The organism is Mesorhizobium sp. M0626 (assembly GCF_040320665.1).
Classification (GTDB): domain Bacteria; phylum Pseudomonadota; class Alphaproteobacteria; order Rhizobiales; family Rhizobiaceae; genus Mesorhizobium.
Window position 1 is genome coordinate 109,349 of sequence record NZ_JAMYQD010000017.1, and the last position, 53,838, is coordinate 163,186.

The 53,838-nt window shown below is 63.0% G+C and carries 63 protein-coding genes, 1 tRNA gene and 1 pseudogene (1 of these 65 running past the window's edge); 37 read left to right on the forward strand and 28 right to left on the reverse strand.

Going from position 1 to position 53,838, the window contains the following annotated elements; translation table 11 throughout:
• Positions 1-1,178, forward strand: the 3' portion of a protein-coding gene (lepA, locus tag NKI37_RS22340) for a translation elongation factor 4 (RefSeq protein ID WP_023687530.1). The gene continues 628 nt to the left of window position 1, outside the view; the window shows 1,178 of its 1,806 coding nt (coding positions 629-1,806); the start codon falls outside the window, past its left edge; it ends in the stop codon at positions 1,176-1,178.
• A gap of 142 nt (positions 1,179-1,320) precedes the next feature.
• On the opposite strand, the gene NKI37_RS22345 is transcribed toward lepA, so the two are convergent.
• Both NKI37_RS22345 and NKI37_RS22350 read right to left on the reverse strand, forming a co-directional pair.
• Positions 1,321-1,908, reverse strand: a complete 588-nt coding sequence (locus NKI37_RS22345; protein WP_352789097.1) for a Swt1 family HEPN domain-containing protein — start codon at positions 1,906-1,908, stop codon at positions 1,321-1,323.
• The gene (locus NKI37_RS22350) at positions 1,905-2,609 is read right to left on the reverse strand and encodes a DUF5343 domain-containing protein (protein WP_155921606.1); all 705 of its coding nucleotides are present in this window, start codon (positions 2,607-2,609) and stop codon (positions 1,905-1,907) included. The genes NKI37_RS22345 and NKI37_RS22350 overlap by 4 nt, the downstream gene beginning before the upstream one ends.
• A gap of 184 nt (positions 2,610-2,793) precedes the next feature.
• Here NKI37_RS22350 and NKI37_RS22355 point away from each other — a divergent pair, with 184 nt between their 5' ends.
• The 4 genes from NKI37_RS22355 (at position 2,794) to NKI37_RS22370 (ending at position 4,980) form a co-directional block, all read left to right on the forward strand.
• Positions 2,794-3,201: a hypothetical protein gene (locus NKI37_RS22355; protein WP_352443623.1), complete on the forward strand. Its 408-nt coding sequence runs from the start codon at positions 2,794-2,796 to the stop codon at positions 3,199-3,201.
• A gap of 275 nt (positions 3,202-3,476) precedes the next feature.
• Complete coding sequence (locus NKI37_RS22360) at positions 3,477-3,824, forward strand: hypothetical protein (RefSeq protein ID WP_352789101.1); 348 nt, start codon at positions 3,477-3,479, stop codon at positions 3,822-3,824.
• Positions 3,825-4,141: 317 nt separating this feature from the next.
• Positions 4,142-4,513: a hypothetical protein gene (locus NKI37_RS22365; RefSeq protein ID WP_352789104.1), complete on the forward strand. Its 372-nt coding sequence runs from the start codon at positions 4,142-4,144 to the stop codon at positions 4,511-4,513.
• A 95-nt stretch (positions 4,514-4,608) separates the two neighbouring features.
• A complete protein-coding gene (locus tag NKI37_RS22370) occupies positions 4,609-4,980 on the forward strand; it encodes an endonuclease domain-containing protein (protein ID WP_352789106.1) in 372 nt (123 codons plus the stop codon).
• 110 nt (positions 4,981-5,090) lie between these two features.
• Here NKI37_RS22370 and NKI37_RS22375 read toward each other — a convergent pair whose 3' ends face one another.
• Positions 5,091-5,411 carry a hypothetical protein gene (locus NKI37_RS22375; RefSeq protein WP_023681249.1) on the reverse strand — a complete coding sequence of 107 codons (321 nt, stop codon included), beginning with the start codon at positions 5,409-5,411 and terminating at the stop codon, positions 5,091-5,093.
• A gap of 164 nt (positions 5,412-5,575) precedes the next feature.
• On the opposite strand from NKI37_RS22375, the gene mbfA reads away from it, so the two are divergent.
• Positions 5,576-6,559, forward strand: coding sequence for an iron exporter MbfA (gene mbfA, locus NKI37_RS22380; RefSeq protein ID WP_023681248.1), 984 nt, complete (start codon positions 5,576-5,578; stop codon positions 6,557-6,559).
• Between the two features lie 160 nt (positions 6,560-6,719).
• Here mbfA and NKI37_RS22385 read toward each other — a convergent pair whose 3' ends face one another.
• The 3 genes from NKI37_RS22385 to NKI37_RS22395 all read right to left on the reverse strand — a co-directional run bounded on the left by NKI37_RS22385 (position 6,720) and on the right by NKI37_RS22395 (position 7,706).
• Positions 6,720-7,064 (reverse strand): antibiotic biosynthesis monooxygenase family protein, encoded by a 345-nt coding sequence (locus tag NKI37_RS22385; protein WP_023673249.1) that lies wholly within the window; start codon positions 7,062-7,064, stop codon positions 6,720-6,722.
• Complete coding sequence (locus tag NKI37_RS22390) at positions 7,061-7,417, reverse strand: NIPSNAP family protein (RefSeq protein WP_023673248.1); 357 nt, start codon at positions 7,415-7,417, stop codon at positions 7,061-7,063. The genes NKI37_RS22385 and NKI37_RS22390 overlap by 4 nt, the downstream gene beginning before the upstream one ends.
• Before the next feature lie 85 nt (positions 7,418-7,502).
• Entirely contained in the window at positions 7,503-7,706 is a 204-nt protein-coding gene (locus NKI37_RS22395; protein WP_023687540.1) for a DUF1127 domain-containing protein, read from the reverse strand.
• Positions 7,707-7,775: 69 nt separating this feature from the next.
• Here NKI37_RS22395 and NKI37_RS22400 point away from each other — a divergent pair, with 69 nt between their 5' ends.
• On the forward strand, positions 7,776-8,450 hold the full coding sequence (locus tag NKI37_RS22400) for an ArsR/SmtB family transcription factor (RefSeq protein ID WP_023687541.1): 675 nt from the start codon (positions 7,776-7,778) through the stop codon (positions 8,448-8,450).
• Positions 8,451-8,669: 219 nt separating this feature from the next.
• On the opposite strand, the gene ligD is transcribed toward NKI37_RS22400, so the two are convergent.
• Complete coding sequence (ligD, locus tag NKI37_RS22405) at positions 8,670-11,180, reverse strand: DNA ligase D (RefSeq protein ID WP_352789107.1); 2,511 nt, start codon at positions 11,178-11,180, stop codon at positions 8,670-8,672.
• Between the two features lie 11 nt (positions 11,181-11,191).
• Entirely contained in the window at positions 11,192-12,058 is an 867-nt protein-coding gene (gene ku, locus NKI37_RS22410) for a non-homologous end joining protein Ku (protein ID WP_023748231.1), read from the reverse strand.
• Positions 12,059-12,403: 345 nt separating this feature from the next.
• Here ku and NKI37_RS22415 point away from each other — a divergent pair, with 345 nt between their 5' ends.
• From NKI37_RS22415 to NKI37_RS22425, 3 genes are all read left to right on the forward strand, one after another.
• Positions 12,404-12,553, forward strand: coding sequence for a hypothetical protein (locus tag NKI37_RS22415; RefSeq protein WP_196813601.1), 150 nt, complete (start codon positions 12,404-12,406; stop codon positions 12,551-12,553).
• A gap of 179 nt (positions 12,554-12,732) precedes the next feature.
• Positions 12,733-13,158: a thiol-disulfide oxidoreductase DCC family protein gene (locus NKI37_RS22420; RefSeq protein WP_031199395.1), complete on the forward strand. Its 426-nt coding sequence runs from the start codon at positions 12,733-12,735 to the stop codon at positions 13,156-13,158.
• Between the two features lie 63 nt (positions 13,159-13,221).
• Positions 13,222-13,476: a hypothetical protein gene (locus NKI37_RS22425; RefSeq protein ID WP_023744857.1), complete on the forward strand. Its 255-nt coding sequence runs from the start codon at positions 13,222-13,224 to the stop codon at positions 13,474-13,476.
• Here the strand turns inward: NKI37_RS22425 and NKI37_RS22430 are convergent.
• On the reverse strand, positions 13,439-13,900 hold the full coding sequence (locus NKI37_RS22430) for a RidA family protein (RefSeq protein ID WP_023755312.1): 462 nt from the start codon (positions 13,898-13,900) through the stop codon (positions 13,439-13,441). The two genes, NKI37_RS22425 and NKI37_RS22430, sit on opposite strands and share 38 nt — an antisense overlap.
• Before the next feature lie 235 nt (positions 13,901-14,135).
• Between NKI37_RS22430 and NKI37_RS22435 the strand changes: the two genes are divergently transcribed.
• Both NKI37_RS22435 and NKI37_RS22440 read left to right on the forward strand, forming a co-directional pair.
• Complete coding sequence (locus NKI37_RS22435) at positions 14,136-14,504, forward strand: YciI family protein (RefSeq protein ID WP_023744856.1); 369 nt, start codon at positions 14,136-14,138, stop codon at positions 14,502-14,504.
• A 7-nt stretch (positions 14,505-14,511) separates the two neighbouring features.
• Positions 14,512-15,756 (forward strand): RNA polymerase sigma factor, encoded by a 1,245-nt coding sequence (locus tag NKI37_RS22440; protein WP_286489111.1) that lies wholly within the window; start codon positions 14,512-14,514, stop codon positions 15,754-15,756.
• Between the two features lie 9 nt (positions 15,757-15,765).
• Here the strand turns inward: NKI37_RS22440 and NKI37_RS22445 are convergent, their stop codons facing one another.
• The 3 genes from NKI37_RS22445 to NKI37_RS22455 all read right to left on the reverse strand — a co-directional run bounded on the left by NKI37_RS22445 (position 15,766) and on the right by NKI37_RS22455 (position 18,362).
• Positions 15,766-16,392, reverse strand: coding sequence for a glutathione S-transferase family protein (locus tag NKI37_RS22445; protein ID WP_023755939.1), 627 nt, complete (start codon positions 16,390-16,392; stop codon positions 15,766-15,768).
• 200 nt (positions 16,393-16,592) lie between these two features.
• Positions 16,593-17,567 carry a cysteine synthase A gene (gene cysK / locus NKI37_RS22450; protein ID WP_023672045.1) on the reverse strand — a complete coding sequence of 325 codons (975 nt, stop codon included), beginning with the start codon at positions 17,565-17,567 and terminating at the stop codon, positions 16,593-16,595.
• Positions 17,568-17,744: 177 nt separating this feature from the next.
• Positions 17,745-18,362: a LysE family translocator gene (locus NKI37_RS22455; protein WP_023692951.1), complete on the reverse strand. Its 618-nt coding sequence runs from the start codon at positions 18,360-18,362 to the stop codon at positions 17,745-17,747.
• A 179-nt stretch (positions 18,363-18,541) separates the two neighbouring features.
• Between NKI37_RS22455 and NKI37_RS22460 the strand changes: the two genes are divergently transcribed.
• On the forward strand, positions 18,542-19,447 hold the full coding sequence (locus NKI37_RS22460; protein WP_155927230.1) for a hypothetical protein: 906 nt from the start codon (positions 18,542-18,544) through the stop codon (positions 19,445-19,447).
• A gap of 24 nt (positions 19,448-19,471) precedes the next feature.
• On the opposite strand, the gene NKI37_RS22465 is transcribed toward NKI37_RS22460, so the two are convergent.
• The 3 genes from NKI37_RS22465 to hrcA all read right to left on the reverse strand — a co-directional run bounded on the left by NKI37_RS22465 (position 19,472) and on the right by hrcA (position 22,249).
• The gene (locus NKI37_RS22465; protein ID WP_023692949.1) at positions 19,472-20,821 is read right to left on the reverse strand and encodes a PQQ-dependent sugar dehydrogenase; all 1,350 of its coding nucleotides are present in this window, start codon (positions 20,819-20,821) and stop codon (positions 19,472-19,474) included.
• Positions 20,822-20,926: 105 nt separating this feature from the next.
• Positions 20,927-21,127 (reverse strand): hypothetical protein, encoded by a 201-nt coding sequence (locus NKI37_RS22470; RefSeq protein ID WP_023692948.1) that lies wholly within the window; start codon positions 21,125-21,127, stop codon positions 20,927-20,929.
• A 36-nt stretch (positions 21,128-21,163) separates the two neighbouring features.
• Positions 21,164-22,249, reverse strand: a complete 1,086-nt coding sequence (hrcA, locus tag NKI37_RS22475) for a heat-inducible transcriptional repressor HrcA (RefSeq protein WP_023681233.1) — start codon at positions 22,247-22,249, stop codon at positions 21,164-21,166.
• A gap of 148 nt (positions 22,250-22,397) precedes the next feature.
• Between hrcA and rph the strand changes: the two genes are divergently transcribed.
• The 6 genes and pseudogenes from rph (at position 22,398) to NKI37_RS22505 (ending at position 26,285) form a co-directional block, all read left to right on the forward strand.
• Positions 22,398-23,114, forward strand: coding sequence for a ribonuclease PH (rph, locus tag NKI37_RS22480; protein WP_023672052.1), 717 nt, complete (start codon positions 22,398-22,400; stop codon positions 23,112-23,114).
• A 190-nt stretch (positions 23,115-23,304) separates the two neighbouring features.
• A complete protein-coding gene (locus tag NKI37_RS22485) occupies positions 23,305-23,715 on the forward strand; it encodes a VOC family protein (RefSeq protein WP_023692947.1) in 411 nt (136 codons plus the stop codon).
• Positions 23,715-24,362 carry an RdgB/HAM1 family non-canonical purine NTP pyrophosphatase gene (gene rdgB, locus NKI37_RS22490; RefSeq protein ID WP_023692946.1) on the forward strand — a complete coding sequence of 216 codons (648 nt, stop codon included), beginning with the start codon at positions 23,715-23,717 and terminating at the stop codon, positions 24,360-24,362. The genes NKI37_RS22485 and rdgB overlap by 1 nt, the downstream gene beginning before the upstream one ends.
• On the forward strand, positions 24,362-25,519 hold the full coding sequence (gene hemW / locus NKI37_RS22495; RefSeq protein WP_023681230.1) for a radical SAM family heme chaperone HemW: 1,158 nt from the start codon (positions 24,362-24,364) through the stop codon (positions 25,517-25,519). Before rdgB ends, hemW begins: the two co-directional genes overlap by 1 nt.
• Positions 25,520-25,590: 71 nt before the next feature.
• Positions 25,591-25,959, forward strand: coding sequence for a hypothetical protein (locus NKI37_RS22500; protein WP_155923877.1), 369 nt, complete (start codon positions 25,591-25,593; stop codon positions 25,957-25,959).
• A 3-nt stretch (positions 25,960-25,962) separates the two neighbouring features.
• Positions 25,963-26,285: pseudogene (locus NKI37_RS22505) on the forward strand (low molecular weight protein tyrosine phosphatase family protein).
• 113 nt (positions 26,286-26,398) lie between these two features.
• On the opposite strand, the gene NKI37_RS22510 reads toward NKI37_RS22505, so the two are convergent.
• The gene (locus NKI37_RS22510; protein WP_023672058.1) at positions 26,399-26,587 is read right to left on the reverse strand and encodes a hypothetical protein; all 189 of its coding nucleotides are present in this window, start codon (positions 26,585-26,587) and stop codon (positions 26,399-26,401) included.
• Positions 26,588-26,594: 7 nt separating this feature from the next.
• Positions 26,595-26,780 (reverse strand): hypothetical protein, encoded by a 186-nt coding sequence (locus NKI37_RS22515; RefSeq protein ID WP_023672059.1) that lies wholly within the window; start codon positions 26,778-26,780, stop codon positions 26,595-26,597.
• 172 nt (positions 26,781-26,952) lie between these two features.
• On the opposite strand from NKI37_RS22515, the gene rsmI reads away from it, so the two are divergent.
• Together rsmI and NKI37_RS22525 are read left to right on the forward strand one after the other, a co-directional pair.
• Entirely contained in the window at positions 26,953-27,861 is a 909-nt protein-coding gene (rsmI, locus tag NKI37_RS22520) for a 16S rRNA (cytidine(1402)-2'-O)-methyltransferase (protein WP_023745883.1), read from the forward strand.
• Positions 27,854-28,231 carry a YraN family protein gene (locus NKI37_RS22525; RefSeq protein WP_023745884.1) on the forward strand — a complete coding sequence of 126 codons (378 nt, stop codon included), beginning with the start codon at positions 27,854-27,856 and terminating at the stop codon, positions 28,229-28,231. The genes rsmI and NKI37_RS22525 overlap by 8 nt, the downstream gene beginning before the upstream one ends.
• Before the next feature lie 176 nt (positions 28,232-28,407).
• On the opposite strand, the gene NKI37_RS22530 is transcribed toward NKI37_RS22525, so the two are convergent.
• Positions 28,408-29,214, reverse strand: a complete 807-nt coding sequence (locus NKI37_RS22530; RefSeq protein WP_023687560.1) for an undecaprenyl-diphosphate phosphatase — start codon at positions 29,212-29,214, stop codon at positions 28,408-28,410.
• Between the two features lie 169 nt (positions 29,215-29,383).
• On the opposite strand from NKI37_RS22530, the gene NKI37_RS22535 reads away from it, so the two are divergent.
• From NKI37_RS22535 to NKI37_RS22575, 9 genes are all read left to right on the forward strand, one after another.
• On the forward strand, positions 29,384-30,076 hold the full coding sequence (locus NKI37_RS22535; protein WP_023672063.1) for a glutathione S-transferase family protein: 693 nt from the start codon (positions 29,384-29,386) through the stop codon (positions 30,074-30,076).
• Positions 30,057-31,211 carry a tRNA epoxyqueuosine(34) reductase QueG gene (gene queG, locus NKI37_RS22540; RefSeq protein ID WP_352789114.1) on the forward strand — a complete coding sequence of 385 codons (1,155 nt, stop codon included), beginning with the start codon at positions 30,057-30,059 and terminating at the stop codon, positions 31,209-31,211. The genes NKI37_RS22535 and queG overlap by 20 nt, the downstream gene beginning before the upstream one ends.
• On the forward strand, positions 31,208-32,137 hold the full coding sequence (locus tag NKI37_RS22545) for an SDR family oxidoreductase (protein ID WP_023710340.1): 930 nt from the start codon (positions 31,208-31,210) through the stop codon (positions 32,135-32,137). The genes queG and NKI37_RS22545 overlap by 4 nt, the downstream gene beginning before the upstream one ends.
• A gap of 46 nt (positions 32,138-32,183) precedes the next feature.
• Positions 32,184-33,266 carry a penicillin-insensitive murein endopeptidase gene (gene mepA, locus NKI37_RS22550; RefSeq protein ID WP_460221917.1) on the forward strand — a complete coding sequence of 361 codons (1,083 nt, stop codon included), beginning with the start codon at positions 32,184-32,186 and terminating at the stop codon, positions 33,264-33,266.
• Between the two features lie 152 nt (positions 33,267-33,418).
• A complete protein-coding gene (locus NKI37_RS22555) occupies positions 33,419-34,438 on the forward strand; it encodes a glucokinase (RefSeq protein ID WP_023710339.1) in 1,020 nt (339 codons plus the stop codon).
• A 279-nt stretch (positions 34,439-34,717) separates the two neighbouring features.
• Positions 34,718-36,577, forward strand: a complete 1,860-nt coding sequence (locus NKI37_RS22560) for an ABC transporter ATP-binding protein (protein WP_023681221.1) — start codon at positions 34,718-34,720, stop codon at positions 36,575-36,577.
• Positions 36,574-37,395 carry a 4-hydroxy-tetrahydrodipicolinate reductase gene (gene dapB / locus NKI37_RS22565; RefSeq protein WP_023747442.1) on the forward strand — a complete coding sequence of 274 codons (822 nt, stop codon included), beginning with the start codon at positions 36,574-36,576 and terminating at the stop codon, positions 37,393-37,395. Before NKI37_RS22560 ends, dapB begins: the two co-directional genes overlap by 4 nt.
• Before the next feature lie 27 nt (positions 37,396-37,422).
• Positions 37,423-38,043, forward strand: a complete 621-nt coding sequence (locus NKI37_RS22570) for a 2,3-bisphosphoglycerate-dependent phosphoglycerate mutase (protein WP_023672068.1) — start codon at positions 37,423-37,425, stop codon at positions 38,041-38,043.
• A gap of 299 nt (positions 38,044-38,342) precedes the next feature.
• Positions 38,343-38,427: transfer RNA gene (locus NKI37_RS22575), tRNA-Leu, on the forward strand.
• A 101-nt stretch (positions 38,428-38,528) separates the two neighbouring features.
• On the opposite strand, the gene NKI37_RS22580 is transcribed toward NKI37_RS22575, so the two are convergent.
• The 3 genes from NKI37_RS22580 to NKI37_RS22590 all read right to left on the reverse strand — a co-directional run bounded on the left by NKI37_RS22580 (position 38,529) and on the right by NKI37_RS22590 (position 39,661).
• Positions 38,529-38,873 (reverse strand): low affinity iron permease family protein, encoded by a 345-nt coding sequence (locus NKI37_RS22580; protein WP_023672069.1) that lies wholly within the window; start codon positions 38,871-38,873, stop codon positions 38,529-38,531.
• Positions 38,874-39,073: 200 nt separating this feature from the next.
• Positions 39,074-39,382, reverse strand: a complete 309-nt coding sequence (locus NKI37_RS22585) for a DUF1236 domain-containing protein (RefSeq protein ID WP_023672071.1) — start codon at positions 39,380-39,382, stop codon at positions 39,074-39,076.
• A gap of 48 nt (positions 39,383-39,430) precedes the next feature.
• On the reverse strand, positions 39,431-39,661 hold the full coding sequence (locus NKI37_RS22590; protein WP_033001362.1) for a hypothetical protein: 231 nt from the start codon (positions 39,659-39,661) through the stop codon (positions 39,431-39,433).
• Positions 39,662-39,867: 206 nt separating this feature from the next.
• Here NKI37_RS22590 and NKI37_RS22595 point away from each other — a divergent pair, with 206 nt between their 5' ends.
• A complete protein-coding gene (locus tag NKI37_RS22595; protein WP_023681215.1) occupies positions 39,868-40,167 on the forward strand; it encodes a DUF1236 domain-containing protein in 300 nt (99 codons plus the stop codon).
• A 74-nt stretch (positions 40,168-40,241) separates the two neighbouring features.
• The gene (locus tag NKI37_RS22600) at positions 40,242-40,448 is read left to right on the forward strand and encodes a hypothetical protein (RefSeq protein WP_023681214.1); all 207 of its coding nucleotides are present in this window, start codon (positions 40,242-40,244) and stop codon (positions 40,446-40,448) included.
• A 70-nt stretch (positions 40,449-40,518) separates the two neighbouring features.
• Here NKI37_RS22600 and NKI37_RS22605 read toward each other — a convergent pair whose 3' ends face one another.
• Positions 40,519-40,944 (reverse strand): hypothetical protein, encoded by a 426-nt coding sequence (locus NKI37_RS22605; protein ID WP_352791065.1) that lies wholly within the window; start codon positions 40,942-40,944, stop codon positions 40,519-40,521.
• 385 nt (positions 40,945-41,329) lie between these two features.
• Here NKI37_RS22605 and NKI37_RS22610 point away from each other — a divergent pair, with 385 nt between their 5' ends.
• From NKI37_RS22610 to NKI37_RS22620, 3 genes are all read left to right on the forward strand, one after another.
• Entirely contained in the window at positions 41,330-44,521 is a 3,192-nt protein-coding gene (locus NKI37_RS22610) for an amino acid permease (protein WP_084567135.1), read from the forward strand.
• Between the two features lie 234 nt (positions 44,522-44,755).
• Entirely contained in the window at positions 44,756-46,423 is a 1,668-nt protein-coding gene (locus NKI37_RS22615; protein ID WP_352791068.1) for an FAD-dependent oxidoreductase, read from the forward strand.
• Positions 46,423-46,728, forward strand: coding sequence for a UBP-type zinc finger domain-containing protein (locus NKI37_RS22620; protein WP_023672079.1), 306 nt, complete (start codon positions 46,423-46,425; stop codon positions 46,726-46,728). The genes NKI37_RS22615 and NKI37_RS22620 overlap by 1 nt, the downstream gene beginning before the upstream one ends.
• A gap of 317 nt (positions 46,729-47,045) precedes the next feature.
• Here NKI37_RS22620 and NKI37_RS22625 read toward each other — a convergent pair whose 3' ends face one another.
• A complete protein-coding gene (locus tag NKI37_RS22625) occupies positions 47,046-47,219 on the reverse strand; it encodes a hypothetical protein (protein WP_352791070.1) in 174 nt (57 codons plus the stop codon).
• Positions 47,220-47,455: 236 nt separating this feature from the next.
• Here NKI37_RS22625 and NKI37_RS22630 point away from each other — a divergent pair, with 236 nt between their 5' ends.
• The gene (locus NKI37_RS22630) at positions 47,456-48,001 is read left to right on the forward strand and encodes a hypothetical protein (RefSeq protein WP_352791072.1); all 546 of its coding nucleotides are present in this window, start codon (positions 47,456-47,458) and stop codon (positions 47,999-48,001) included.
• Positions 48,001-48,381 (forward strand): hypothetical protein, encoded by a 381-nt coding sequence (locus NKI37_RS22635; RefSeq protein WP_352791074.1) that lies wholly within the window; start codon positions 48,001-48,003, stop codon positions 48,379-48,381. Before NKI37_RS22630 ends, NKI37_RS22635 begins: the two co-directional genes overlap by 1 nt.
• Before the next feature lie 46 nt (positions 48,382-48,427).
• On the opposite strand, the gene NKI37_RS22640 is transcribed toward NKI37_RS22635, so the two are convergent.
• The 5 genes from NKI37_RS22640 to NKI37_RS22660 form a co-directional block, all read right to left on the reverse strand.
• Complete coding sequence (locus tag NKI37_RS22640; RefSeq protein WP_352791076.1) at positions 48,428-49,609, reverse strand: trans-sulfuration enzyme family protein; 1,182 nt, start codon at positions 49,607-49,609, stop codon at positions 48,428-48,430.
• Positions 49,606-51,039 carry a pyridoxal-phosphate dependent enzyme gene (locus tag NKI37_RS22645; RefSeq protein WP_023672082.1) on the reverse strand — a complete coding sequence of 478 codons (1,434 nt, stop codon included), beginning with the start codon at positions 51,037-51,039 and terminating at the stop codon, positions 49,606-49,608. Before NKI37_RS22645 ends, NKI37_RS22640 begins: the two co-directional genes overlap by 4 nt.
• A gap of 227 nt (positions 51,040-51,266) precedes the next feature.
• Complete coding sequence (locus NKI37_RS22650) at positions 51,267-52,634, reverse strand: FAD/NAD(P)-binding protein (RefSeq protein ID WP_023698086.1); 1,368 nt, start codon at positions 52,632-52,634, stop codon at positions 51,267-51,269.
• Positions 52,635-52,650: 16 nt separating this feature from the next.
• A complete protein-coding gene (locus tag NKI37_RS22655) occupies positions 52,651-53,127 on the reverse strand; it encodes an RrF2 family transcriptional regulator (RefSeq protein ID WP_023672084.1) in 477 nt (158 codons plus the stop codon).
• Between the two features lie 415 nt (positions 53,128-53,542).
• The gene (locus NKI37_RS22660; RefSeq protein ID WP_023740227.1) at positions 53,543-53,704 is read right to left on the reverse strand and encodes a hypothetical protein; all 162 of its coding nucleotides are present in this window, start codon (positions 53,702-53,704) and stop codon (positions 53,543-53,545) included.
• Between the last annotated feature and the right edge of the window lie 134 nt (positions 53,705-53,838).

Below are 53,838 nucleotides of genomic sequence, written 5' to 3' on the forward strand. Positions count from 1 at the left end.
GCGTCATCGTTCTGGTGCGCATCATCGACGGCGTGCTGAAAAAGGGCGCGACCATCCGCATGATGGGCACCGGCGCAAAGCATCTGGTCGAGCGCACCGGCGTGTTCACGCCGGCCCGCATCAATGTCGACGAGCTCGGCCCCGGCGAGTTCGGCTTCTTCACCGGCTCGATCAAGGAAGTGGCCGACACCCGCGTCGGCGACACCATCACCGAGGACAAGCGCCAGACCGCGCATGCTTTGCCCGGCTTCAAGCCGGCGCAGCCGGTGGTGTTTTGCGGCCTGTTCCCGGTCGACGCCGCCGATTTCGAGGATCTGCGCGCCGCCGTCGGCAAATTGCGCCTCAACGACGCCTCCTTCTCCTATGAAATGGAAACCAGTGCCGCGCTCGGCTTCGGCTATCGCTGCGGCTTCCTCGGGTTGCTGCATCTGGAAATCATCCAGGAGCGGCTGGAGCGCGAGTTCAACCTCGACCTGATCGCCACGGCTCCATCAGTCGTCTACCGGCTGCTGCTTACCGACGGCTCGATGAAGGAACTGCACAACCCGGCCGACATGCCCGACGTGGTGAAAATCTCGGCCATCGAGGAGCCGTGGATCCGCGCCACCATCCTGACGCCCGACGACTATCTCGGCGGCATCCTGAAGCTTTGCCAGGACCGGCGCGGCATCCAGGCCGACCTGTCCTATGTCGGCAAGCGCGCCATGCTGATCTACGATCTGCCGCTCAACGAAGTCGTCTTCGACTTCTACGACCGGCTGAAGTCGATCTCCAAGGGCTACGCCTCCTTCGACTATCACCTGACCGACTACAAGGAAGGCGATCTGGTGAAGATGTCGATCCTGGTCAATGAGGAGCCGGTCGACGCGCTGTCCATGCTGGTCCACCGCACCGCGGCGGAAAAGCGCGGCCGCCAGATGTGCGAGAAGCTGAAGGAGCTGATCCCGAACCACCTGTTCAAGATCCCGATCCAGGCCGCGATCGGCGGCAAGGTCATCGCCCGCGAAACCATCTCGGCGCTCCGCAAGGATGTCACCGCGAAGTGCTACGGCGGCGACGTGTCCCGCAAGCGCAAGCTGCTGGACAAGCAGAAGGAGGGCAAGAAGCGGATGCGGCAGTTCGGCAAGGTGGATATTCCCCAGGAGGCGTTTATTCAGGCGCTGAAGATGGGAGACTAACCGGTCCGGCCTTCTGGCCGCACGTGTCGACCCGGTGGGTCGGTGCGAGCGCAAGTCCGCGTAGGAGCTGCCGAAGGCAGCGGGTCCCACCCCGGGGGGGTGCGGCAGTGCGGTGACCTAGTCGGACGCCCCGTGCGAAGCACTATTCCATCAAGCGGTACCAATTGCGGACAACGAGCTTAAGCTTCACAACGTCATCCTCACCTAAAACACCGCAATGCGCGATTGGACCTCGAAGCATGTTGAGTTGCTGTAGCACTTTTTCAACACCAACTTTGTCGTGCCTAGAGAATACCCCTCCGAATACGTCCCAGTTCGCTTTTATAATTTCGCCAAGCTCGCCAAACGTAGTGTAATCGATCATTCGGTCCGATCTCGGAATTATTCCCTCTCGGCGCTCTCGCTCCAAATTCTTCGCGGCGTTCAGCCTAACATTCTCAGGAACCTTGCTTAGCCACCAATCTGTTTCATCACTAGATTCTATCAGATCAACAATGAAACTTCTTATCTCGTTTTCCAACAAATAAAACAATTTATAGTATGACGCCATGCGGTCTGCCCGTTGTCGATTCTCGGAAGACGCTACCGAAATATAGCCCTTAATAAGAGCATCTGAAAACTTCTCAATGGCGGTTACGTGCCCCCTAACGCCTTGCTCCGCAAGCGCATTGTCTACAGCCGATCGTAGCGAAGCTCCCATTAGTAAGAAATGTTGAAGCTCTATTTTCAATTTAGCAAATTCTCTCTAATTGACCGGAAAATCGCGTTGTATACTTGTACGTCCGTTGTCTCAGGAAGGACGACGTTTATGGTGGTAACGAGATTAAATTCGTGGTTGTCGCTCTGTCTTCTGACGTCGCCTTTAGTGGCGCCATCCGTTTTGCTCGACTGATTAATTGCCGGATCTTGAGCCTTTGCTTCCTTGGCGCTTTTTGCGAATTCGTTAAAGGCGCCGAACGTGCCGAAAATCGCACTGACGATCTGGTCGCTCTTGTGTAGGCCCGTTATCTCTATAATCAGTTCTTTGATCCGATCGTCCGGCAGCCTGTGCGCATACTCGTTTCTTCTGAAAATTTCTGAAAATCCGTTTTTAAGTGCTGCGAGCGCTGCCTCCGAGCGCGTTGATTCTGACTTAAACTTGGAGTATAGGTCAGTTGGAGAGTTGTCAGAACTCAACAACCCCATTCTCTTCAGGATTGGAGGGATTGCCCTAGCACTACCACCTCGAATCTTCAGTACACTGTCCAAGAAACTTTCGTTGAACTGCTGCGGTCGCTCCGCCTCGATCAGGGCTTTTAGCGCCTCGCTTAGCCTACCGTGAGTAGGGGTGTATGGAAGATTCCCTGGGATTTCGCGCCTAGTCCCTTTCTTTTCACCCGGCGTTTGATCCGATTTTGTTGTTTCTTCTACCGGGCTCGCCTTTTCTGCCAATTGATCCTCCCGCCAATAATATTGAGGGAACTATACGCGTCCTGAAGTGCGCGATGTCAAGCTATTGCCAACCAAGTGCTTCGCACGCGAATATGTGTATCTCTGCCTCCTCCTGAATTTGCAGGATCGAGCCAACCGCATCGCAACCGTGCGGGTAGCCACGCCGACACCGGATCATGGCCGCTTGGAACCCCCCGTTGCCAGGCGCCTTTGGGAAACATCACATGCGCACCACATCAGACAGCGGCTGGGCAATGACTGCATAGCTGCCGGGTTCCTCACCTTCCTTGCCGGCGAAAGCATGCTGCTCGCCGGCAATGCGGCGGGGCTGGAGGCCAGCGTGCCCTCCTATGTCGGCGGCATCTCGCTGTGGGCGGCAGCGCTTGTCCTGATCAGCGCGGCCAACACTTTTGCGCTCTGGATGCGGCTCACCGGCTTCATCGCCGCCATCCTGTTTGTCGTGACGGCGGCCATGGTGCTGTGGGGCGCACCCTTGCTGCCGACCTCGGCGCCGCTGCCCGCCGCGGGCTATCCGTTCCTGGTGCTGGCGTTTGCCGGCTGGATCTGGACGTTGCTGAAGACGCCGAGGTGATTGCCGCGATCCGGCGGCTGGCGCCGCATGTGAAGGTTGGCGCTAATCTCCCCCCTCGAGGGGGAGATGTCGCCGAAGGCGACAGAGGGGGTCGCCTCGCGTGAAGCGCTAGCCTCCATCTGCCGCAACAAGGCAACAAGGTTGAGCCCGGTCGGACCGCCCCCTCTGGCCTGCCGGCCATCTCCCCCTCAAGGAGGGAGATTGCCCGCTCGATCGCCTCGCGTCGCCTCTCCGCTCATGCTTTAGTTCCCGTCTCCGATTCGGATACCCCCGCCATGCTCCGCCTCACCCTTGCCGCCCTCCTCATCGCCACGCCGGCGCACGCCGCCGATATGGCGTTCTTCGTCAAGAACCTGCGCAGCCAGGCGGTGGCGGTGGAGCTGTTCAGCCGTGACCGCAAGATGTCGTGGCCGGGCGGCGACCAGGTATTTTTGATCGATCCGAGCTCGCAGAAATCGGTGCCGATCTCGTGCAATTCCGGCGAGAATATCTGCTATGGCGCCTGGGTGAATGGCAATGATGCGGTCTCCGCCGGCGTCGGGCCGGATAATGACCAGCCATGCGATACGTGCTGTTTCATCTGCGTGGAGAAGACGACCGAGACGATCGATCTGGTGGAGTGAGGGGCGGGGCGCCGAAGCTGCTGATCTCCCCCCTCGTGGGGGAGATGTCCGGCAGGACAGAGGGGGGCGCGAAGGATCGCCAGCGTATGGATCAGCAAGCCTAAAATTGAAATGACGCGGCTGCAGGAATGAGAGGTCGGCGGGACAGCGCCCCCCTCTGCCTTGCCAGGCATCTCCCCCACGAGGGGGGAGATCAGCAGCTCCACCAACCTCTCCCAATCCCCCCAAAATCAGTCACGCCCCGCCCTTCAATGTCAGCCGCCATCATGCGATGCTGATTCCCTCGGCCGGGGGGCCGATTTGCCTCGGGGATTTCAATGTCTTTCACCATCACGCGCCGCATCGTCGTCGCGCTCTCGCTGGCCGGGCTGTTTGCGCCGGCCGCGCACGCCGCCGACATCACCTTCGCCGTCAAGAACAGCCATCCCAACGCCATGCGCCTCGAGCTCTACAGCCAGGACCGCGACTATGTCTGGCCGGGCAATGACAAGGATTTCTATCTCGACGACGGCGAGACCAAACAGATCCCGGTGTCGTGCGACGAGGGCGAGTCCATCTGCTACGGCGCGTGGGTCGACGGCGACGAGGGAACCTATTGGGGCGTCGGCCCCAACAACAAGGAAAAATGCGAGGATTGCTGCTACACCTGCAATGGCGGCGAGACGGAGGAGATTGAACTGACTCCGTAGGAAGTACAGCCAATCTCCCCCCAAGTGGGGGAGATGTCGGCAGGACAGAGGGGGGCGCCATAGAGCGCAAGCCTCGGCAACCACCGAGCATCGTAATGCCGCACACACCTCTACCGCCTCGACATCGCGCAAACGCCAGATCGATGCGCAAAGTCCTGACGCCAGCCGAAGTCAAGCTCTGGAACGAACTTCGTGCCCACCGGCTGATGAGGCTTGGCTTCCGGCGACAATTTCCGATTGCCGCCTACATCGTCGATTTCGCTTGCCCTGAGAAGAAGCTGGTCATCGAAGTCGATGGCTCCCAGCATGCGGACGCCGGCGCGGCTGCCGGTGATGAAACGCGGACATCGCACCTCGAACAAGATGGCTGGACCGTCCTGCGGTTCTGGAATGACGACGTCATCCGCGACGTCGACAATGTCTGCCAGCATATTGTGATTGCGGCTGGGCTTGGAGGCGCATCCTGAACCGTGCCGGTGCTGGGCTTTAGGCAGGGAAAGGTCGGCGGGACAGCCTTGGCCTGCCGGCCATCTCCCCCACGAGGGGGGAGATCGGGTTCCGCCTTGGCTTTCGCCAATTATCCCAGCAACGCCCTTTGACGCTTCGGGCCGCCCGCCTTGCGCCAGGAATTGAACCGGTGCGTCGCGGCGGCAAACGAGATCTTCATCTGCTGGGCGACCGAGTAGCGCGACTTGCCTTCGTCGAACAGGCGGTAGCAGCATTCGACGCCCTCCTCGGTCAGCTTGCCGTCGGGCGCCTTGTTGTGCGGATTGGCGGGGTCGAATTTTTCGACCTGCTGTTCGACCAGGCCTTTCAGCCGTTGCAAATCGGCCTCGATGCTGGCGATCAGATCGAGGACGGGTTTCGGATCGAAGTGGTCGTGCGGCTTTGCCGTCATCTTGCTCATGCCTTTCGCTTGCGTATCGCGACCGATATAGGCGAACATTTGCCGATAATGAAGGGCGCGTTGCAATCCGGCGCTTCAACATTTCTTGACTGGTGATTGACCGCGGAGACTGCAGCGCCTAGTTTAGAATTGTTCTAAACTGGGGTGAATTTCTCATGCTTTCCCGTGTCTTCGGTTTCGGCCGCCGTCCTTTCGAAACGCTGTCGGAACAGGAGATCCTGGCCCTGGCAATTTCATCCGAAGAGGATGACGGGCGCATCTACCGCGCCTATGCCGACGGGCTGGCGGACAGTTTTCCGCAATCGGCGAAAGTGTTCGAGGCGATGGCGGAGGAGGAGGACGGCCATCGCGATTCCCTGATCGAGCTCTACCGCAAGCGTTTCGGCGAGCGCATTCCGTTGCTGCGCCGCGAGCACGTGAAAGGCTATTACGAGCGCAAGCCCGACTGGCTGGTGCGGCCGCTCGGCATCGAGCATGTGCGGCGCCAAGCCGAAGAGATGGAGCGGCAGGCCTATCGCTTCTATGTCGAGGCGGCCAAGCGCACCGGCGATGCCTCGACCCGGAAACTGCTCGGCGACCTGGCCGCGGCCGAGCAAAGCCATGAGAATTCGGCGCATCGGCTGGAGCAGAAACTTGTGCCGGGCGAGGTGAAGGACGAGGAAGCCAGCGCCGAGCAACGCCAGTTCATCCTGACCTATGTGCAGCCCGGGCTTGCCGGGCTGATGGACGGCTCGGTGTCGACGCTGGCGCCGATCTTTGCCGCAGCGTTTGCCACGCACGACACCTGGCAGACGCTGCTGGTCGGCCTCGCCGCCTCGATCGGCGCCGGCATCTCGATGGGCTTTACGGAGGTCGCTTCCGACGATGGCAAGCTGTCGGGGCGTGGCTCGCCGATCAAGCGCGGCCTCACCGTCGGCATCATGACGACGCTGGGTGGTCTCGGTCACGCGCTGCCTTACATCATCCCGCATTTCTGGACGGCGACGGCGGTGGCGGCCGTCGTGGTGTTCTTCGAATTGTGGGCGATCGCCTTCGTGCAGAACCGCTACATGCAAACCCCGTTCCTGCGCGCGGCGTTTCAGGTGGTGCTGGGCGGGGCGCTGGTGTTTGCGGCCGGGGTGCTGATCGGGAATGCATGAGCGCCAAGCGCCCCCTCACCCAGCCTCCGCTTCGCTCGGCTGACCTCTCCCCGAGGGGAGAGGAGGTTTTCGACGCCTGCGCCAGTCTCTTCTCCCCAGCGGCGAGAAGGTGGCCGCGAAGCGGCCGGATGAGGGGGCCTGGCGCGACGCCGATACCTAGTCACCCATTCACCGCCCGGCTGTCGGCCGGCGCTTCATCCCTCTCCGTCAGCCCATAGTCCCGCAGCACATGCGCAATGCGCAGCCGGTAGCCGGCAAAGATTCCGCCACGGCCGGCCTTTTGCGCCTGCCGGTGCTCTTCCGTGTTGCGCCAGGCTTTCACCGCTTCCTCGTCGCGCCAGAAGGACAGCGACAGCACGCGGTTCGGGTCGACCAAGCTCTGAAACCGCTCGATCGAGATGAAACCGTCTATGCCGTCGAGCAGCGGCCTGAGTTCCGCGGCGATACCGAGATAGGCATCGCGCTTTCCCTCAGCCGGTTGCACCTCGAAGATGACAGCGATCATATCTCCTCCTTGACCGCGGTCTGGAACAGCTGCCGCGGTCCATGCGGCCCCGACACCAGCTTCAGGAAGATGCGGTCCTCTTTCAAGATGAACTTTTCGCGGCGGGCGAATTCGTAATTGGCCTTGCCCGCCGGATCTGCGGCGAGACGGGCGCGATATGCTTCGTAGGCGGCGAGGCTGTCGATGTTGTAGGCGGCGTAGGCGGTGGTGGCCGAGCCCTCATGCGGGGCGTAGTAGCCGATCAGATCGGCGCCGCAGCGCGGGATCGCCTGGCCCCAGGCCTTGGCATATTGCTCGAAGGCCGGCTTGCCGAACGGGTCGATCTCATAGCGGATGAAGCAAGTGATGGTCATCGTGATCTCCTTGGGTTTCGCGTGGATAGTTCGAGCGGCGTCGAAACGTTGTGCCGCAGGGTCTGCTAAGCAAAAGCGCTGGCTGTCAGGCCTGCCAGAAGGATTTTGCGCATTCGCGGCGCACATCCTCACGGGTCAGGCCGAGATCGCGCAGCAGATGGTCGTCGATCTCCGCGAGGCCGAGCCGCTGCAGGTGGCGGTCGTACCAGCGGGCGAGCAGCCGCCGTTGCAGCCAGGTGACGAATGGAAAAGGCCGGCGGCTGGCGAGTGGGGCGGAAGCGGTTGGCATCGGCGTTCTCCTTGATCCCGCCCGACAATAATGCTTATCTGACGAGAATGCTTCGATGGAGACCTAACTATGCGTGAAGGACCCGACATTGCCCGCATCGCCAGCCTGGTCGGCGATCCGGCGCGGGCAAACATGCTGAATGCGCTGATGGGCGGCACGGCTTTGACGGCCAGCGAACTGGCGCTGGAGGCCGGCGTGTCGCTGCCCACCGCGTCCTCGCATCTGTCGAAACTGATGGAGGGCGGGCTTTTAACTTTGGCCAGCCAGGGACGGCATCGCTATTACGGCCTCGCAGGGCCGCAGGTGGCCGGCATGATCGAGGCGATCACCGGGGTGGCCGAAGCGGTCGGCCCCAAGCGGGTGCGGCCCGGCCCGCGCGACGGCGCCATGCGCGTCGCCCGTGTCTGCTACGACCACCTCGCCGGCGAACATGCGGTGGCGATGCTCGACCGCCTCGTCGCGCGCGGCATCCTGTTGCGCGACGACAATGAGATGAGGCTGGGGCCAGCAGCAGCCTCGCATTTTTCGGCCATCGGCATCGACGTCGGCGCCAAGCCGCGCCGGCCGGTCTGCCGCGCCTGCCTCGACTGGAGCGTGCGCCGCTCGCACCTTGCGGGAACGCTGGGCGCGGCTATTCTGGACAAGATCCTGGCGGAGAAATGGGCAAGGCGGGAGAAGGACAGCCGCGCGGTGGTGTTTTCACCGCCGGGGAAGCAGGCGTTCGAGCGGGTGTTTTTGGCGTAGAGGTTCGGCAGCGCTAATTGGGCGACGCTGGCGGGAACAGCACCCCCCCTCTGGCCTGCCGGCCATCTCCCCCTCAAGGGGGGAGATTACGCGCTCAACAGCTTTCGCCAATCTCGAACATCGTAAAGGTGAGCTGCGCCTCGAAGCTGCCAATCTCCCCCCTTGAGGACAGAGGGGGGTGTGACGGAACGCTTGCGTAGCAGGTGAGGCGCGCGACGCTCACCCCCGCTTCAGCACCTTCGCCTGCTCGAAGAAATCCGCCCACGGATCGGCCTTCTCCAATTCCTTCAGCGTCGTCTTGTCGCCGATCGGGAAGGAATTCGGCGCTAGCCCCTTCTCAACCTCCGCCCACGTCACCGGTACCGAGACCGTCGCGCCCTTCTTGGCGCGGGAAGAGTAGGGCGCGACGGTGGTCGAGCCCCTGCCATTGCGCAGATAGTCGACGAAGATTTTTCCGGTGCGCGCCTTTTTCGACAGCGTCGCCGTGTAGCGGTCGGGCGCGGCCTGCTCCAGCGCCTTGGCGAAATCATGCGAGAAGGTTTTGACCGCCTCCCAATCCGCCGACGGCTTCAGCGGCACCAGCACGTGATAGCCCTTGCCGCCTGACGGCTTGACGAAATTCGGCAGCGACAGATCGTCGAGCTTGCCTCTGATGTCGAGCGCGGCCTCGCGCACCGCCTTGACGTCGACGCCTTCGTCGGGATCGAGATCGAAGATGATCTGATCCGGCTTTTCCAGCTCATCGATCTCGCAACCCCAGATGTGGACCTCGACCACGCCGTACTGGACCAGAGCGGCAAGGCCGTCGAAATCGCGGATGAACAGGATTTCCTCGCCATCGGTCGGGTCCTTCATGCGGGCGATCTTGTCGCTCATGCCGGCCGAAGCATGTTTCTGGAAGAAGCGCGGACCGCCGATGCCATCCGGCGCCCTGACCAGGCTGAGCGGCCGGTTGACGATGAACTGCTCCATGCGCGGCCAGACCAGCGCGTAGTGTTCGAGCAAGTCCTGCTTGGATATTTTTTCCTCGGGCCACAGCAGCTTGTCGGGATGGGATAGTTTTACGCTGGTCGTGATCGTCGCGGGCGCCTTAGCCCCGGCGGCCTTGCCGGCGCCGCCTGCCGCCGGCTTTGCCTTGTTTGCCGCCTTCGATGGCTTTTCCTGCACGACTTCCTCCGCCGGCTTGTCCTCGCGCAGTCCCTGGAACGACGCGTGGCGTATTATACGGTCCGAGGTCCAGCTGCGGAACTCCACTTCGCCGACAAGTTCGGGCCTGACCCAGACCAAACCCTTGCCCTTTGGCACCGCGGCGGCAAACGGCGAGGCGTCTGCCTTCAGCGCATCGAGTTTTTTCTTCAAATCGGTGGCGCTCCTGGCTGTGAAGCCCGTGCCGACGCGGCCGGCATAGTGGAGCTTGCCGCCCTCGTGGTAGCCGACCAGCAGCGAACGCAGGCCGCGGCCGGTCTTGTCCGAGGGCAGATACCCGCCGATGACGAATTCCTGGCGGGCCGTGCATTTCGACTTCACCCAGCTTGGGCCACGGCCGCTGCGGTAGGGCGCATCGGCGCGCTTGGAGACGATGCCTTCAAGGCCCATGCGGCAGGCGTGCTGCAGCATGATCTTGCCGGGCTCGGCGAAATGGTCGCTGAAGCGGACGGGGGCATTTTCGGCCGTCTCGCCGAGCAGCTCCTGCAGCGCCTGCTTGCGCTCGACCAGCGGCTCGCGGCGCAAATCGTTGCCGTCAAGCCGCATAAGGTCGAACACATAGTAGGTGAAGCGGTCGGTTCGATTGGCGGAGAGATCCTGCTGAAGCAGCGAGAAAGACGAAACGCCGCTGTCGGCGAGCACGACGATCTCGCCGTCGATGATGGCGTCGCTGCATTTCAGCTGGGCCAGTTCCGCGACGATCTCAGGGCCGAATTTCTCCGTCCAGTCGAGGCCGGTGCGGGTCAGCAGCCGCACCTCCGTGCCGGCGATCTGCGCCTGCATGCGGTAGCCGTCGAATTTGACCTCATGCAGCCAGTCCTCGCCGGGCGGCGCCTCGCGCTCCAGCGTCGCCAGTTGCGGCTCGACGAAGTCGAGGCGCTTGCCGGCTTTCGCCTTGCTGGATGCCGCAGGCTTGTTGGAGTGCCAGACCTTCGGCTTCTTGCCGTCGGCGGTCTTGCCTTCCGCGACCTCTTCGATGGTCAGGCCGGACTTCACCGATTTCGGTGCGTCCTTCAGGATATCCTCGCCGGGGCGGGCGGCGGCATCGTCGGATTTGATCAGCAGCCAGTTGTCGCGCTTTTCGCCAGGGCGGGGTCTTAACCTGACCAGATGCCACCGCCCATTCAGCTTCTGGCCGTTGAGTTCGAAGTCGATATGGCCCTTCTTCATCGCCTTGGCGGGGTCGATCTCTGGCGTCCATGTGCCTTCGTCCCAGACGATGACGGTGCCGCCGCCATACTCGCCCTTGGGAATGGTGCCCTCGAAGCCGGCATAGTCGATCGGGTGGTCCTCGACATGCACGGCCAGCCGCTTTTCGTGCGGGTCGAGGCTCGGGCCTCGCGTCACCGCCCAGCTCCACAACACGCCCTCATGCTCGAGGCGGAAATCATAGTGCAGCCTGGTCGCGTCGTGCTTCTGGACGACGAAGATGCCGCCGGGCTGCTTGCCGCGCGCGACCTTGCCCCCCGGCTCGGCCGTCTTCTTGAAATCGCGCTTGGACTGATATTGTTCGAGGCTGGCCACGGCGCCGACCCTCAAGCCGACTTGCGCTTGGGCGCAGAAGCTTTCGCCTTGCCGCTTTTTGCCGCCGGCTTGGCCTTCTTCGCCGAGACTTCCGCCTGGCCGCCATCGGACAGGCTCTTCTTCAGCGCGTCGAACAGATTGACGACATTGGACGGCTTGGGCGCGGCCTGCGCTTTCGGAGCCTTCTTTCCGGCCTTCTTGGCGCGGATCAGTTCGAGCAGCGCGTCCTCAAACTTGTCCTCGAATGTCGACGGATCGAACTTCCCCTTCTTCTTGTCGATGATGCGTTCGGCCATATCGGTCATCTCCTGGTCGGTCTTCACCGCCTTGATGTCGCCGAAGATGCTCTCCGGCTCCCGCACCGTGTTGCCGTAGCGCAAGGTGGTCAGCACCATGCCTTTGCCGCGCGGCTCGATGACCACGGGCCGCTCGCGGCTATAGAGCACGACGCGCGCCAGCCCGGCCATCTTCTTGTCCGCCATGGCATCGCGGATGACGGCAAAGGCCTCCTCCGACACCTTGTCGGCGGGCGTGACATAATAGGGCGTGTCGAGATAGATCTGCTCTATCGAGGCTTTGTCGACGAAGCCGTCCAGCGCCATCGTGTGCGAGGACTCGATCTGCACCGCTTCGATCTCTTCGTCCTCGATATGGACGAACTCACCGGGGCTCACCTCATAGCCCCTGATCTCGTCGCCATCGCCCAGCGGCTTGCCGGTTTCAGAATCGACATAGATGCGCTTGACCGTGTTGCCGGTCTTGCGGTTGAGCACCCGGAACGAAACTTTTTCGGCGTGGGTGACGACGTTGGTCAGTTCGACAGCGCAGGTGACCAGCGACAGTTTCAGATAGCCCTTCCAGGCGGGGCGAGGTGCCATGGCGAACTCCTGCGCGATGCGGTTCAAGCGAGAACGGGCAAGGCCCGTTCCGGTTCCGGGCGCGCAGCCAGGGGCATTTCGGCAGCGAGCATGGAAATTTCGAGAGGCTCGCCAAATCTGAAACAGAACCGCGCTCAAGCGACATCCATACGAAACATATGTGATGCAAAAGTCACAATGCCGGAAATGGCGACGAACCACACCGAAAGACCCCCAAACAGCCGCATTCCGGCCACGAAGCATGGGGTTTTCGACCAAAGATTAACATCGTGTTCACCGACTATTCACGCCTCGACGCTATGATCCCCGCAATCGGACGGGACATCCGAAAATCGGGACAGGGACTTGAGTAAAATGAAATTCTGGGGCCACATCGCCGGCTATGCCGCCGCCATCCGTGAGTTCATCGCGCCGACCTATCGGCCGGAGCGCTACTACATGCGCGGCCCGGGTCCGGCCTGCGCCCGTCGCGGCAGCTCGCTCGGCGCGCATTGATCATGACATTCGAAACGCGTCACGACAGCCGGATCTGCAGACCGGAGGCCGATCCCCGCGCAACCACCTATCGCGCCGAGCGCCCCGCGCTGGCCGCGAGAAGCCGTGCGACAACGCCGCGGCTTTGATCCCGCTGCCGGCGGGCTTAGTGTCTGAAGACACAAGCTGCCGGACGTCCCGTGACTTCTTCTCCTGAACCCTTCGATGCCAGCCAGCCATTGATCGTTTTCGACGGCGTCTGCGTGCTGTGCTCGGGCTTCGTACGCACGGTGGTCGGGCTCGACCGCAAAAACCGCTTCCGCTTCGCCACGGCGCAGTCGCCCTTCGGCGAGGCGCTGTTCCAGAGATACGGGCTGCGCACCGACAGCTACGAGACCAATCTGGTCCTTGTCGGCGGCGCTCCCTTCATGCGGCTGGACAGTTTCATCGCGGTGATGGCCGAACTCGGCTGGCCGTGGCGGGCGGCGAAGGCCCTGCTGCTCATCCCGCGCCCCTTGCGTGACTGGCTCTACGAACGCATCGCCAAAAACCGCTACGCCATGTTCGGCCGCAAGGACAGTTGCGAGATCCTGTCCGCCGCGATACGTGCGCGCGTGATCGGCTAATCGCCTGTCACCCAAAAGTGACCTCGGTTCCGGGAAAACGACATACGCAAAAAGAGCGGCGCCATGAGGCTTCTGGTCGTTGGCGGCTATGGCATTTTCGGCGGCCGCATCGTGCAATTGCTGGAGAGCGAGCCACGCCTGATCCTGCTCGTCGCCGGGCGCTCACTGGCCAAAGCCGAGGCCTGGTGCAAAACCCGCACCGGCGCGGCGCCGCCGCTCGTGCCGACGCGCTTCGATCGCAACGGCGACGTCGCGCAAGGCCGGCCTGTTCGTTCGCGCCTCAGTCCGGCAGCGCCGCGACGGCGACGATCTCGATGACGATGTCTGCCTGGGCAAGCGCTGCGACGCCGATTACCTCCGAAGGCGGCGGATTGTTGTCGCTGCAATGCTTCGGACAATGCTCGGCGAAAAGCGCGTCCAGCACGTCGAGACGAAAATTAGGCGAGCTGAGGACGCCGCCGTCGGGAAATGGCCCTTTGACGAAAAAGGTCAGCCTGATGAGATGGTCGAGCCCGCTGCCAAGTTCTTCCAGATCCGATTTGATGTTGCCGAGAACTTCCCGCCACTGCGCCGCGGCATCGCCGGCGAAGCCGCCACCCTTCTTGCCGGCCGGATCGTAGTCAGCCGATGTCGCGGTGTTGCCGCAGAGATAGACGGTGCCTTTCGCACCGCTGACGACCGTGCCTTTGCCCCATGGCATCAACCGGCCGTTCTTGAATTTCTTGTGGGTCACGAGTTCCATTCTCTTCTCCCACGCCTCGTGTGACGTGCCCGCCAACGACAGAGGATAGTGCTGTGCGGAGCCACGGCCAGTCCGCTGCCGGTCATCCGCCAGCAGACGAAGGAACATCTGGTCCTTGCGAAATCTCCTGGCGGAGGCGAAAGTTTTTTCTGAAGCCTGTCGAAATCGGCCGCCGCCGCGCGACATACGTCTGGCCCCGCTAGGACGCGGCCTTCGAAACCACGGGAGAAGACCCATGCGATACATGCTTTTGATCAACAGCGACGAAGCCGCGCAGGCGAACACGCCAATCGAGAAGGCTCAGCAGATGAGCGCAGCATATGCCGCCTATACCGAAGCGTTGAAGAAATCCGGCGCATGGCTCGCCGGCGAACGGTTGCGCCCGACCCAGGCGACCACCTCGGTGCGGATCACAGACGGCAAGACCAACGTGATCGACGGCCCCTATGCCGACACCAAGGAGCAGCTTGCCGGCTTCTACATGATCGAGGCGGCCGATATCGATACCGCCATCGAGTGGGCGGCGCGCTGTCCGGCGGCGAGCGCCGGCACGGTCGAGTTGCGGCCGATCTGGGAAATGGCCGACTACATGCCCAAGAAATGAAACCGTGATGGACAATCGCCCGGAGATCGCGCGGGCGGCGGCCGAAGCGGCCGCCCGGCAGAGTTACGGCAAGCTGGTCGCCTGGCTAGCGGCGCGCACCCGCGACGTGGCCGGCGCCGAGGACGCGCTGGCCGAGGCCTTCGCCGCGGCGCTGGAGCGCTGGCCACAGACCGGCGTGCCCGACAAGCCGGAAGCATGGCTGCTGGCCGTGGCGCGCCGGCGGCGCGTCGACGCGGTGCGCCGTCGGCTGACCAGCGAGGCGAGCCGCGACCATCTCAAGCTGATGGCCGAGGAGATGGAGGCGAGCATGGAAGACGAAGACCTTCCCGACGAACGTCTCAGGCTGATGTTTGCCTGTGCGCATCCGGCGATCGAAGCCAGCGTGCGGGCGCCGCTGATCCTGCAGACGGTTCTGGGTTTCGACGCGGCGACGATCGCCTCGGCCTTCCTGGTTTCGCCGGCGACGATGGGCCAGCGTCTGGTGCGCGCCAAGAGCCGCATCCGCGAGATCGGCATTCCGTTCCGCGTGCCGGATCGCGCCGAACTCGGCGAGCGGCTGGGAACGGTGCTGGAAGCGATCTACGCGGCTTTCGCCGAAGGCTGGACCGACCCGGCAGGGACCGAGACGAGAGCGCGCAATCTGGCGACCGAAGGCATCTGGCTCGGGCGGCTGGTGGCATCGCTGATGCCGGACGAACCGGAAGCGCTCGGCCTGCTGGCGCTGATGCTGTTTGCCGAGGCGCGCCGCCCGGCGCGGCGCGATGCGGCTGGAGATTATGTGCCGCTCGCCGAACAGGATTGCCGTCTTTGGGATCACGCGCTGATCGACGAAGCCGAGGCGCTGCTGGGCCACGCCGCCACCATGGGCGTCATCGGCCGCTACCAGCTCGAAGCGGCGGTACAATCGGTGCATGCGACGCGGCGACGGACCGGCCAAACCGATTGGGCGGCGATCCGTAACTTCTACGATGCGCTGTCGGCGATATCAGGCTCGCCGGTGATTTCGATCAACCGCGCCGTGGCGATTGCCGAGGCCGAAGGGGCGGCGGCAGGACTGGCGGCGCTCTACGTGCTGGGCGACGACAAGCGGCTCAACGACTATCAGCCCTATTGGGCCGCTCGCGCCGGCCTGCTGGCCAGGCTCGGCAATGCGGCGCAAGCGGTCGAAGCCTATGACCGGGCGATCGGCCTTGAACGCGACCCCGCCGTGCGCCGCTTCCTGCAGGCGAAACGGGCGATCCTGCGAAATTGAAGCGTCCGTTCAGGCCGGCCACATCTCATGCGTGGTGTTGAGCCGTTTCATCAGCGGATGCGCGCGCAGCGCCGACCATAAGCGTTCGATGTTCGGCCAGTCGGCTCGCGCCTTGTCCATATCGGGGTGCCAGGCCACCAGCATGACGAGGTAGACGTCGGCCAGCGACATCGCGTCGCCGACCAGCCAGCCGCGCCCCTCGAGGGCTGCATCGACAATGGCGAAGCCGCGGTCCATCTCGGCAATGGCTGCCTGCTTGACGGCTTTCTTGCCGTCGGCATCGGTGGTGTAGCGATGGGCATAGTAGAGGCGCAGGATGGCGGGGTAGAGCACCGATGACATGAACGCCATCCAGCGCAGGAAACCGGCGCGATCCGGCGATCCGGCGGCCGGCGCCAGACCCGCCTCCGGATGGCGCTCGGCAAGCAGGATGCAGATCGCCGCCGATTCGGTTATCGATTGACCGTTGGGCAAGGTCAGCACCGGAACCTGGTTCAACGGGCTGATGTCGAGGAAAGCCGGGTCCGGCGGATCCTTCTTCGGCACGTCGATCTGGTCGAATTGCGCGTTTGCCAGCGCCAATGCGGCCTCGACGACAAAACCGCCGCTGCCTGGGCGCGTGTAAAGCTTGTACATGTGATTCTCCCCCTGCCCGCGCGAAGCAGGCCGGGGCGATTTGACCCTGAAGCCGCCTCCCGCTCAAGCCGGTGGCGGACGCCACGGCCGGGTTTTCTGCGGTCCAGCCATGAGACTTCCGATGTCGGAGGGACAGCACCCCCCGATGCCCGGCAGGGCAGAGGGGGGTGCGAAGGATCGCCGCCTATCCAGTTAAGACGTTAAGCCCCCAGCCCGTCGAACAGGATCGTCGACAGATAGCGCTCGGCGAAGGACGGGATGATCACCACTAGGTTCTTGCCCTTGTTCTCCGGCCGCGACCCGACGGCGATGGCGGCCTGCAGGGCAGCGCCCGACGAGATGCCGACCGGCACGCCTTCAAGGCGGGCGACGAGGCGGGCGTTGGCGACCGAATCCTCGTTGGAGACCTTGACGATCTCGTCATAGATCGAGGTGTCGAGGATCTTGGGCGCAAAGCCGGCGCCGATGCCCTGGATCTTGTGCGGGCCGGGCTGGCCGCCCGACAGCACCGGCGAGGCCTCCGGCTCGACGGCGACGACATGCACCGAGGGCTTGCGTTGCTTCAGCACCTGGCCGACGCCGGTGATCGTGCCGCCGGTACCGATGCCGGCGACGAAGATGTCGACCCCGCCATCGGTGTCGTTCCAGATCTCCTCAGCGGTGGTGCGGCGGTGGATCTCCGGGTTGGCCGGGTTTTCGAACTGCTGCGGGATGACGGCGTCGGGCAAGGTGGCGGCCAGCTCGTCCGCCTTGGCGATGGCGCCCTTCATGCCTTTCGGCCCTTCCGTCAGCACCAGTTCGGCGCCGAGCAGCGCCAGCATCTTGCGGCGCTCCACCGACATGGTTTCGGGCATGGTCAGGATCAGCTTGTAGCCCTTGGCGGCAGCGGCGAAGGCGAGCGCGATACCGGTATTCCCGGAGGTCGGCTCGATCAGCGTCGTCTTGCCGGGTTTGATCCGGCCCGACGCTTCCAGCGCCTCGATCATCGAAACGCCGATGCGGTCCTTGACCGAGGCGATCGGATTGAAGAATTCGAGCTTGGCAAGAAGGTTGGCAACGACGCCCTTCTCCTTGGCGAACTTGTCGAGCCGCACCAGCGGCGTGTCGCCGATCGTCTCGGTGATCGAGTTGTAGACACGGCCGCGGCCGGGCACGCGCGCGGAAGGCTTGTTCATTGGTTTCGCTCCCAAATCAGATCAGGCAATTGGCGTCGGCGGACAGAATAAGGCTTTCGCCCGCGCAAGATAGGCTGCCGGCCGAAAATATCGAGTGGGCCGCTTGCTGAAAACGCTTGCCTTCCGAAGCCGCATTTCCGGATGGACCGATCGGCGGAATGAATTGCCTGAACCGATCTACTGACGTGCGGCAATGGCTGCGGCCGCGCCCACCATGAAGCCAGCGGCGGTGCGGTTCAGCGCCTTCAGCGCGCGCGGCGATTTCAGGAACCAGCGCGCCTTGGCGGCCAGCGCCAGATAGGGCACAAGCACCACGAAGAGCACGATAACGGTGAGCGCGACCAGGATGCCGTAGTCGGCGAGCGTGATGGTCTTCAGGTCGACGATGGTCGGCGTGATGGCGAGGTAGAAGATCATCGTCTTCGGGTTGCCCAGCGTGACGGTGAGGCCGGCAAGGAAGCTCGATACCAGGCCGCCCTTGCCTTTCCTGGCCTCGACAGTCTCGGGCGTGATCCCGGCCGTCCAGAAACGCCAGCCGAGGAAGGCGAGATAGGCGACGCCCAGCCATTTGATGACGAGAAACACCATGCCGAAGCTTTGCGCGACAAAGGCAAGGCCGAGCACCACCGCGGTGAGATAAATGAGGTCGCCGAGCATCAGGCCGAACGACATCGCCAGCGACGAGCGGAAGCCGGATCCGAGCGCCCGCGCCACAAGCGCGGTGACGCCGGGGCCGGGAATGGCGGCGGCGATGCCCAGCGCAGCACTATAGGCAAGGAAGCCGGTGAGGGTCATGACGGTCGCACCTCGTGAAACGACTCTGATGCCATGAAAAGCCTGCAACGGCAAAACGGATTCGATTGCGCCAAGCAGGACATGAAAGCCGGTCATCATCGCCTGAAAGCGAGAGATGGTTCACTTACGCCTCGAAGGCGGTCGGCTATCTCGCATGGCTCCGAACGGCAGGAGCACCCATGTTAGCCAAAAGACTTCACATCCAGCTTATGAAGTGGATGCCCAACAACTATTCCGAAGCACGCGGTCACGTCCACGAGCTGGAATGGTATCTGTGGTTCGAGGGGCGTCAGGCTTTCAGCCTGTTCGACAAGGGCGATAGCGATGTCGTTCCGCAGACTGGATATTTTACCGACAGCCGGGACCCTGGCGCTCACCCCATTCGTCCGATGATCTATCCGCTGGTAGTCAACAACCGGTTCAAGGTGCGACTGGTGGCGATGGAGCGTGACGGACCGCAAAAGATAGACCCCGACGACACCGCCAAAGGCGAATTCTACATCGACCTCGACACCAAATATCCGCCGGTCTCCGACTGGCGCATCATCCCTGCCGATCCGCGCAGTACCGACCTCAACGTGGAAGCGTCGTTCCAGCTGCAATGGCTGGACTATGTCGATACCGCCGAGATTGCCGAGGATGGCCCGCCACGCATCATCGACAAGTCCAACTATCCCTATCCGTGGGGCGCCAATGTGATGGTGTTCGAGCACTGGCTCGGGCTTGGCCGCAAGGCGCCGCTCAAACTCATCGACCCGAACCGCGCATCGCGCCGCGAATACTGGATGATCAATGGCAATGCGGCCCGGCGCATGGTGCAGGACCTCTATCGCTTCAACGTCAACCAGCTTGGCGTCGCCAACGACACCATCAGCAGTGTTTACGTGCCGAAGCTCAATGCCGGCCACGTCACGGTGACGCTTTACGAACACGATTTCAGCGACGGCCGCTTCGCGCAAGGGGCGAAGAAGTCCTTCGGCTCGGTCGGCCTCTTCAATCTCAGGGATACCGGTTTTGATGACCGCGTCTCATCGGCCGAGGTGATCCATACCTATCCCAAGGTGATCCATCGGGACGTGCATTAGGGCCGGATTGCGCTGTTCGCCGGCTCAGGATGGGCCATCGACATGGGTGATGCGCCAGATGGTGCCGTTGCCATCCTCGGTTACGATAAGCGCGCCGTCCTTGGCCACCGCGACGCCGACCGGCCGGCCCCAGACGGCGTCGTCGGAGAGGACGAAGCCGGTGATGAAATCCTGGTACTCGCCGGTCGGCTTGCCGTCGCTGAATCTCAGCCGCACCACCTTGTAGCCGGTCCTCATACCACGGTTCCAGGAGCCGTGCAGGGCGACGAAGGCGTCACCCTTGTACTCTGCCGGGAAATTGCCGCCGTCATAGAAGGCGATGTTGAGCGGCGCCGAATGCGCCTGCATCAGCACGTCGGGCACGGTGACCGAGCCGGCGAGGTCTGGGCGCGCGCCCTCGTGACGCGGGTCCTCGTTGGCGCCGATATAATACCAGGGCCAGCCATAGAAGGCGCCGTCCTTGACTGAGGTGGCATATTCGAACGGCACATCGTCGCCGAGACCGTCGCGCTCGTTGACGACACACCACAGCGCGCCGGTGGCCGGCTGCACGGTCATGCCCGAGCAATTGCGCAGGCCGGTAGCGAGGATGCGGCCATTCTTGCCGTCGGGGCCGAAGGCCAGCACGTCGGCACGGCCATCCTCGGAACCCCAGGTGGCGCCGAGTGGCTGTGATTTTGCCCAGGCGTCAAGGCCGCCCTTCGGTGCCTTCTGCATGCCCTCCGCGACGTTCGATCCGGAGCCGACCGAGAGATACAGCGTCTTCCCGTCCGGCGAGAAGGCGATATCGCGGGTCCAGTGGCCGCCGGTAGGGATGTCGGAGACAATCGTCTCCGGTTCGCCGGAGGCTTTAAGGTCGCCGTCGCGGTAGGCGTAGCGGACCACGCTGTCGTTGTTGGCGACGTAGACCCATTGCGGCTTGTCGCCAGGCGGGTAGAAGGCGATGCCATAGGGCTGGTTGAGATTGTCGGCAAAAATGCCCTCTTCGGCCGGCTTCGCGCTACCCTTGGCCAGCCGATAGACGCGGATCTGGTTGGCGTCACTGTCGGCGACGAACAGGTCGCCGTTCGGCGCCACGCGCACGACCCGCGGATTGGAAATGCCGGAAGCAACCAGTTCGGCCGAAAACCCAGGCGGCAGGACGGGCTTCGCGCCCTCGGGCCGATCGCCGAGGCCGGCGCTGTTGGAGGCGGATCCGGTGATGTTGGGTCTTTTCAGATCATCCGGCCTAATCAGCCGGCGCACACCTGGCTTGTCGGCCTTCCAGTCGCCGAAAGCGTCCTTGCCGGTCAGCAGCAGTTGATCAGCCTGCTGGGCGAAGGCGCTGGTGGCCAGAAGCAGGGCAAGGCCTGCGAAGCCGGCAATCCGGATCATGCTGTTCTCCTCGAACTCGCGCCGTCGGCGCGTCACGACAAGGGAGATATTGTGCGGCCGCCGCAAAAGAGAAGCGTGCGCGCGCAGATTCGACGAGAGAACCGCTCAACTTTCCTCTTCGACGTCCAGATCGTCGTCGAGACGCTTTTCCAATTCGACAAGATCTTCCGGCAGCGGCAATCCCATGGCGCGCATTTCGCGCAGTTTTTCGCGCAGCTGCTCCTGGATTTCGTGCTCGTCCTCCGGCTGGTTGACCATTTCTTCGAGCAGCATGCTGATCTGGGCCTTGAACGATTCAAGCGCCATTCTGCGCCCTCCTTTACGGTGATCACGGCTTCGGAATTATCTTAACATCCGGGTAATCAATTGGGCCGTGTAGTCGACCATCGGCACGATGCGGGCATAATTCAGCCTGGTCGGGCCGATGACGCCGAGCGCGCCGACGACGCGGGCGTCCTTGTCGCGGTAAGGTGCCACGACCAGCGACGAGCCGGAGAGCGAGAACAGCTTGTTTTCCGAGCCGATGAAGATCCGCACGCCGGGGCCGTCCTCGGCGAGGTCGAGCAGCTGGATCAGCCCGTCCTGCGTCTCCAGATCCTCGAACAGGTGGCGCAGCAATTCGATATCGGCCTGGGCGGTGACGTTTTCGAGTAAATTGGCGCGGCCGCGCACGATAAGGCGCGCCGGCAGGCCGCTGTCGGCGCCGGCCCACACCGCCAGGCCTTTCTCGACCAGGTCCTGCGACAACGTGTCCAGCGCTGCCCTGGTCTCGTCCTTGATGCGGGCGATCTCGATGCGCGCCTCGGCGAGCGTGCGGCCCCTGATATGGGCGTTGAGGAAGTTGGAGGCCTCGTGCAGCTGCGAGACGGTGATGCCGGCCGGCAGGTCGACGACGCGGTTCTCGACATCGCCATTCTGCGACACCATCACCGCCAGCGCCTTGGTCGGCTCGAGCTGGATGAACTCGATGTGCTTCAGCGCCACCTCGTTCTTGGTGGCGAGCACCAGGCCGGCGCCGCGCGACATGCCCGACAGCATCTGGCTGGCCTCGGTCAGCATGTGTTCCAGCGTCGCGCCCGAGCCGGAGGCGCGCACCTGCGCCTCGATGACCCGGCGTTCCTCGTCGGAGAGATCGCCAAGCTCCATGAAGGCATCGACGAAGAAGCGCAGGCCGGTCTGGGTCGGCAGGCGCCCGGCCGAGATGTGCGGGGCATAGATCAGGCCGAGATGCTCGAGGTCGCTCATCACGTTGCGGATGGTGGCCGGCGACAGCGACGACGGCAGGATGCGCGACAGGCTGCGCGATCCCACAGGCTCACCGTCCTTCAAATAGGATTCGACGATGCGCCTAAAAATGTCGCGCGAACGCATGTCGAGCGATTGCAGCGCGGGCGCCAGCAGACTGGGTTCGGTGACTGCCTTGGTCATTCGAGCCAAAAACCTCCGGCCCAAGGATATAGACTTCCATCGCTCCCGCGCAACCCGGCGTCTATATGGGGCCTTTTCCTTTGCGCCATGGGCTGCATGCGTCTACAAGCCGCCGACGCAACCGTAAAAAGAACAGAAAGAGGCCTCGATGCGCCCTTCCAAACGCCAAGCCGACGAAATGCGCGCCATCTCCTTCGAGCGCGGCGTCTCCAAACACGCCGAGGGCTCGTGCCTGGTGAAATTCGGCGACACGCATGTGTTGTGCACGGCGAGCCTGGAGGAAAAGGTGCCGGGCTGGATGCGCAATTCCGGCAAGGGCTGGGTGACGGCGGAATACGGCATGCTGCCGCGTTCGACCGGCGAGCGCATGCGCCGTGAAGCCTCGGCCGGCAAGCAAGGCGGCCGCACGCTGGAAATCCAGCGGCTGATCGGCCGCTCCTTGCGCGCCGTTGTCGACCTGCAGGCACTGGGCGAACAGCAGATCACCGTCGACTGCGACGTCATCCAGGCCGATGGCGGCACCCGCACGGCCTCGATCACCGGCGGCTGGGTGGCGCTCTACGATTGCCTGCGCTGGATGGAAGCGCGGCAGATGGCCAGTGTTGCCAAGGTGCTGAAGGACCATGTCGCGGCAATTTCCTGCGGCATCCATGACGGCCAGCCGGTCATCGACCTCGACTACATCGAGGATTCATCTGCCGGCACCGACGCCAATTTCGTCATGACCGGCAAGGGCGGCATCGTCGAGATCCAGGGCACCGCCGAGGGCGAGCCTTTCTCGGAAGGGCAGTTCGCGGAGCTGATGGGCCTTGCCAAGAAGGGCATTCAGCGGCTGGTGAGCTTGCAGCAGATGGCTGTGGCTTGATTGAATTTAACGTGATGACGTCGGCGATCCTTCACACCCCCCTCTGGCCTGCCGGCCATCTCCCCCGCAAGGGGGGAGATCAGAGGTCGCTACCGTTTTCGCCAACCATCAACGTTGAGACGCCGCCAGCGGAACTGCCAATCTCCCCCCTTGCGGGGGGGATGCCCGGCAGGGCAGAGGGGGGTGCCTGATGCAACCCTCCGCTATTCTTGAGTCAGCGCTTTACGTCACGGATCTCGCCGCTGCCGAAGCCTTCTACTCCAACGTCCTCGGCCTCCCTCTCCTCGGCAAGGTCGACGGCCGCCATCTCTTCTTCCGCTGCGGCCCGGGCGTGCTGCTCATCTTCAACGCCGAAGCCACCAAAATCCCGCCGGCGCCCGATGCGCGGCTGAAAGTGCCGCCGCATGGCACGGTCGGCGAGGGCCATCTCTGCTTTGCCGCAAGTGAGGATGAACTCGCACAGTGGAAGGCGCAACTTGAGGCGAAAAACATCGCCATCGAAAGCGAATTCGAATGGCCGCAGGGCGGGCGCTCGATCTACATACGCGACCCCTCGGGCAATTCGATCGAATTCGCCGAGCCAAGGATCTGGGGCCTTTGATGCATTCTCTCGATGGAAAGAAGATCGTCGTTGCCAGCCACAATGAAGGCAAGCTGCGCGAATTCGCCGATTTGATGGGTCCGTTCGGCTTCGAGGCGAAGTCGGCCAAGGACTACGGCCTGCCGGAACCGGAGGAGACCGGCACCACCTTCGAGGAAAACGCCTACATCAAGGCCTTCGCCGCGGCTAAGGCGACCGGCCTGCCGGCGCTGTCGGACGATTCGGGCCTGTGCGTCGACGCGCTCGACGGCGCCCCCGGCGTCTACACCGCCAATTGGGCCGAAGCTCCCGATGGCAGCCGCGACTTCGGGATGGCCATGCAGCGCACCGAAGTGGCCTTGCAGGAGGTCGGCGCCGCCAAGCCAGCGCAGCGCAAGGGGCGGTTCGTCGCCGTCATCTGCCTGGCCTTCCCCAATGGCGAGGCTGAATATTATCGCGGCGAAGCTGAGGGAACGCTGGTGTGGCCGCCGCGCGGCGAACTGGGCTTCGGCTACGACCCGGTGTTTTTGCCCGACGGTTTCGACAAGACGTTCGGCGAGATGAGCGCTGAGGAAAAACACGGCTGGAAGCCCGGTCAGCCGACGGCGCTGTCGCACCGCGCCCGCGCCTTCCAGAAATTCGCCCGCGCCAGGTTAGGCTCAGCTTAATGTCGCTGGACCGCAGCCCGGGCTTCGGGGTCTACATCCATTGGCCGTTCTGCGCCGCCAAATGCCCGTATTGCGACTTCAACAGCCATGTCCGTCACCAGCCGGTCGACCAGGAGCGCTTTGCCCGCGCCTTCGAGAACGAGCTGAAGACCATGAGCGAGCGGACCGGGCCGCGCGAAGTGACCAGTATCTTTCTCGGCGGCGGCACACCGTCGCTGATGCAGCCGCAGACGGTGGCGGCGGTGCTGGACGCCGTGGCGAAGAACTGGACGGTGCCCGACGGCATCGAGGTGACGCTGGAAGCCAATCCGTCCTCGGTCGAGGCCGAGCGATTTCGCGGCTACCGCGCCGCCGGCGTCAACCGTGTGTCGCTCGGCGTGCAGGCGCTGAACGACAAGGATCTGCGCTTCCTCGGCCGGCTGCACAATGTCGACGAGGCGCTGCATGCAATTGGCCTGGCACGGGACATATTCCCAAGACTTTCCTTCGACCTGATCTACGCCCGCCCCGGCCAGACGCTGGATGACTGGCAGGCGGAGCTCGAACAGGCGATCGGCCATGCCGCCGACCATCTGTCGCTCTACCAGCTGACCATCGAGGAAGGCACGCCGTTCCATGCCCTTCATGCGGCGAACAAATTCATCATCCCCGATAATGACCGGGCCGCCGATCTCTATGCGCTGACGCAGGAGATCACCGCAGCGCATGGCCTGCCGGCCTATGAGATTTCCAACCACGCCAGGCCGGGCGCCGAGAGCCGGCACAATCTGACCTATTGGCGCTATGGCGAATATGTCGGCGTCGGACCGGGCGCGCATGGCCGCTTTATCGAGAACGGCCACCGCACCGTGACGATCGCCGAGCGGATGCCGGAGACCTGGGCCAATCTGGTGGAGGCCAGGGGCCATGGCGTCACCGGCGGCGAGATCCTGACGCGCTCCGAAGAGGCCGACGAGTTCCTGCTGATGGGGCTGAGGTTGGCCGAAGGCATCGACCTTTCCCGCTACGAGGCGTTTTCCGGGCGCGGCCTGTCGAGCGCCCGGCTGACCGTGCTGCAGGATGAGGGGCTGGTGGCGCCGATCGGCAATGCCAGGCTACGCGCCACGCCAGCCGGCATGATCGTGCTCGATGCCGTGGTGGCGGATTTGGCGCGGTGAGCCCACAGGGCAAATGGCCGGGCTGTTGGACGATTTATCGGCTTGAGCAAGGATGTTAGAAAGTCGACTTGTTGAACCGCTGGCGTGCCAGCGCCGCATCCGAGGTGACTCCTGCGATGACGTTCCTGATCCACGAGACCTTGATGACATTGAACACGGATGATGTGTTCGAGTTTGGATTGACCGAAATCTTGAGATCTCCAGAGCAAGACGACCTCTTTGAGGCTCAGGCGATTTTCATCAGGAACGCAACGGTCACATCGAAACTAAAATTGACCCACTTGAGCGAATTCAGCGTTGTCCTCAGTTTCATAACATATATTGGAAATAAGCTTCGCGGAATCGCCAAGGATGAGTTGCTCGAGTTTGATCTGAATGGACTCACATTTGATCAGTACATCCCTCTCAGCAAAAATCTGCGTAAGATCTGGGATGAGTAGTCGGTGAAGAACGTCCTGTTCGTCTGCAGCCAGAACCGCTTGCGCAGCCCGACCGCCGAGCAGGTGTTCTCCAAACGTAGGAATATCGAGGTCGAGTCGGCCGGCACCAATCACGATGCAGACACGCCGCTGACGCATGAACTGGTCGCCTGGGCCGACATCGTCTTCGTGATGGAAAAAGCGCACCGCACCAAGCTGCAGAAGAATTCAAGGAGAGCCTGAAGAAGGCCCGCGTCATCTGCCTCGACATCCCGGATGACTACGGATCCATGGATCCGGAGTTGATCGACCTTCTGAAGGCACGGGCTTCGCGATATCTCGATTGAACTATGGGGGCTTCGTAACCACGCGTTCGTCATCCTCGAGTCTGCGCCGCGTCGCTTCGCTCCTTGCTCGCCCGTGATGACGAAGTGAGGGTGGTCCTCGCCAATCGCGAAGGTCAAGCGTCGTGCTTGAAGCGGCGCTTGCCGCGGTGTTTCTCGGCATGCGCCTCTCCGGTCCGGGCCGGCTTGGCGTCGCTCTTGTCCCGGCGGACGCTGTTCTGGTCGTTCATCGGATGCGGCGGCGCGCCTTCGCGGGCGCTCTTCGTTTCAAGACGGGTGATGAAGATATCGAAACGATTGGGCATCGTACGGTCAGTGCTCCGTCGTGCTGTCCGGTTTGTTGTCCGAAAGCCTGACATTCGTCGGCAAGGCGGTGGCCGTCCGACTGGCCAGGCCGGTGTCGCTTTCGGCGAGCGCACGCTTGCCCTTTCGCGCAGTGAAGCGCTTGCGCTCGGCATAATAGGGCTCGAAAACGTCCTGCAATTCCAGGCTGTCCATCCTGTCCTCCTCCTCAAGAGACTCAGGTATTCAATCCGCCAGCCACGCTTTCGTTCCCCACTGTGGCAAAGACATGGCCGCCGGGTTACATCGGCGTCAGGTTTGGCCCGACGTTCGGGAGTTTTGCAACCCGGCGCGCGCCATGCCAAACAGGGCGAAATGGAGAGACCCGGTGACCGGCGAGAAACGCAGCTATGTGATCGGGCAGACCGAGGTCGCAGTCCGGCCGCTGGCGCCGGCGCTGTATCTGGTGGCGACGCCGATCGGCAACCTCTCCGACATCACGCTGCGCGCCTTGGAAACGCTGGCTGCCGCCGACATAGTCGCCTGCGAGGACACCCGCGTCTCACGCGTGCTGCTCGACCGCTACGGCATCCGCAGGCGCACAACCGCCTATCACGAACACAATGCCGGCGAGGCGGGACCGAAGCTGATCGCAGCACTCGAGGCCGGGCAGAGCGTGGCGCTGATTTCGGATGCCGGCACGCCGCTGATCTCCGACCCAGGCTACCGGCTGGTCGGCGAAGCGCTGGAGCACGGCCTGCGCGTGGTGCCGATCCCCGGCCCATCGGCGCCGCTGGCGGCGCTGACTGCGTCGGGCCTGCCGTCCGACGCCTTCCTGTTTGCGGGGTTTTTGCCGGTGAAATCTGGGCAGCGGCTGACCAGGCTGGAGACCTTCAAGACGGTGCCGGCAACGCTGATCTTCTTCGAGTCGCCACGCCGGCTGGCCGATACGCTGCTTGCGATGGTCGAGGCGCTGGGTGGTGGGCGCAAGGCCGCCATCGGCCGCGAGCTGACCAAGACTTTTGAAGAGATGCGGACGGGAACGCTGCAGGCGCTGGCCGACCACTATGCGGCGGCTGACACGCCGAAGGGCGAGATCGTCATCTGCGTCGGGCCCGCCGAGATCAAGGCCGACCAACCCGCCGACATCGACAGGCTGCTGCTGTCGCTGGCCGCCGAAATGCCGGCGTCCAAGGCGGCGGCGGAAGCGGCGAAGATGACAGGCGGGCAGAAGCAGTCGCTCTACCGCCGGCTGCTGGAACTCAGGGATGCGGTTGGAGAAGGCGAAGGTGGCTGAGCGCCCGGCCGCCAGCCGCCAAAAAGCCTATCGGCGCGGCCATCGCGGCGAGTGGCTGGCGGCGGCGGCGCTGATGCTGAAAGGTTATCGCATCCTCGCCCGCCGGCATCGCACCCGCTTCGGCGAGATCGACCTGATCGCCAGGCGCGGCGACCTGGTGCTGTTCGTCGAGGTCAAGGCGCGGCGCACGCTGATGGAAGCGATGGAGGCGATTGGCCACGAATCGGAGCGCCGCATCGAGGGCGCGGCCGACATCTGGCTGTCGCGCCAACCGGATTATGGCAGATTGTCGATGCGCTTCGACATGATCGCGGTGCTGCCCTGGCGCTGGCCTGTGCATGTCGAGAACGCGTTTTATGGGAGGAGTTAGCGGCCTTTACCCTCCCCCTTGTGGGGAGGGTCGGTGAGCAAGCGACCCGAAGCGTCGTTGGCGAAACGGGGCGGGGGCGTGGCGCCCCCACCCCGATCCGCTTTGCGGATCGACTGACCGGGGCGAGCCGCCTGTCTCGCCCGTCCTTCGGACCCCCACAAGGGGGAGGGTAAAGCTCACCCCCAAATGAAAAGCGCCACCAACCCAACCGCTCCCACCACCAAGCGCCACCAGCCGAACAGCGAATAGCCGTTGCGCGAGACGTAATCGAGCAGGAAGCGGACGACGATCAGCGCGGTAAGGAAGGCGGCGATGAAGCCGATAGCGATGATCGGCAGGTCGGCGCTGCTCAGCACGTTGCGGTTCTTGAACAGATCGAAGGCGAAGGCGCCGACCATGGTCGGGATGGCGAGGAAGAAGGAGAATTCCGCCGCCGCGCGCTTGTCGACGCCCAGCAGCAGCGCGCCGACGATGGTCGAGCCGGAGCGCGACGTGCCGGGGATCAGCGACAGGCACTGGAACAGGCCGATCTGCAGGTAAAGCCTTGTCGGGAAGCGCTCGACGTCACGGTAGACCGGCTGCAGCTTCATGCGGTCGACGACCAAGAGCACGACGCCGCCGATGATCAGCATGATGCAGATCAGCCTTGGCGATTCGAACAGCACCGTCTTGATGAAATCATGCGCCAGCGCGCCGATGATGGCGGCCGGCAGGAAGGCAATCAGGATGCCGATGACGAAATGCCGCGTCAGCCGATCATGCGGCAGGTCGAGCAGCATCTGCCACAGACGGCGGAAATAGACGCTGAGGATCGCCAGGATGGCGCCGAGCTGGATCAGGATCTCGAACGCCTTGCCGGTGGAATGGAAGCCGAGGAAATGGCCGGCGAGCAGGATATGGCCGGTCGAGGAGACCGGGATGAACTCGGTCAGCCCCTCCAGCAGGCCGAGCAGCAGGGCTTCGACGATGGTGTGGCTATCCATGGCAACCTCGGCATTCAAGGGACGGAAGGAAACGGCTGGCAAAAGGGCTTGCTTGTCACGGCGCGGAAGTCCCCCTATAGGTCGCAGCACCGTGACGGCCGCATGACGGGCCGCCAAGACTTACCGGTGCGGACGGCGATTCGCCAGTGCGCCTTAATATCGCGGAATCATGCTGACGCTTTTCCATCACCCGATGTTCGCCACCTGCCGCTTCGTGCGCCTCGCCTTCGGCGAATATGGCGAGGAGCTGGCGCTGATCGAGGAAAAACCGTGGACGCGGCGCAAGGAGTTTTTGGCGCTGAACCCCGCCGGCACCTTGCCTATCCTGCTGGCCGAAGGCGACGTTCCGATCGTCGGCGCCATGGTGATCGCTGAATATCTCGACGAAACACGTGGTGTCCTGAAGCGCGACAAGCGCCTGTTTGCGGAAGACCCGATGCAGCGCGCCGAAATCCGCCGCCTGACCGACTGGTATCTCAACAAGGCCGAGAGCGAAGTGACCCGGCATCTGGTGCGCGAGCGCGTGCTGAAGCCGGTGATGCCGGAAACGGCGGGCGGCGGTTCCCCCGATTCGGCGGCGATCCGCGCGGCGCGCGCCAACATTCGCCAGCACATGAAGTACACCAACTGGCTGGCCGGCACCCGTCATTGGCTGGCCGGCAGCAAGGTCACCTATGCCGACCTGGCGGCAGCGGCGACGCTGTCGGTGCTGGATTATCTCGGCGAGATCGATTGGCGCGAGCATGCCGCGGCGCGCGAATGGTACACGCGGGTGAAATCGCGGCCGTCGTTCCGGCCGCTGCTCTCCGACCGGGTTCGCGGCCTGTCGCCGGTTTCGCATTATGCGGACCTCGACTTCTAGAAGCCAAACCCTGCGCGCGCTGATCGACGCCGAGGCGCGGCGCGCCGGCTTCGATGCGGTTGCCGTCACCACGCCTGACGCGATCCCGCTGGCGCCGGCCAGATTGGCAGAATTCGTCGCCGATGGTTTTCACGGTTCGATGGCGTGGATTGCGGAGACGCTCCAACGCCGCAGCGAGCCTTCGACGCTGTGGCCCGAGGTGCGCTCGATCATCGTGCTGGCAATGAATTACGGCCCCGACCACGATCCGCGTGCGCTGCAGGCAAGACGCGACCGCGGCGCGATCTCGGTCTATGCGCAAAACCGCGACTATCACGAGGTGATGAAGGGCCGGCTGAAGGAGATCGCCGGCAAGATCGTCGCGCGGGCCGGCGGCGACGTGAAGGTTTTCGTCGATACGGCGCCGGTTATGGAAAAGCCGCTGGCTGAGGCCGCCGGGCTCGGCTGGCAAGGCAAGCACACCAATCTGGTCAGCCGCGAGCACGGCTCCTGGCTGTTTCTCGGAACTATCTTCACCACGGCGGAGCTCACGCCCGATGCGACCGAGGTAGACCATTGCGGCTCCTGCCGCGCCTGCCTCGACGCCTGCCCGACCGATGCCTTTCCGGCGCCCTACCGGCTCGATGCCAGGCGCTGCATCTCCTACCTGACCATCGAGAACAAGGGGCCGATCCCGCAAGAATTCCGCGAAAAGATCGGCAACCGCATCTATGGCTGCGACGATTGCCTTGCCGCCTGCCCGTGGAACAAGTTTGCCCGCGCCGCTTCGGAAGCCAAGCTTGCTGCCCGCGACGAACTGCGCGAGCCGCCGCTGGGCGAGCTGTTGCAGCTAGACGACACGGCGTTCCGGACCTTTTTCTCCGGCTCGCCGATCAAGCGCATCGGCCGCGACCGCTTTGTCCGCAATGTGCTGGTTGCCGTCGGCAATTCCGGCGATACTTTGCTGGCTGACGCTGTTCGCGCCCTCCTCGGCGACGCCTCGCCGCTGGTGCGCGGCGCGGCGATCTGGGCGCTGGCGCGGCTGGTGCCGGCCGCCGAATTCAACAGGCAGGCGGCGATCTACTCGAACACTGAAACCGACACGACAGTGCGGGGCGAATGGCTGTCCGCATTGCCAATTGAGGCGCACGCATGAGCGAAAAACAGGTTTTTATCTTCGGCGCCGGCTATTCGGGCAAAGCCTTTGCACGGGCCAATGCGGAGGCGATTACGATCTTCGGCACCACGCGCTCGGCCGAGAAATTCGAGGCATTGCGTCAGGCCGGCATCGCGCCGCTGCTGTTTCACGGCGCCCTGACACCTGAAATCGGCGAAACGCTGGAGACCACCACCCATCTTGTCATCTCCGTAGCCCCGGAGGAGGCCGGCGACCCTGTGCTTCTCGCCGCGCGCAAGGCGATCGAGGCGATGCCGGCGCTTCGCTGGATCGGCTATCTCTCGACCGTCGGCGTCTATGGCAATTATGACGGTGCCTGGGTCGATGAAACGGCCGAATGCCGGCCGGTGTCGAAACGCTCGTCGATGCGAGTGGCGGCCGAGCGGGGCTGGCTGCAGCTTGGACTCGAGACCGGCAAGCCGGTGGCCATCCTGCGGCTTTCCGGCATTTATGGGCCGGGTCGCAACGCGCTGGTCAATCTGGAAAACGGCACGGCCAGGCGGCTGGTCAAGCCCGACCAGGTGTTCAACCGCATCCATTGCGACGACATCGCCGGCGCGCTCTGGCACCTCATCGGTGGCAATAGAGGCGGCATTTTCAACATCACCGATGACGAGCCGGCGCCGCCGCAGGATGTCGTCACCTATGCCGCTTCGCTGATGGGCGTCGAGCCGCCGCCGGAGATTCCTTTCGAGACCGCCCAACTTTCGCCCATGGCGCGGTCCTTCTATGGCGAGAACAAGCGCGTCGCCAACGCCGCGATCAAGGCAGCGGGCTACCGGTTCCGCTATCCGGACTACCGCCAGGCGTTCGATCGGATGTGGGCCGACGGCAGCTGGCGCGACGGCGAGCCGCGCAGCCCGATGAAGGTAGATAATCGAAACGCGAGCCCGAGGGTGATATGATTCGATTGTGTTGCGGACTTTTGCAGTGGGGTTCATGACGATTTCGATGCGATCCTTGACCGGCAGACGGCCGTTCCTGACGGCGGCGCTGGCGATCGTGGCGCTGGCCGGGCTGGTGGCGGGCGCAATCACGGCCGAGCCACGGGCAAAAGACCTGTTCGGCGCCAAGAAGCTGCCGGCGGTGGCTGCGGCGCAATCCTTCGGCTTCTATTCAAAGGGCTGCTTCACCGGCGGCGTCGCCATTCCGATGGACGGCCAGAACTGGGAGGTGATGCGTCCCTCGCGCAACCGGCGCTGGGGTCATCCAACGATGATTGCGCTGATCGAGAAACTGTCGCGCGATGCCGCCGCCGACGGCTGGCCGGGGCTTCTGATCGGCGACATTTCGCAGCCGCGCGGCGGGCCGATGCTGACCGGGCACGCCTCGCACCAGATCGGCCTCGACGCCGACATCTGGCTGACGCCAATGCCCGACCGCAAGCTCACCACCCAGGAGCGCGAAAACATCAGCGCCACGCTGATGGTCGACGACAAGACGCATCTGGTGAAGGACAGGCTGTGGAAGCCGATGCATACCAAGCTGTTGAAGCGCGCGGCGAGCTATCCGGAAGTCGAGCGCATCCTGGTCAATCCTGGGATCAAGAAGAAGCTGTGCGACACCGTCACCGGCGACCGTACCTGGCTGAGAAAAATCCGGCCGTTCTGGGGCCATGACTATCATTTCCACATCCGCATCGGCTGCCAGCCGGGTTCGCCCAACTGCAAGGGACAGGAAGCGACGCCCGACGATGACGGCTGCGGCAAGCCGCTGGCCTGGTGGTTTACCGAGGAGCCGTGGCGCCCCAACAAGAACCCGGATGCGCCCAAGGCGCGCGACCTGATGACGATGGCGAACCTGCCGAAACAATGCCAGTTCGTGCTTGACCAGCCCGACGCGGACTCGGCCGAAGCCGTCACCTATCGCGGCGGCGGCGTGCCGATCGCCGCCAGGGCGCCGGAACCCGACGCGCCTCCGCCTATTGCGGGCAATGCGGGCGGCTTGCCAAACGCAGCCAACGCCTTCACCGCCACGCCGGAGATCGGCATTCCCCTGCCAAGGCGACGGCCGCCGGCAAACGTCGGACAGTGATGGCGAACTGACGCTTTCCCTTTCCGGGGCCATGCGCTAGTCAATCGATTGAACACCGGGCGATTGAACACCGGGCGATTGAAAAACCGGGCGATTGAAAACCGGGCGATTGAAACGGTCGCAACGGCGCCGCAAAGGGGACGAGCAAGAGCATGTCAGGCGACGACGACACCGCGTTGCGGTTTCCAGTGCTGATCGGCGACATCGGCGGCACCAATGCGCGCTTTTCGATCGTGCTCGACGCAAATTCGGAAGCCGGTGAGCCGCATATCGTGCAAACCGCCAATTTCGCCACCATAGACGAGGCGATCCAGGCGGCGGTGCTCGACCGGTCGTCCATCCGGCCGAATTCGGCAGTGCTGGCCATCGCCGGACCAGTCGATGGCGACGAGATCCCGCTTACCAATTGTCCCTGGGTGGTGAAGCCGAAGCAGATGTTTGCCAATCTGGGCCTGGGCGACATCGTCGTGCTCAACGATTTCGAGGCGCAGGCGCTGGCCGTCGTGGCGCTCGGCGAAGAGCACATGGAAAAGATCGGCGGCGGCACGCCGGAGGAGAATGCCGGGCGTGTCGTGCTCGGTCCCGGCACCGGCCTCGGCGTCGCCGGGTTGGTTCATGCCCTCCACCACTGGATACCGGTGCCTGGCGAAGGCGGCCACATGGATATCGGTCCGCGGACGCCGCGCGATTTCGAGGTGTTCCCGCATATCGAAAAGCTGGACGGCCGCATTTCGGGCGAGCAGATCCTGTGCGGGCGCGGTCTGGTCAATGTCTACCGGGCGGTCGCCAAGGCCGACGGCAAGCCGGCGCCGTTCACCACGCCGGCCGAAATCACCGGGGCGGCCCTGGCCAAGACCGATGCGGTCGCCGAGGAAGCGCTGGCGCTGTTCGTCACCTGCCTCGGCCGCACCGCCGGCGACCTCGCGCTGGTGTTCATGAGCCGCGGCGGCGTGTTCTTGACCGGCGGCATCGCGCAAAAGATCGTGCCCGCGCTGAAGGAAGGCAATTTCCGCGCCGCCTTCGAGGACAAGGCGCCGCACAGCGCGCTGATGGCCTCGATGCCGGTCTATGTCATCACCCACCCGCTGGCGGCACTTCTGGGCCTTGCCGCCTATGCCCGCAACCCTTCGCTGTTCGGCGTCCAGACCGCGGGGCGGCGCTGGCGGGCATGATCCATTTCGTCCCGAAAACGGGTATTTTCTTGGAAATGGCTGCCGCTTTCGTGACCCCAACCTCGGGCCGCGACGAAGTTTCGCCATAGGCAAGCCGTAGCCGGGGCGCTAAGAGGGGCCGAATTCCAGCCTGGCATCCCTAGGGCCTGATGATTTCGGATCGAATCGACCTGAAATCTGAATCCGGCTCTAAATCAAAGAGATAGAGCATGATGTCGTCCGAAAACCGCTTCACACTTTTCGGCATCATGCTCTAGCAAACCACGAAGCGCCCGCGATTTGACCGCTCAAAGTCCACTCAAACTGAAAGTCCAGCCAGCTGAGGTCACTGCGGTGCTGCGCCGCATCCTGGCCGAAAACGGCAGTGAATATCGCTGGACCTATGTCGTTGCCGTCGGCTGCCTGCTGATTGTTTCCGCCACCACCGCCTTCACGGCGTGGATCATGGCCCCGATGATCAACGAGATCTTCTACGAACGACGCGGCGACATGATCGTCTGGATCTGCGCCGGGTTCATGGCCGCCTCCGTACTGCGCGGCTTCGCCGGTTACGGCCAGGCGGTCGCGTTGGCCAAGATCGGCAACAATCTGGTCGCCCGCTACCAGAAGCGCAGCTTCGACCACCTGATGAAGCTCGGCGTCGACTTCTTCAACGATACGCGTTCCGGTCGGCTGGCGGCACAGGTCAACGAGAATGTCGGCGGCGTTCGCGATCTGCTGTCGCTGACGCTGACCTCCATCAGCCGCGACGCGGTCTCGCTGATCGCCCTCGTCGGCGTCATGATCTACCAGGATCCGGTGTTGTCGCTCAGCTCGCTGCTGATCGGGCCGCCGCTGATCTGGGCCGTCGTCTACATCACCCGCCGATTGCGGCGCATCAACCGGGAATCGGTGCTGATCAACTCGCGGCTGAACGGGTCCGTACAGGAGGCCACGCAAGGCATCGCCATCGTCAAGGCCTTCACCCTGGAAGCCGAGCTGGCGCGCCGGATCGGCATCATGGCCGATACGGCCGAGCAGCGTAACAACAAGATCGCCCGGGTCGCGGAGCGGCTGTCGCCGATTTCCGAGATTTTGGGCGGTCTCGCCATTACCTCCGTCCTTGCCTATTCCGGCTACCGGGCGCTGGTGCTCGGACAACCACCAGGCGCTGTGTTTTCCTTCATCACCGCGCTGATCATGGCCTACGATCCGGCACGGCGCCTGGCTCGTACGCAGGTCGGTATGGAACGTGCCCTGGTCAACGCCCGGATGATTTACGAGCTGCTCGACCTGGAGCCTAAACAGGGCGATGCGCCCGACGCGGTCGAAGCCAGGATCACCACCGGCGAGGTTCGCTTCGACAATGTGACGTTCGGCTACAGCGCCGACATGCCGGTGATCAGGAACCTGAGTTTCACCGCCGCGGCCGGCAAGGTTACGGCGGTGGTCGGGGCCTCGGGTGCCGGCAAGACGACGCTCGTGGCGCTGCTGCAGCGCTTCTACGATGTCGACAAGGGTTCGATCGAGATCGATGGCCAGGACATTTCCAAAGTCACCAAGCACTCGCTGCGCGGCTCGATCGCCTATGTCTCGCAGGCGCCCTATCTGTTCGAAGGCAGCATACGCGACAACATCCGTTTTGGCCGACTTTCGGCGACCGACGCCGAGATCGAGCGGGCGGCGGTGCTGGCGGCGGCCGACGAGTTCATCCGTCAGCAGCCGCAGGGCTACGACACGCCCGTCGGCGAGGGCGGCTCGACCCTTTCCGGCGGCCAGCGCCAGCGCGTCTCGATTGCGCGGGCGATCGTGCGCAACGCGCCGATCCTTTTGCTCGACGAAGCGACCTCGGCGCTCGACAACGAGGCCGAGGCGCGCGTCCAGGAGGCCCTGACCCACGTGATGGAAGGGCGCACCACCATCGTGATAGCGCATCGCCTGTCGACGGTCGTCAACGCCGACCACATTATCGTGCTTGAAGAGGGGCGCCTGGTCGAGGAAGGCACCCATGCCGCACTGATGGCCGATCCAAACAGTGTCTACGCCCGCTTCCACCGCATTCAAGGCAAGAACGGACTGGGGCTTGTCGACGACTCGAAGCCCGTCCAAACTCCGGTCCGGCGCAGCCGCGCCAAGAAGGCGGTGGGGAGAACAGCATGAGCGAATCCAGCGAAATGGGCCTGGTGGTGGTGGGGGCGGCCGGCCGCATGGGCCAGACGCTGATCCGCGCCATCCATTCGATCCCCGGCGCCCGCGTCGTCGGCGCGGTCGAACGAACCGGATCGCCCTATCTCGGCAGGGATGCGGGCGAGCTTGCCGGCATCGGCATCATCAATGTGACGATCGGCGACGATCCGCTGCCGGTGTTCGCCAAGGCCGACGGCGTGCTCGATTTCACCATGCCGGCAGCCACCGTCGAATTCGCAGGCTATGCCGCGCAGGCACGCATTGCCCATGTCATCGGCACCACCGGCTGCTCGGCGGAAGACGACGCCAGGATCGAGGCCGCGGCGCGCCACGCGACGATCGTCAAATCCGGCAATATGAGCCTCGGCGTCAATCTTCTGGCGGTGCTGGTCGGGCAGGCCGCGCGCGCGCTCGGTCCAGAGGATTTCGACATCGAGATCCTCGAAATGCATCACAAGCACAAGGTCGACGCGCCCTCGGGCACCGCCTTGCTGCTCGGCGAAGCGGCGGCGGCGGGACGCGGCATTTCCCTTGCCGGCAACGATGTGCGGTCACGCGACGGCCATACCGGCGTGCGCAAGCCAGGAACGATCGGCTTTGCCAGCTTGCGCGGTGGCTCGGTGGTCGGCGACCACAGCGTCATCCTGGCCGGGACCGGCGAGCGCATCACGCTGTCGCACCATGCCGAGGACCGCGCCATCTTTGCCCGCGGCGCGGTCAAGGCCGCGCTCTGGGCGCGCGGTAAAAAGCCCGGACTTTATTCCATGCGGGACGTGCTCGGCTTGAGCTAAACCATCCATAATTTTGAAGGAGCAAACATGTCGGGAACTCTCGTGCTCGTGCGCCACGGCCAGAGCGAATGGAATCTGAAGAACCTGTTCACCGGCTGGCGCGATGTCGACCTTACCGAGCAGGGCCACAAGGAGGCCAAGGAAGCCGGCCAGAAGCTCAAGGCACGCGGCTTGAAATTCGACATTGCCTTCACCTCGGCGCTGATCCGGGCGCAGAAGACCTGCCAGCACATTCTCGACGCGGTCGGCCAGAGCGATTTGAAGACGATCCGCGACCAGGCGCTGAACGAGCGCGACTATGGCGATCTCTCCGGCCTCAACAAGGACGACGCGCGCCAGAAGTGGGGCGAGGAGCAGGTGCACATCTGGCGCCGCTCCTACGACGTGCCGCCGCCCGGCGGCGAAAGCCTGAAGGACACCGGCGCCCGCGTCTGGCCCTATTACCTGCACGACATGCAGTCGCATGTTCTGAAAGGCGGCACCGTGCTGGTCGCCGCGCATGGCAATTCGCTGCGCGCGCTGATCATGGCGCTGGACGGCAAGAGCGGCGAGGAGATCGTCAAGCTCGAGCTCGGCACCGGCGTGCCGGTGATCTACAAGCTCAACGCCGATTCCACCGTGGCGTCGAAGGACGTGCTGGAGGGGTGAGGTTTTCGGCCAGCGCATTCGCCAAGTCGGCGCTGCCCCTCATTGCCCTGCCGGGCAGTTCTCCCGGTATAGTGACGGGGAGAAAGGGCTGGCCGCAGCCTCGGCGCTCTTCTTGTGACGCAGGTGACCGGCGAAAATCATCGATGAGAGCGCCCCTCTCCCCGTCACTGTACGGGGAGAGGATGCCGGCAGGCAGGTGAGGGGCGGCGCTGACCCCCGGGAAACTAAGCCGGCAGGCAGAGGCCCTCGAAAAAGCGCGTTGACACATATCGTTTGCCCGCTTACATGAGCCCGCACCAGCCCAGATGGCGGAATTGGTAGACGCGCACGGTTCAGGTCCGTGTTCCGCAAGGAGTGGAGGTTCGAGTCCTCTTCTGGGCACCAAATTCCCGTTTCGGATAAGTCCGAAATGATTTAGACGCGAAGCAAAAAAGCCCGGTTCCCGGGCTTTTTTGCTGATGGATGACAGATTGTCCAGCGGAGGGTCAATGCGGCGGGCGAACCGCTTTCATTGCTTCTTCTTCGAGTGTCTGGAGCTTCTCCCGAATCTCCTCCGGCTCGGCATGCTCCAAGCCGACGACATCGTTTCTGGTCTCATTCAGCGAAACGATAATCTCATCAAGCTTGGCGTGAATGGCGGCCGTGTCGCGGTAACCCTGGATCAGCACAACGCCGGTGATCACGATGGCCGCTACCGACAATGCGTAGGTGACCACATTCGTCAGGCCGAATGGCACCAACGCAGTACAGAGCAGCATGGCTACAAGAAGGACATAGAAGCCCGGTGGCCGGGATAGAAAGTCGCCCATCACAAAGAGAAAGCGGTTCATATCCAGGCCGCGGTCAAAAATGCCACGAGTGCGGTGACGGCTACGCAAATTGGAATTGCCGCGAGTAAGGCAGCTTCCAGGACCCAAGTTTCCTTGTCGCTAAACATCAGACATCCTCCCGTTCAGAAAACGGCCGCCCATAGAGCCTTCACAGCGCAGCCAAAGCCCGCCGCTCCTGATCGGAGCGGCGGGCTCGCGCGTTACTCGATGATCTGCACGACCTTGCGCGTGTCGGGATCGACGAGAACCGCGTGATCTCCGACAACCGTATACTTGTAGCGGACATCCGGAACGTCGATTGCGTGGAGCTCGACAGTGTCGGGAAGTGCCGTGCCGACGTTGAGTTCGACGCCGAGCAAACTGACTGAGGCCAGCTTCTGCTTATGGATATATTCGCGAACGACCGTCTGTTGTTCGGGCTTGAGAACAATAACATCCTCGGCAAACGAGGTGCCGATGCCCGCCATAAGGACGAGGGCGCCGGCGGCGCTGACGAAATACCTGGTCATGGGAATTTCCTTTTCATAGGTCAGTTCGGAAGCGTGGATACGAGCAGATCAGCCGCCACTCGCAGGGGCTGGGGCAGGTGCCGCAGGCTTTGCGGGTGCAGCCGGAGCTTCCACCTTTGGCGCTTCAACTTTGACGTTGATATCCTTGCCGCCGTCGCCGCGGATATTGATGACGCCGGTAAAAATAAGCAACACTACGACCGCAATAAGTGCAAGAACAACAGCAATCGCAGTGCCGCCGCCACCCCCAGAATTAACAACAGTTGGGCCGTCTGCCATGTGTTCCTCTCCTGTTTTATTTAGTTGCATTTGGGAAACGCCTGCCCCGCTTGAACGTTCCGCCTCGGGACTTGGGTCTTAGCTGATATCCGACTTTGGTCTGGTTCGCCGCGGACTGAAGTCACAGGAACAATCTGGCTGATCTCAAGTTCGGTCCCTCGGCGAACAGGCGTGGTGCCGTCGCCGGATTACGCGAGGAGAAAACCATGAAAATCCACTTTGCAAGTGCCGCTGCAGGCTTGTTGCTTTTGGCTGGGGTCGGCGCCGCCGCAGCTCAGGATGTCGTCATCACACCGGAGCAGGATACGGTCGTCCGCGAATACGTGAAAAAGCAGCCGCTGGCTTCGGTGAAGATCCCGGGCGTGGAGCTGAACGTCGGCAGTGCCTTGCCTGATACGGTCGAGCTGCACGAAGTTCCCAACGTCAAATACCGCTACGTCGTGGTCGACAACCGCACCGTCCTGGTCGATCCCAGCACCCGGAAAATTGTGAAGGTCTACGACTGATCGAATAGCTGCCGCCCGCCGCCGGCCATGGCGGCGGGCAGCGGATTTCACATTGCGCTCCAGGATGATCGAAGATGATCGATGACGTCGAGACATCGCCAGCCCTTGATACCCGCTTGGGTTCTCTCAGGGCGAGAATGCGCGATGCGCGCATAACAGAGGCCGACATGAAGACCTTTCAGAAAGTCGCATCCATCATGGTTGGCGGCAGTGGCCGCATCAGCGGCGATGACCTGATTGCAGCGTCGTTCGTCCTCGAGGACCAGCCGGAAGGCTTGTGAGGCGGAGTACTCACGTGTGCAGGCTCCCGCAACGCTGATCCCAAGTGTTCTGGTGCTGAACACATTCCTGCTACGGGCCGGCGTCGAAGGCGTGCCCGCTGGCGAGGTCGCGTCCAAGCATCGTCCAGAACACCATGTCGCCGCATGTGACGATACTCGGCCATGCTAGCCGATGCGGGCGCCATAGAAAATCACCGCGGCCGGCAGAACCGGGCAGGCCGGTCCAGAGCGTCGCCACGCCTATGGTCAGAAATGTCACCGAGGCCAGTTTGGTGCAGATCGGATGATGGTAGCGAGCGATCGCCATATCGACCGTACGGGCGCCGGCCTGGGAAGGACCCACCAGCGCGCCGAGGCCGACCGCCGCGCCCAGCGTGGTCGGCGCGCTGTTTGCCCTGCAACGCAGGGCTATGGGCGTGCTCGCACAAGTTAGCTCCAGCTTGAGGCACGGCGTGAAGTCTCGGTCTTTGCCCGCGATGGCGAGGTACGAAGTCAAAAGCGGTCAATGTGATTAGCGATCTACAGTCGATTTCAGCCGCCTTCGGATGATAGCGCCGCAATCACGAGATTTGTCGATAATAATCGATATTAGGCTGTATTCGCGACTATTCGATCGCTCTTCCATAGTGGGCGATAGATAAAATTGGAAATGACATCCCAGATCTGAGGAGATCAAGGCCTTGGGGCCGGCATCAGCATGATTGAACCGCAGCCACCGCAAGTTGACAGTGATCATCAGGCGGATCTGGTTTGGTAGGAAGTCTTAATATGTCTCGCCTAAGGTCCAACTTTGACTTGGGAGCGTGACGTTCGACAGACATATCTCCGCAGGTTACATTTCCCAGTCAGACAGCGCTCCGCACTCGAATGGATGTCTCTGAATGCCGGGCCTCACGCCTTCACGACCGCACCCGAGAACCTTGGGATGGATGGGCACGACAGCGCTCGCCATGGGTGGCAGCAATCAAAGCCTGTTTCTGATTGCCGCCCTTTTTGTCGGCCAGGGGAATATTCCCGGGCAAGGAAGCGCCGCGGTTCCTTTGCTCGTTGTTGGTCTGCTTCTAAGCTGGGCCGCCGCACCGGCGTGGACCGAATTGGTTCTCATGTGGCCAAACCGCGTCGGCGGTATCTCCGCAGCGTGCGCCGAAGCCTTCCGACCTTACAGTCCCGTTCTCTCGGCTCTGACGGGCACCTGCTATTGGTGGGGTTGGGTGCCGACCTGCGGACTGACAGCGGTTCTTTCAGCGTCTGCAATCCAGCAATGGTACCTGCCGGGCCTCCCCGTGGAGGCGGTCGCCTGCGGGCTTATCGCATTCTTTACGGCGGTCAACCTGTGTGGAATCAAGTGGGTGGTCCAACTGGCGATCCCGATCGCCACGGCCTCCGCGACGCTTGCGTTTCTCTCATCCCTCGTCCCGGTCATCAGTGGCTCGGTCGACTGGCGGCAGGCGACGGATTTTGCCCTGACCAGCCCGTTTACCGGCCTGTTCGGCGACATCACGTCGGTGATGGCGGGACTGTACCTGATCGGGTTTGCCGCACCGGCATTTGAGGCTGCAGCCTGCCATGTTGGCGAAACCATCGATCCCAACCGCAACATTCCTCTGGCGATGTGGGCCAGCGCCGCAATGGCCGGCGTCTATTTCCTGGTCCTGCCGGTTGTCTGGCTGGGTGTGCTCGGGCCGGAGCCGCTCGGCACCGACCTCGCCATAGCTCTTGGGCCTACCTTTGCGCCCTTGTTGGGGAGTTTCGGCAAGGCGGCCGCCATCTGGCTCATCATGCTGAACATGTTCCATGGAACGTTGCAGCCATTGGCAGGCGCCGCGCGGACCCTTGCGCAGCTGAGCGAAGACGGCCTGCTGCCGAGCTTCCTGGCCAGGCGCACCTCAACAGATTGTCCCTGGGCGGCAACGCTGCTCACAGCTGCCGCGGCAATCGGCTTCATGCTGTGCGGGTATCCGCTCTGGATGATCGCCGCGGCCAATTTCACGTACCTGATCAGCATCTGCATGCCAAACATCGCAGTCTGGCTCTTGCGCCGTGACAGTCCCGAAGCCGAGCGACCCTTCCGGGCTCCCAGGGGAACGATCATCCTTGGCGTAGGCGCGGCTGCAATATGGCTGTTGACCGCCATACTGGGATTTCAGCAATTTGGCCTTCCTACCGTCCTGTTCGGTCTGGCTTTGGCATATTCGGGTGCTGCGCTCTACGCCTGGCGCACGATGGAGGATCGATACGCACTCGGTCTACCCTTGCTGCCACATACGCTTCACCTGAAGCTTACCGGAGCCATGCTTTTTGTGCTCGTGCTTGACGGTGCCGGCTATTTCCTGGCGATCGGCAGCGTTCCCCAAGGCGACACTTCATTGGTCGCCGCGCTGGAGGACATTTTTGTCGTTGTCGCGCTGCTGACCATCAGCGTTGGCCTGATCTTGCCGGGAATGATCACCCATTCGGCAACCGAGGTGAGCAACGCGGCAAAGCGTCTGACCTCCGGAACGCTGAAGGATTTCTCTCTTGCCATGGTCGCCCTGGGGCGGGGAGACCTCGCTGCGGCGCACGCCTCCGTGAACATCATGCCGGTTACGGTAAACTCTCGTGACGAACTTGGAGAGATGGCCGAAAGCTTCAACCTGCTCCAGGACAAGGTGAGGGAAGCCGCCCACGGCCTGGACGACGCGCGCGAGAACATGAACGTAGCGCGCAGCGAACTGATGGCACGGCACGAGGAAATCGCGCATCTCGCGCACCACGATCCGCTTACCGGCCTGGCGAACCGAGCCGCGCTTGCAGCACACCTGGCCACGACGCTCGAGCGTGCAAAAGCAACGCACGCCAGCTTTGCCGTCTTCAGCATCGACCTTGACCATTTTAAAGAGGCGAACGACGTTTTCGGGCACGCCGCCGGCGACGATCTGCTTTGCACCATCTCCCGGCGTCTCCAAACTGCGGCGCCTGAGGCCTTTATCGCGCGCATGGGCGGCGACGAATTCACGGTTGTCCTGGCCATGGATGACCGGTCCGCGAGTGCCAAGGACGTTGCGGACCGTCTGTTCGAATCGGCGGCAGGCAAATTCGAGATCCGGGGCCAGCACATTTCGATCGGGGTGAGCATCGGGGCGGCGATCTATCCGAAAGACGGAGAGAATGCAGCGGCGCTGATGGCAAATGCCGACGCAGCGCTCTACCGGGCCAAGGCGGACGGCCGTCGAATGGTGCAATTCTTCGATCCTGAGATGGATAAGCGACTAAGAGAGCGCTACGCCTTGCAGCGAGATTTGCGCTCTGCGGTCGGCCATGGCGAACTTGTGCTTCATTACCAGCCGCAAGCCAGGATAGACGGCGAAATCTTCGGTTTCGAGGCACTCGCCCGATGGCACCATCCAAAACATGGGCTCATCTCCCCAAACGCGTTTGTCTCGCTTGCCGAACAGGATGGCACGATCGTTGAGATAGGTGAATGGACGCTCAGGCAGGCGTGCAGAGACGCGGCCTCCTGGCCCTCACCGCTGCAGATCGCCGTCAACCTCTCTCCCGTGCAGTTCCGTTTCGGGGACCTGGTAGGCCTCGTTCATTCTATCCTCTACGAGACCGGCCTTGCTCCGGGGCGGCTGGAACTGGAAATCACGGAAGGGGTTCTCATCCGCGACCGGGCAACCGCCTTGTCGGTTTTGCGGAGGTTGAAGGCGTTGGGCGTCAGGGTCTCGATGGATGATTTTGGCACCGGGTATGCCTCGCTGTCCTCGCTGCAGGCGTTTCCATTCGACAAGATCAAGATCGATCGCAGTTTTGTTTCGGGTGTCGGTTCGAATGTCCAATCGGCCGCCATCGTGCGCACGATACTCAGCCTGGGGAATGCGCTGGCCTTGCCTGTCATCGCGGAGGGTGTCGAAACAGAGGACGAGCGTGCCTTCCTGATGAGGGAAGGATGTCCCGAAATCCAAGGATATCTGGTGGGGCGCCCGCATCCGATAGCGCTCTACAAAGATGTGACGAATGGGCTTTCGCCGGGATCTGCCTTCGGGGAGCCCGAGGATACCACCGCACCCCAGGCGCTTGGCGTAACGCGATAGCCGCGGCGCCGTTCGTCGGCGCGCTGCTCCTGCAACACACCGGTGAGCGAGGACTGCCGACGGTACTGCTCGGGCTCGCCCTTACAAAGGTCGCACTGGTCGGCGCGCTGTTTGCCTTGCAGCGCGGGGCCATGCGAAGCATCCGAACCAGATGGCGCGGGAGCCACCTCCCCTTCCGGCCAGTCCTCCAACAAACCACTTCAAACCCGGCCGTCTCGGCGCTACGTTCTATCTATGGCCCCACCCACCCAGCCGATCACCGTCACCCGCCGCGACCAGATGTTTCCTATCCTGGGCGACGCCGATATCGAGCGCACGCGCCGGTTCGGCGAGGCGAGTTCCTATGCCGCCGGCGAGCATATCGTCACCGCCGGCACCGTGGCGCCGGGGCTGATCGTCATCCTGTCGGGCACGGTCGATATCACCCAGGATGTCAGGCCCGGCCGGCGCGAGACCATCGTCACTCATGGTCCCGGCAATTTCATCGGCGAGCTGGCGCAGCTTTCCAGCCGGCCGTCGCTGGTCAATGCGGAGGCGGCCGAGCCGGTCGAGGCCTTCGTCATCCCCTCGCAGCGGCTGCGCGACCTGATGGTGCAGGAGGCAAGCCTTGGCGAGCGGATCATGCGGGCGCTGATCCTGCGCCGCGTCGGGCTTCTGGAAAGCGGCTCGAGCGGGCCGGTCGTCATCGGCCCGGCCGGCAATGGCGACACGCTGCGGCTGCAGGGATTTCTGCGCCGCAGCGGCCAGCCGCACCGCGCGCTCGATTCCGACAGCGACCCGTGCGCCAAGACGCTGATTGAGCATTTTCATGTCGACCCGCACCATCTGCCGATCGTGCTCTGCCCCAACGGCAAGCTGATGCACAATCCCGGCGAAACCGAACTTGCCCGCTGCATCGGCCTGCTGCGGCCGATCGATCCCGACATGGTCTATGACGTCGCCATTGTCGGCGCCGGACCGGCGGGGCTGGCGGCCGCGGTCTATGCGGCATCCGAAGGGCTGTCGACCATCGTGCTCGATTGCCGCGCCTTCGGCGGCCAGGCCGGCGCCTCCGCGCGCATAGAGAACTATCTGGGTTTCCCCACCGGCATTTCCGGCATGGCGCTGATGGCGCGCGCCTACAACCAGGCGCAGAAATTCGGCGTCGAAATAGTCATCCCCGACGAGGCCAAGCTGCTCGGTGCAGCAGGCGAGGGCTACACGCTCGCCGTCGGCGACGGTGAAAGCCTGCGCGCACGCACGGTGGTGATCGCCAGCGGCGCGCGCTACCGCCGCCTCGACGTCGCCAAGCTGGCCGAGTTCGAGGGCACGTCGGTGCATTACTGGGCCTCGCCGATCGAGGCGCGGCTATGCACAGGGCAAGAAGTGGCGCTGGTCGGCGCCGGCAATTCGGCGGGGCAGGCGGCGGTCTATCTCGCCAGCCAGGTCCGCAAGGTGACGATGCTGGCGCGCCGCGGCGGCCTCAGGGAAACCATGTCGCGCTATCTGGTCGAGCGTATCGAGGCGCAACCCAACATCGAGGTGCTTGGCGAGACAGAGATCGAGGCGCTGGAAGGCGAAGGCGGCAATCTCACCCAGTTGCGCTGGCGCAACCCCGGCGGCGTCGAGACGCGCCCGATCCAGCATCTCTTCCTGTTCATCGGCGCCGACCCCAACACCGATTGGCTGGCTGGGTGCGATATCGCGCTCGACGCCAGGGGCTTCGTGCGCACCGGCGCCGACATAGGGGCGGGCCAGATGGAGACCAGCCGCAGCGGCGTGTTCGCCATCGGCGACGTGCGCTCCGGCTCGGTCAAGCGGGTCGCCGCCGCCGTCGGCGAAGGCGCCCAGGTGGTGGCTGCCTTGCACGCGTATCTCGCGCGACCCAACGCAGCAGCGCCCGAACTGGCCAGGAGAGCATAATGGATGAATGCAAACACACGCGCGACATCAAGACGGTGACGCCGAGCGCGCTCGGCTGCGAGGAGTGCCTGAAGAGCGGCTCCATGTGGGTGCATCTCAGGCTGTGCCGCACCTGCGGCCATGTCGGCTGCTGCGACGACTCGCCCAACCGCCACGCCACCAAGCATTTCCACGCCACAAAGCACCCGATCATCGAAGGCTACGACCCGCCGGAAGGCTGGGCCTGGTGCTTTGTCGACGAGGCGTTCATCGACCTGGAAGGCGACGTGACGCCGCAGAACGGCCCGATCCCGAAGTTTTTCTGAGGCGAGCCAGGCTGGCAGCTGTGCCCTTATCGCACCAAAGGCGATCGTGTATGGCTTCCGCCCGAAGGTCAGGGCAATCGGATAGGGCGCGCCCCCACTCCGCCTCGGCTTCGCCGAGCCACCTCTACCCCCACATTCGTGGGGGAGAGGAAATGCCAACCACCGAGGCCGCAGCCTTGAAAGGCTTGGGTTTCCTCATCCCCCATGGACATGGGGGAGAGGTGGCCGCGAAGCGGACGGAGTGGGGGCAGGCGCTGTCCTACGCGATTGCCCCGCCCTTATGGGAGATAGGTGTCCTTCTGCACAAGAAGCCCTGTTTATTTTATGGAGCCAGTAACCGTGCGGTCGAGGGTCTCGGGACTGTGGTCGTTGCCGGCAAGAGCGGCAATGATCAGAAGACTGGCGACGACCGGGACGAACAGGATGGCCACGCGGGCCTGCACATAAAAAATGGCGCGCCATTCGCTGCGCTTTTCCGGGCTGTTGTCCATCACACTCACTCTCGCCATGCCTCCCCAGGCGGGACATAGCGGCGAAGGGTTAAGCAAAGGCTGCTGAGTGTGTTAACGGGCAGATTTTGAGGCGGGGAGGTCAGCAAAGCCTGGGACCGTATGGCAGATAGTGCCAAGACACTGGCGTTCAGGAAGGCCGAGTTTCTATTTTGTCCTTTACCTAACTATGCTTTATGTAGTCTCATCGCCAATGTTTTCGGTCCTTGGGAGGGGCAATGGGCATTATCCTGATAATCGCGGCCTTGCTACCCTTGCTATTAGTTGTCGGCGGTTGGCTTCTCGGCGCCTCGTTCATTCCAGGCGGGCATACACCGAGCACAGCAGATAACTGGACTACTTCTGGCGTTGTATTGAGTTATCTCGGTGTTCTGTTTTCGTCATATGCCGCATTTGAAGTAAATCGACTGTCGACGCGATACTTTGCCAAAGCCAGATTCCCGGAAATCCGTAATAGTTTAACCAGGATTACCAGCGCGATGGCAAAATCAGCCGGAAAAAATGGCGCAGAACTTAGGTCTGAAAGCTTTATGGCGCAGATTTCTGTTTTCTTGCGATCTATTCGCCGAATCAGAGGTCACGGAATGGCAAAGGTAATCGACAAGGCTGAAAATGATTATAGGATACTAGTTGACTGGATTAATAGCTCTGTGAATAAAGACATGCGGGCGAATTATGAGACCTCATATTGGAATCTATTTCGAACACTCAGTGAGATATCTGAAGAAATAGATACCTATATAAAAGAACAAGAGGCTAGATAATGTCTTACCATAATGATGACTGGATAAAAGCCATCACAAAATTGATAGAACTCACTTCCAAGGAAGAGGTTTCCTGGAATTTGACGGAGGAATACGAGGAAGATGTTTGGACAGAAGTTGATAGAGCGTACGTCGCAACGCTGAAAGATTTTAGGTATGTCGTAAAGTCGACACGTAAAAAAGACTATGTCGACGAAAGCGAGTGGTATTGGACGAGTGGATTTTCGTTTGAAATTTATAAACGTGGTCACGACCTCGGGTTCGTAAGAATTGCTAGCGCACCTGACCTTAATATTGTTTCCAACCTCTACTCTGTTGTCGAAGATAATTTTGCCTATAGAGAGGGTGCCTTAAAGGATCTTCTCGGTTCAGGAGAATAGCCGGCTGACAGATCGCTATCTGTCAACGAGCGATAGCTTAGTGTGCCTACCCCTTCAACGCCTGCTCCAGATCCGCGATCAGATCATCGCCATCTTCAATCCCCGCCGATAGCCGCACCAGCGAATCCGATATCCCGATTTCCGCGCGCTTTTCCGCCGGGATCGAGCCGTGCGTCATCAGCGCCGGGTGTTCGATCAGGCTTTCGACGCCGCCGAGGCTTTCAGCCAGCGTGAACAGTTGCGTCCGTTCGAGGAAGCGTTTGGTGCCGGCGAGGTCGCGGTCGAGGTCGACCGAGATCATCCCACCGAAAGCATGCATCTGTTGGACGGCGATGGCGTGCTGCGGATGGCTGGCCAGGCCGGGATAGACGACGCGGCGCACATCTTTTCGCGCCTCCAGCCACTGCGCAATCTTCAGGCCGTTCGTGGAATGCCGCTCCATCCTGAGCGCCAGTGTCTTGATGCCGCGCAGCGCGAGAAAACTGTCGAAGGGACCGGAGATGGCGCCGATGGCGTTCTGCAGGAATTTCAGCTGGGCCGCTAGATCCTTGTTGTCGCCGACGATGGCGACGCCGCCGACCATGTCGGAATGGCCGTTGAGATATTTCGTCGTCGAGTGGACGACGATGTCGATGCCGAGTTCAAGCGGCCGCTGGATGTAGGGGCTGCAGAACGTGTTGTCGGCGACCGTCAAAACCCCTTTGCGCCTGGCGAGTGCCGCAACGCCTTCGAGGTCGACGATACGCAGCAGCGGATTGGTCGGAGTTTCGACCCAGAGCAGTTTTGTCTCCGGGCGAATCGCTGCTTCCACCGCCGCCAGATCGGTGAAGTCCACAAAACTCACCTGCAGATTGGCCGAGCGCCTGCGCACCCGCTCCATCAGCCGGAACGAGCCGCCATAGATGTCGTCGGTTGCAACGATATGGGCGCCGCTGTCGAGCAGCTCGAGCACGGTCGAGATCGCCGCCAGGCCGGAAGCGAATGCAAAGGCGGCCGAGCCGCTTTCGAGATCGGCCACCGCGCGCTCGAAGGCAAAGCGGGTCGGGTTTTGGCTGCGGGCATACTCAAACCCCTTGTGCACGCCGGGCGACTGCTGGCCATAGGTCGAGGTCGCGTAGATCGGCACCATCACCGCGCCGGTCAGCGGGTCATGGCTCTGGCCGCCATGGATGGTGCGCGTGGAAAAAGCCAGGCGGTTCTTGCCCGATGGGGGAGTTTCAGCAGTCATCGTGCGCGCCTTAAATGGTTGATCAGGTCGATACGGGTTATCAGGCCGACGAACTCGTCGCCATCGAAGATGATGGCGACCTCGTTGCGGTCGAACACCGGCAGCAGCGCATCCAGCGTCTGGCTGGCCTGCAGCGTGTGCAGATTGGAGGTCATGGCGGTGCACACCGGAGCGTTGAAGCGGTCCCAGCGGCCGTCATAGGGGCCGTCGACCTTGGCCAATATATCGCCCTCATCGATAATGCCGACCAGCTTGCCGTTGTCCAGCACCGGCAGCTGCGAGACATCGGAGCGGCGCATGCGGCCATAGGCGTTGAGCAGGCTTTCGTCGGGGCCGACATAGACGGTGTCGCCGGTGCGGTGCGAGCGCACGACAAGGTCGCGCAGATCGCCATGCTGTTCCTGTTCGGCCAGCCCCTGCTCGGCCAGCCAGAAATCGTCGAACACCTTGGACAGGTATTTGTTGCCGCTGTCGCAGACGAAGGTGACGACGCGTTTTGCTGTCGTCTGCTCGCGGCAATAGCGAAGCGCGGCCGACAGCAGCGTGCCGGAAGACGAGCCGGCGAGAATGCCTTCCTTCGAAAGCAGGTCCCGCACGGCCAGCATGCTCTGCTTGTCTGGGATGGAATAGGCTTTCCTGACCAGCGACAGATCGGCATTGGGCGGCACAAAATCCTCGCCGATGCCTTCGACGGTCCAGCTGCCGGCCTCTTCCATCTTGCCGGTCTTGATCAGCGGCGCCAGCACCGATCCGACGGGATCGGCCAGCACCATTTCGGTCTTCGGCGATGTTCTGGCGAAGTAGCGGCCAAGCCCGGTCAGCGTACCGCCGGAGCCGACGCCGACGACCACGGCGTCGAGGTCGCCATCAAGCTGGGCAAGGATTTCCGGTCCGGTGGTGGTCTCATGCGCCTCGGGGTTGGCCGGGTTGGCGAACTGGTTGGCGTAGAAGGCGCCGGGCGTTTCCGATGCGATCTTCTCGGCCATGTCCTGGTAATATTCGGCATGGCCCTTGCCGACATCGGAGCGCGTCATGCGCACTTCGGCGCCGAGCGCGCGCAGATGCTGGATCTTTTCGCGCGACATCTTGTCGGGCACGACGAGGATGATGCGGTAGCCCTTGGGGATGCCGACCTGGGCGAGGCCGAGGCCGGTATTCCCGGCGGTCGCCTCGACGATGGTGCCGCCGCGCTTGAGCTTGCCTTCCTTCTCGGCCGCGGAAATCATAGACAGCGCAATGCGGTCCTTGATCGAGCCGCCTGGATTCTGGCTTTCGAGCTTGATGAACAGCCGGCACTTGCCGGTGTCGAATTTGGTCAGTTCGACCACCGGCGTCTGGCCGATGAGGTCGAGCACCGAGGCGTAGGGCGGACGCAGGCGGGATAACGCGCCGTCCGAACTGCCTGGCGCAGCTTTTCCGTGCTCGCTCATATCGATGTGCTCCCTTGAACAAGCGACCGCCTCGGGGGCAGAGCGGCAGCGTAGCTTCTTTTCCGGCCGTTTGCAGTCGGAAAGAAGGTAGATCGTGCCAATCAACCGGCGAGAGGGGGAATGGAATTCCAGTTTTAGGCCGGCTTTGGACTCAAGCCCAACACCCTCCGTAGCGATCCTTCCCACCCCCCTCTGAGGGGCGTGCTATCCCGCCGACGTCAACAGCTTTACCCCAGCAGCTGCTTGCTCAGCCGCGCACACTGGACTCGGATATCGGGGATGGCGTCGATCTCGAAGAAGGTGCCGCGGGTCAGCGGCCCGACGGCGAGGATCTTGGCCGATGCGGTGCCGTCGCCGGCGATGATTTCGCATTTGGCTGTGACATCGAGACCAAGCCGCAGCGGGTCGGGCCGCGCCAGGCCGCGGTCGACCAGCGAGCGCACGACGCTGTTCGACGTCGTCGAGATATCGCGGGCGATGCCGGTGCAATCATAGATGCGGGCGACCTGCAGCGTTTCCAGCGCCTTTGTGTGGCGGGACTGGATGCCGACGGTGAATCCATCGCCGGCCTCGATGCCGACGACACGGCCGGCGACCGGGCGGATGCGGCCGGTGCGCACCGCCTCGGTGACGCGGGCATGCACCTCGGGCGCCAGCCGATGGCGATGGATGTCCCACCAGGCCTTGGTGTGCTCGACGAAGCGGCGCTTGGCCGAGGACGGCCAGTTCTGCCAGATCTTCTGGTTGAAGGGTCGCAGCCCATCGACGACGTCGCGCCAGTCGATGCCGGCCTTCTGGTTTTCTCGGATCAGGTCGCGGAACCAGCCGACGAAATAGGAGAGCTGCGTGCCGAGCGGAATGTCGGCGACGTCGAGCTTGATCGGGTTGCCCTTGCGGTGCGGCGACGGCAGCAGCCCGCGCCGCGATACGGCGACGATCTCGCCGCGATGGCCGCGCTGCTCGAGCGACAGGAAGGCATCGACCATGCTGAGCCCGGTGCCCAGCACCAGCACGCGGGCTTCAGGATCGAGCGCGGTGTCGGCCTCGGTGCCCATGCGGATGGCGTGGCCCTGGCCGGCGCCGGGCTGCTCGTCATGGCCGGTGGCAAGCACCGCCAGATGCGCGACGACGCTGGTGCCGTTGGCCAGCACAACTTCGACGCCGGACGATGTCGGCGAGATCGACAGGCTTTCCTCGCGAATCAGCCTGAGACGGCCGGTTTCCTTTTCGCGCGCTTCGAGCTCGTCGAGCACTTCCTTGAGGTAGCGGGCATAGACGCTGCGCGGCGCATAGAAGGGTGTCTGCGGCGTCTGTTCCTGGCTTATCAGGCCGCGCCCCTGCAACCAGCGCCAGAAATTCAGGGGATCGTCGGCATAGGCGCTCATGCCGGCAGCACTGACGTTCAGCACGTGCGCCGACAAAAGCGTCGAATAGGCGATGCCCTGACCGAAATGCGGACGCTTTTCGATCAGCGTAACGCGCAGGTCCGGATTGGCCGATTTGAGCAGATGCGCGGCCAGCACGACGCCGCTGGCACCGCCGCCGACGATGATGATCGAGCTGGGGATGATCGAATTGGCGCGCGCGACGCTCATGCGAGCACGCTCAGGATCAGGCGGGGACCTTTTGCGCCGGCGCAAGCTCGTCGATGTCCCTCGCGACCGGAAGGTCGTCGAGGACGATGTCGCGCATCTCGGCCAGCGTGCGCTGGTCGAGCACCTCGGCGATCGCCTGCCGGACCTCGAGCATCAGATGTCGGACTTGGCATGTCGCCTCATTGCAGTCTTCACAGCGCTGATACTGGGTGCGGCTGGCGCAGGGGATGGGCGCCAGCGGTCCGTCGAGCACGCGCACGACATGGCCGACCTTGATCTCGTCGGCCGGGCGCGCCAACCGATAGCCGCCATCCTTGCCCTTGCGGCTCTGGACGAAACCGGCATTGCGCAATTCGCCCAGAATGGCGTCGAGGAATTTCTTCGGAATGTTGTTGCCGCTGGCGATGTCGCCGACGAAGGCGAGCTGTCCCACCGGCAGATGCGCCAGATGGACCAGCGCCTTGAGGCCGTACTTGCCTTTTTTGGTGAGCATAGACCGAATGTTTCTCTGTCAGGCGATGGCCCCAAACCATCGGTTGCGAAACGCCTGACGTGCCTCCCCGCCGCGTGCAAGCTGCTTCGACACATAAATTCTACTGATATGATATACAAGCCGAGAAACCTTGATTTTGCTTCGTTTTCACGCCGCAGGGGCCACTTTGGCAAGCTTTGTGCCGTTAAGGTCACAGCCAGCCGCGAGCGATTGCGGCGATGAGCGGCGGCTCCTGCTCCCAATGTCGATAAGATTACTATACTTACCCTCGAACACGCGGAACGTGTTTTCAAATCAACCGTCTTTTACAGCATGGATTTGCGCCATTTGGGGCTTTGCCGGGAATTTTGGGTCGCAGCCCGCGGATCGGCGAAACATGACTCCCGACAGCTCGGGCGCCGCCCTGCGCCCGATATCAGGACGCCGCGTTGTCGCTCTGAGACCGGGCGGCCTTGGCGGCCACCGGCACGCCGCTTGAGCGCAGCATCCAGCGGTGGCCGTCGCTGCGGAAGTCGGTGAGGCTCAACGGCTCGACATCGATCCTGCGGCAGGCCGCAAGCGGCGCGCCGAGCACCAAATCAGGCCTCTTCCGTAGGAGGGTTGGCAGGACCACCAACTCTTCAGCACCTTGGGGGCGCCGTTTGCGTTTGTGCACGGTCCGACACGGGCCGGTCACCGCGCCCGCATCAGCCGTTGGTTTTTTTCTAACAA

Coding starts and splice junctions, on each gene's coding strand:
- NKI37_RS22360 (WP_352789101.1), top strand. CDS start 3,477: ATGCTCCGCCTCACCCTTGCCGCCCTCCTCATCGCCACGCCGGCGCAC.
- NKI37_RS22365 (WP_352789104.1), top strand. CDS start 4,142: ATGTCTTTCACCATCACGCGCCGCATCGTCGTCGCGCTCTCGCTGGCC.
- NKI37_RS22370 (WP_352789106.1), top strand. CDS start 4,609: ATGCCGCACACACCTCTACCGCCTCGACATCGCGCAAACGCCAGATCG.
- NKI37_RS22375 (WP_023681249.1), bottom strand. CDS start 5,411: ATGACGGCAAAGCCGCACGACCACTTCGATCCGAAACCCGTCCTCGAT.
- mbfA (WP_023681248.1), top strand. CDS start 5,576: ATGCTTTCCCGTGTCTTCGGTTTCGGCCGCCGTCCTTTCGAAACGCTG.
- NKI37_RS22385 (WP_023673249.1), bottom strand. CDS start 7,064: ATGATCGCTGTCATCTTCGAGGTGCAACCGGCTGAGGGAAAGCGCGAT.
- NKI37_RS22390 (WP_023673248.1), bottom strand. CDS start 7,417: ATGACCATCACTTGCTTCATCCGCTATGAGATCGACCCGTTCGGCAAG.
- NKI37_RS22395 (WP_023687540.1), bottom strand. CDS start 7,706: ATGCCAACCGCTTCCGCCCCACTCGCCAGCCGCCGGCCTTTTCCATTC.
- NKI37_RS22400 (WP_023687541.1), top strand. CDS start 7,776: ATGCGTGAAGGACCCGACATTGCCCGCATCGCCAGCCTGGTCGGCGAT.
- ku (WP_023748231.1), bottom strand. CDS start 12,058: ATGGCACCTCGCCCCGCCTGGAAGGGCTATCTGAAACTGTCGCTGGTC.
- NKI37_RS22425 (WP_023744857.1), top strand. CDS start 13,222: ATGAGGCTTCTGGTCGTTGGCGGCTATGGCATTTTCGGCGGCCGCATC.
- NKI37_RS22430 (WP_023755312.1), bottom strand. CDS start 13,900: ATGGAACTCGTGACCCACAAGAAATTCAAGAACGGCCGGTTGATGCCA.
- NKI37_RS22435 (WP_023744856.1), top strand. CDS start 14,136: ATGCGATACATGCTTTTGATCAACAGCGACGAAGCCGCGCAGGCGAAC.
- NKI37_RS22440 (WP_286489111.1), top strand. CDS start 14,512: ATGGACAATCGCCCGGAGATCGCGCGGGCGGCGGCCGAAGCGGCCGCC.
- NKI37_RS22445 (WP_023755939.1), bottom strand. CDS start 16,392: ATGTACAAGCTTTACACGCGCCCAGGCAGCGGCGGTTTTGTCGTCGAG.
- cysK (WP_023672045.1), bottom strand. CDS start 17,567: ATGAACAAGCCTTCCGCGCGCGTGCCCGGCCGCGGCCGTGTCTACAAC.
- NKI37_RS22455 (WP_023692951.1), bottom strand. CDS start 18,362: ATGACCCTCACCGGCTTCCTTGCCTATAGTGCTGCGCTGGGCATCGCC.
- NKI37_RS22460 (WP_155927230.1), top strand. CDS start 18,542: ATGTTAGCCAAAAGACTTCACATCCAGCTTATGAAGTGGATGCCCAAC.
- NKI37_RS22465 (WP_023692949.1), bottom strand. CDS start 20,821: ATGATCCGGATTGCCGGCTTCGCAGGCCTTGCCCTGCTTCTGGCCACC.
- NKI37_RS22470 (WP_023692948.1), bottom strand. CDS start 21,127: ATGGCGCTTGAATCGTTCAAGGCCCAGATCAGCATGCTGCTCGAAGAA.
- hrcA (WP_023681233.1), bottom strand. CDS start 22,249: ATGACCAAGGCAGTCACCGAACCCAGTCTGCTGGCGCCCGCGCTGCAA.
- rph (WP_023672052.1), top strand. CDS start 22,398: ATGCGCCCTTCCAAACGCCAAGCCGACGAAATGCGCGCCATCTCCTTC.
- NKI37_RS22485 (WP_023692947.1), top strand. CDS start 23,305: ATGCAACCCTCCGCTATTCTTGAGTCAGCGCTTTACGTCACGGATCTC.
- rdgB (WP_023692946.1), top strand. CDS start 23,715: ATGCATTCTCTCGATGGAAAGAAGATCGTCGTTGCCAGCCACAATGAA.
- hemW (WP_023681230.1), top strand. CDS start 24,362: ATGTCGCTGGACCGCAGCCCGGGCTTCGGGGTCTACATCCATTGGCCG.
- NKI37_RS22510 (WP_023672058.1), bottom strand. CDS start 26,587: ATGCCCAATCGTTTCGATATCTTCATCACCCGTCTTGAAACGAAGAGC.
- NKI37_RS22515 (WP_023672059.1), bottom strand. CDS start 26,780: ATGGACAGCCTGGAATTGCAGGACGTTTTCGAGCCCTATTATGCCGAG.
- NKI37_RS22530 (WP_023687560.1), bottom strand. CDS start 29,214: ATGGATAGCCACACCATCGTCGAAGCCCTGCTGCTCGGCCTGCTGGAG.
- NKI37_RS22535 (WP_023672063.1), top strand. CDS start 29,384: ATGCTGACGCTTTTCCATCACCCGATGTTCGCCACCTGCCGCTTCGTG.
- queG (WP_352789114.1), top strand. CDS start 30,057: ATGCGGACCTCGACTTCTAGAAGCCAAACCCTGCGCGCGCTGATCGAC.
- NKI37_RS22545 (WP_023710340.1), top strand. CDS start 31,208: ATGAGCGAAAAACAGGTTTTTATCTTCGGCGCCGGCTATTCGGGCAAA.
- mepA (WP_460221917.1), top strand. CDS start 32,184: ATGCGATCCTTGACCGGCAGACGGCCGTTCCTGACGGCGGCGCTGGCG.
- NKI37_RS22555 (WP_023710339.1), top strand. CDS start 33,419: ATGTCAGGCGACGACGACACCGCGTTGCGGTTTCCAGTGCTGATCGGC.
- dapB (WP_023747442.1), top strand. CDS start 36,574: ATGAGCGAATCCAGCGAAATGGGCCTGGTGGTGGTGGGGGCGGCCGGC.
- NKI37_RS22570 (WP_023672068.1), top strand. CDS start 37,423: ATGTCGGGAACTCTCGTGCTCGTGCGCCACGGCCAGAGCGAATGGAAT.
- NKI37_RS22580 (WP_023672069.1), bottom strand. CDS start 38,873: ATGAACCGCTTTCTCTTTGTGATGGGCGACTTTCTATCCCGGCCACCG.
- NKI37_RS22585 (WP_023672071.1), bottom strand. CDS start 39,382: ATGACCAGGTATTTCGTCAGCGCCGCCGGCGCCCTCGTCCTTATGGCG.
- NKI37_RS22590 (WP_033001362.1), bottom strand. CDS start 39,661: ATGGCAGACGGCCCAACTGTTGTTAATTCTGGGGGTGGCGGCGGCACT.
- NKI37_RS22595 (WP_023681215.1), top strand. CDS start 39,868: ATGAAAATCCACTTTGCAAGTGCCGCTGCAGGCTTGTTGCTTTTGGCT.
- NKI37_RS22600 (WP_023681214.1), top strand. CDS start 40,242: ATGATCGATGACGTCGAGACATCGCCAGCCCTTGATACCCGCTTGGGT.
- NKI37_RS22610 (WP_084567135.1), top strand. CDS start 41,330: ATGCCGGGCCTCACGCCTTCACGACCGCACCCGAGAACCTTGGGATGG.
- NKI37_RS22615 (WP_352791068.1), top strand. CDS start 44,756: ATGGCCCCACCCACCCAGCCGATCACCGTCACCCGCCGCGACCAGATG.
- NKI37_RS22620 (WP_023672079.1), top strand. CDS start 46,423: ATGGATGAATGCAAACACACGCGCGACATCAAGACGGTGACGCCGAGC.
- NKI37_RS22625 (WP_352791070.1), bottom strand. CDS start 47,219: ATGGACAACAGCCCGGAAAAGCGCAGCGAATGGCGCGCCATTTTTTAT.
- NKI37_RS22630 (WP_352791072.1), top strand. CDS start 47,456: ATGGGCATTATCCTGATAATCGCGGCCTTGCTACCCTTGCTATTAGTT.
- NKI37_RS22635 (WP_352791074.1), top strand. CDS start 48,001: ATGTCTTACCATAATGATGACTGGATAAAAGCCATCACAAAATTGATA.
- NKI37_RS22640 (WP_352791076.1), bottom strand. CDS start 49,609: ATGACTGCTGAAACTCCCCCATCGGGCAAGAACCGCCTGGCTTTTTCC.
- NKI37_RS22645 (WP_023672082.1), bottom strand. CDS start 51,039: ATGAGCGAGCACGGAAAAGCTGCGCCAGGCAGTTCGGACGGCGCGTTA.
- NKI37_RS22650 (WP_023698086.1), bottom strand. CDS start 52,634: ATGAGCGTCGCGCGCGCCAATTCGATCATCCCCAGCTCGATCATCATC.
- NKI37_RS22655 (WP_023672084.1), bottom strand. CDS start 53,127: ATGCTCACCAAAAAAGGCAAGTACGGCCTCAAGGCGCTGGTCCATCTG.